We start from the raw sequence: 56,612 nt of genomic DNA on the forward strand, positions 1-56,612 counted from the left end.
GCGGAGGCTTCCGGGTCATCGAACCGGAATTTGTCGGCAACCAGGCCATTCGGACGATAGATTACCAGATAGCCTGAGCGGTCCTCAATCGCCTTGCCCGTGTGGTCACGCAGCAGGCCTGTCAGTTGAACCGTCTCACCCGGGCGGTAGATGCCTCGCTCGGTGTAGAGATAGGCGTCAATCAGACCCGGTGCCCGGCGCCCGCCAACGGCATATTCCGAAAGATCCACAGGCGCGCGGGTAAGATCCAGCACAGCCAGTTCACCCTTGGCGCTATAGGCCATGACGAGTTTGGGGGCCATATTGCCCTGCCCGTTCGTGATCGGAGCATCAAAGGTGACGTGGCCCATCTCATCACTGCGAGCCTCTGCCAGAACATCATTGTTCATGGCGACCAGTTGCACCGTCGTGTCTGGCACAGGGCGGCCATCCTTCAAGGAGCGCAGCGTCAGGTCCAGGCCATTGCTACCCTGATAGGCCGTTATGGCCAGGTCAGTCATCATGATCCAGCGGCTGGAAGAGGCTGGCGGCCCTTCCGCGCTACTCAGGTCGGCGGCATCCTCGACATGTACATAATAGACGCCGGGCTCGAGCGTGCCGATCACATCCTGCAGAGGAAAGACTGTTACAACCGGGGCATTCTGCTCATTCGCGATCTGCATAGTGCCATTGAACAATTCTTCTGCGACATCACTGGGATCGTCTTCGCCCCAATTATAAGCATAACGGCCTTGCGCCGTTGTCTGCCCTTCAGAGATATTCTTGAAGGCCAGTGCGCGGTCATTGATGCGGGATACGGTGACCTTCACCTCATCCACATTCACCGTTTCAATAGGCAGGCCATCCGCGTCTTCGCGCGGCAGGATGATCCCTGCGCCCTTGAAGCCGACATAAGGCGGACGATCCGCAAAATCGATTGGAACGGTTTCGTCCCGCTTCAGCGTCCGTCCGTCTGCTGCCGGCAGGCCGGAGAGCAGCTTGGCCGTACGCTCGCTGCCAAAGGTCAGGCCACCCACGCAAAGCTCACGTCCTTCGACGCTGAGCGCCGGGCGAAATGCCGGACGGAACTCGACATAAGGAGAATAGTCCGCCTCCGGATCAAGCGGCGCAGAGAAGACAAAGCAAGCCAGCGGCTGCTCTGTCGAAGTATCGATCCGGTACCTGAAATAGGTGAAGTCCTGCTCTGTGGCTTCCCGGGCTTTCTGACGCCGCGCCTCACGCTGGCGCGCGGCGACATTGTCTGCCGAAGAGCGCGTTACGATGCTGCCTTGATCAGATTGTGCAGGATCAGGAGCCGATTTGTCCTTGCCGCCTCCACACGCAGCAAGAATGGCGATCATGAAAGCGGCTAACACCGCCCGGCCCGAACCCCACTTGCCCGATTGTTTATGCGACATGAAACCCTCTCCTTTGAGCTTTCTTACCGTTCTTACACATCTTCCGGGCGGCGCGAACAGGGCGCGATTGAGACAAATCAAAGAAAAACGCCTAAATTCCAGCCTCAATTGCCTTACAGGCCTATTCCGGTACTTGCCAGCGATTGCGGGACAGGGAATGGATCATCCATGTGGCTTTGGCGAATAGTCGGGATAATTGCTTTCGCACTGGGGGCGATTGGGCTGGTTTTGCCAGTCTGGCCAACCACAGTCTTCTGGATCGTTGCCGCGCTGGCCTTCGCGAAATCAAACCCGAGCTGGGCTGAATGGATCTATACCCGCCCCGGTATCGGCCCGCCCATAAAGACATTTCTGGAAACAGGCGCCTTGGCCCGTGAGGCCAAGATTGCGGCGCTGATCGGCATGGCATTTGCGGCGGCGCTTATCCTCGTGCTGGGGCATCACCACGCATGGCTTATGGCAGGCGGGCTCAGCCTGATCGGCATTGGCGCACTTTACGTCATCACGCGCAAACCGGTCCGCCCGGAATAACCCCTCCCCTCTTTCAGGTATGGACAGGCTTACTTTCAGCGAACTCATGCCTGGGGAAAGTCCTTTAACGGGCAGCAAACAAAAAATTAGTGACTGAACATTCACTTGCCAAATTGTCGCCTTATTCAGTGAGCAAGCATTCGCTCAATAAAAAGGCGAAAAGCCAATCAAGACGACATGCAAGAAGGAGACGGCTCATGCCGGTCACGATTATACTCACTACCGCCAAATCCATGGCGTCCATCTTGGGCGGTCTGTTTTTCGCAGATCTGGTCTCAGGCCTTATCCACTGGTTTGAGGATCGTTATGGCAACCCGAAATGGCCCATTCTGGGCCACACGATCCGGGCCAATCAGGAGCATCACTTCAAGCCACGCGACTTTCTCAGAGGCACCTTCTTCACGCGCAATCGAGAAGTGGTTCTCCTTGGCATCATCTTCCTGGCCCTGTTCTGGGGGACCGGCACATTGAACTTGTTCACGGGCTCGGCTGTCTTTTTCGGTGTATTCGCCAACGAATTTCACCGCGCCGCGCATCGCAGCCCGAAAGAGAATGGCCGTCTCATCACGCTGGTGCAGAAGACAGGCCTCGCACAGTCCTTCAAACATCACGCGGCGCACCACCGCCAAGGCAAGGATACGCATTATTGCGTCATCACGAATTACGTGAACCCTGTGCTGGAACGTATCGGCCTGTTCCCGGCGCTTGAACGCGCAATCAAGGCGATCACAGGAAAAGTGCCCCGCCTCGATGAAAGCGTGAACCCGCGCTATCGCAAAGCTACTTGACCTCCCGCCCCGTCCTTCCCTGAGGGCGGGGATGTTCTTCGCGCGCAAAGGCCTTAGGGTCAGCGCGACATAAGAAAGAGGAAACGCACAAATGGATCTGGGACTGACCGGAAAAGTTATCTTCGTCGCTGGCGCCAGCCGAGGCATCGGACTGGGGATTGTTGAGGCATGCCTGGCTGAAGGCGCGCGCGTCGCCATGGCGGCCCGTGGCCAGGAGAAGCTGGAACAGGAAGCTGCCCGTCTGGCGGAAACCTATGGCAAGGATGCGGTCTGGACCCGCGCTGGCGATCTAAGGGATCCTGATGTCGTTGAGAGCATGATTGCCGCCATTGAAGAAGACATGGGCCCTCTGTGGGGCGCGGTCGCCAATGTCGGCTTGCACCCCTGCCCGCCCGGTTTTGAAGTAGATGACAAAACCTGGGACGCGGGCCTGTCGCAAAACCTCAATTCCGCCTTCTATCTGGCCCGCTCTGCGCTGCGCCGGATGGACCCGCGCGGCGAAGGCTCTGTGCTCATGATTTCATCCATTGCCGGCCTAACCGGCCTCGGCACACCCCTCACCTATGGCACCTCGAAGGCCGCCATGAACCATTTGACCAAGGAACTCGCCCGCATCTCCGGGCCGAAAGGCGTACGCATCAATGCCATCGCACCAGGCAATATCATCTTCCCGGACGGCGAGTGGGAAGAACGCGTCAATGGCGAGCGCGGCGATGCGTGGAAACGCTGGATCAAGCGTGAAGTGCCGCTGCGACGGTTCGGCAAGCCTGAAGAGATCGGCAGCGCTGCCGCCTTCCTCCTCAGCCCTGCCGCAAGCTTCATCACTGGCACCATTATGCCGGTCGATGGCGGTCAGACCCGCTGATCAGGACTCGAGCAGCGTAACGCGCCGGGCCGGGGCTTCCATTTCGCTCCGGCCAGCCGCTTCCATGCCCATCTGCCCCATCAGGGCGTCATCCTCGTCAAGCTCCGGATTGTCCGTCGTCAGCAGGCGGTCTCCAACGAAGATGGAGTTTGCCCCGGCGAGCAAGCACAGCGCTTGGCCCTCTTCGGTCATGCCTTCGCGGCCGGCCGACAGGCGCACCCAGCTTTTCGGGAACACGATGCGACAGACCGCAATCGCCCGTGCCATTTCAATAACAGAGATCGCCGGACTCTGGCCGAGAGGCGTGCCTTCAATCGGCACCAGCATGTTAACCGGAACACTCTCCGGATGCGGCGTCAGTTTGGACAGTTCATGGATCAGGCCGATGCGGTCTTCCCGGCTTTCGCCCATCCCCAGAATACCGCCGCAACAAAGTTTCAAGCCAGCTGTTCGCGCCTTTCCCAATGTCTCAAGGCGGTCATCATAGGTCCGCGTCGTGACGACTGAGCCATAATATTCCGGAGACGTGTCGAGGTTGTGATTGTAGTAATCGAGCCCGGCTGATTTCAGGGCCTCTGCCTGCCCCTCCTCCAGCATGCCCAGCGTCACGCAGGTTTCGAGACCTTCGGCTTTGACTGCCTCGATCATCGCAGCCACTTTCGGAACGTCCCGCTGTTTCAGACTGCGCCAGGCTGCCCCCATGCAGAAACGGTCCGCGCCGTTTTCCTTTGCGCGGCGGGCTGCACTTACCACGTCCTCCAACGGCGTCAGCTTTGAGGCCTCCAGGCCCGTGTCGAAATGTGCTGACTGGCTGCAATAGCCGCAATTTTCTGCACACCCACCTGTCTTGATCGACAGCAATTGCGATTTCTGAACTTTCCCATCCGGCCAGTTCGCCTGCTTAACACCCAGCGCCTTGGCCATCAGGCTATCCAGCGGCAGAGTGTAGAGATCGGCGATCTCTTCACGAGTCCAATTGTAGCGGGGCGATAGCTCAGTCATCAGGTCGTCCTCATTCAGATACGATACAGCTCCGGCTTGGTATCGACGCCCGACTGCGCGATCAACTACTGTAGAAATTAACTTTGCGGCATATGCCCGGATGACGTAAATCAGCCGCAGATCCCCAGAGCATGCCGATGGACACACAACCAGCCCCCCGCAAAGTCATTGATGCGAACGCGAAGCGTGGCGCAATCATCGGCCTGATCGCCCTTCTGGTGATCGTAGGGCTGTTTGCGGTCGGCAAGATGGCAAATATTGTCGACGCGACCGCTTTGCAGACTTTCATGGACAATGTGGCCAGCAGCCCATGGGCCCTTCCTGCCATAGTCCTACTTTTTGTCGTCGGGGCTTTTCTTGGCGTGCCGCAATTTGCGCTCGTTGCCATTGCGGTGGCGGCGTTCGGACCATGGCTGGGCGCGTTCATGGCATGGATTGCCAACATGGTCTCTGGGGCGGTGACCTTCTATGCAGGCCGACTGGCAGGCGAGAAAGCCTTTCGGCGCTATGCAGGCGAGACAGCGAACCGGCTGTCCGGATTCGTGGGCCGCAATGCGATGATGACCAGCGCCATTGTCCGGAACGTACCGGCGGGCCCTGCCCTCATCGTGAACATGGCGTTCGGCGTCAGCCATGCGAAATTCCTGCATTACTGGGCCGGTCTGGCTGTGGGCATCATCCCGAAGATCGCCCTCATCGCCTTTGCCGGGCAAAGCCTTTTTGCGGCCTTCAAGGGCAACCCGCTTACCGCAATTGCAGCGGCCGTCGCAGCTATCGGCGTTTATATCGCCATTGCCACATATGCCCGCGCCCGTATGCGTAAAAGCAGGCAATCTGTTGCATTGATAGGGCAGAACGAGGTTGACACCAGCGCTCAGGCAGACGATGTAACGCCTTATGTGGAATAATTTGCCCCTTCAACTACTGCTTACCGGCCCCTGGCCGGAGACGACTGCCTAAGGTCAGCCGGGGCAGTCGCGCGGTCAGGGGTTCAAATTAGCCTGATTTTTCACTCCCAGACCGGTCCCACAGAAAATGTCCACGACTTCAAACCCTCATATTCGTATTTTTGACACCACTTTGCGCGACGGCGAACAATCGCCCGGCGCGTCCATGACCCACAATGAAAAGCTCGAACTGGCTGAGTTGATGGAAACCATGGGGGTGGATGTTATCGAAGCTGGTTTCCCAGCTGCATCGGAAGGTGATTTCGCCGCCGTCAGCGCGATTGCCGAGCAATCAAAATCCGCCATTATCTGCGGCCTCGCCCGCTCAACGCCGAACGATATCGAGCGCTGCGCCGAAGCCGTCCGCAAGGCCGCGCGCCCGCGTATCCACACCTTCATCTCCACCAGCCCCGTGCATATGAAGCACAAGCTGAAAATGGGCCCCAACGCGGTTCTGGAGGCTGTCGGACGCTCCGTGGCACAGGCACGCAATCACACCGATGATGTGGAATGGAGCGCGGAAGACGCAACTCGCACCGAATTCGACTTTCTGTGCAAATGTATCGATGTGGCCATCGCCAGCGGCGCGACCACGATTAACATTCCCGATACTGTCGGCTACTCCCACCCGGATGAATATGGCGAGCTGTTCCGCCGCCTGATCGAGAATGTCCCGAACTCCGACAAGGTGATCTGGTCGGCGCACTGCCACAATGACCTTGGCCTGGCTGTGGCAAACTCCATCAATGCCGTCGCCAACGGCGCACGCCAGGTGGAATGTGCCATCAATGGCCTGGGCGAACGTGCTGGCAATGCCGCGCTGGAGGAAGTTGTCATGGCCATGAAGGTGCGCGCTGACACCCTGCCATTCGATACCAATATCGAGCCCGCCTACCTCTCCAAGGCCTCCGCCATGGTCAGCCGCATCACCGGGTTTCCTGTGCAGTACAACAAGGCCATTGTCGGCAAGAACGCCTTCGCGCATGAAAGCGGCATCCACCAGGATGGCATGCTGAAGAATGCCGAAACCTATGAGATCATGCGCCCGGAAGATGTCGGCGTTGCCAAGACATCTCTGGTCATGGGCAAACACTCTGGCCGCCATGCCTTCCGCGACAAGTTGGAAGCGCTCGGCTATGTGCTGGAAGGCGAAGCCCTGAATGATGCGTTCAAGCGCTTCAAGGCGCTGGCCGACCGTAAGAAGCACGTCTTCGATGATGACATCATCGCCTTGGTCGATGACCAACTGGCCGCAGAGGGCGAGCGTATTGTCTTCAAGCGTCTGCGTGTCGTCGCAGGCACGGATGGCCCCCAAACGGCAGAGATAGATCTGGTGGTCGATGGCGATGAGAAATTCGCGATCGCTCGCGGCAATGGCCCTGTCGATGCCGTGTTCAATGCTATCCGCGAGATCGTGCCGCATGAGGGCAAGCTGGAGCTTTATCAGGTGCATGCCGTCACCGGCGGCACAGATGCGCAGGCGACTGTGTCTGTACGCCTGAACTGTGAGGGCATCATGTCGACGGGGCGCTCATCTGACCCAGACACACTGGTGGCCAGTGCAAAAGCCTATCTCCATGCCGTGAACAAGCTGGAAGCGCGCAAGGCAAAGCGTACCCACGCCGCCTGATCACGGCCTCAGCCCTCAGGGCCTGAAACATGGATTTGTGGATCCCCATCACGCTGGCAGCCGCGTTCTGCCAGAACCTTCGCTCTGCGCTGCAAAAACAGTTGAAGGGGCAGCTGAGCACGTGGGGCGCGACGGCCTCGCGCTTCGTGTTTGCTGCCCCGCTGGCTGTCCTGTTCACGTTTGGTCTGATGCAAGCGCGGGGCGATGCCCTGCCCGGCATTCCGGGGCTGTTCTATCTCTATGGCGCTCTGGGCGGCCTCTGCCAGATCGTGGCGACAGGCCTGCTGATCCACTTGTTCAGTCGGGCAAACTTCTCTGCGGCAACCGCTTTCACAAAAACAGAACCCGTACAGACGGCGCTATTTGGTATCATCCTCTTGGGCGACCATCTCTCTCCGCTGATGGCCCTAGCCATCATGATCAGCCTGTCAGGCGTCATGATGATCTCCATTCCCAAAACGGCAACCTCGAAATGGAAGCCGGATAGTGCCCTGTGGATCGGCATTCTGTCCGGCGGGCTGTTTGGCCTCTCCGCGGTAGCGTTTAGGGGCGCCTCTCTCTCCCTCTCTGACGGAGACGCTCTGCTACGCGCGTCAATCACGGTCAGCTATGTCACTATCTTTCAGGCGGGGGCCATTGTGTTCTGGATGTGGCTGCGCGAGCCGGGCCAGATCACGAAACTGTTCAAGGCCTGGCGCATGACAGGCCTTGTCGGGCTGGTGGGTCTGATGGGGTCTTTGGCGTGGGTGACCGCTTTCACGCTCCAGAATGCCGCCTATGTGCGGGCGCTTGGCCAGATCGACATTGTCTTCACACTTGCTGCCTCACTTCTGGTCTTCAAGGAGACACTGACCGCGCGCGAAATCACCGGCGTGCTGCTGGTGACGCTGGGGGTTGTGGTTCTGGTACTGGCAGCAGGCTAGAGGGCGGCATCAATCAGGAGGTAAGCCGCAAGACGTGGACTGGCATTGCGGCCTGTCTTCTGTGTTTGCTCCAGAGCAGCCAGAGCATCCTCTTCCTCAAGAGAAATAAACTCGCGGGCCAGCTGCAACAATTCACGATCATTACGCAGGCGCTGTGTGACACGGTCCACCTGGCGGCCAGCCTGCGCAATGATGGCTGTCTTGCGTTCACGGTCCCCACGGCGTGCCGCTTCGGCAATCTTGCGTTTGGCCTTGGGACGGAATGTTTCCGGCAGCATGATGCCCGTACTTTGCAGGCGATCGAGCAGCTCTTCTGCCACTTCCTCACGATCACGATGCGGAGAATCTTCCCGGCTCATGTCAGAGATGATGTCGCGCCAGCCCATTTCCGGTCCGTGCGAAGGCGCAGATGGCCGTGCAGGCACAAGTGCCCCGCCCGCATGGGAGGCCTCTTGAGCAGGCGGCGGCGAAGGCCGCTCCGGCTGCGGCACGTAGGGCGGAGGGGAAATCTGCGGTGCAGCTGGTGGCTGCTGCCTTGAAACCGGTGGAGTTTGTGTCGGCTGACTCTGCGGGAAATCCGTTGCCCGGCGCCTCGGAGTTTCAGCCGGCATTTCCTCGGAAGGCTGCGGGTCGTCAAACCGGCGGCGCAGCAGCATCGGATCGCGGGCCACCGGGCGTTCCGGTTCCCATTCTCCACCATCATCCTCATTCGCGTCATGCTGCGGAGCGGACGCAGGTTTTTCTGGCGCACCCTCCGTCAAGGCGGCATTGGCGAGCGCATCCGCGGCCGCATCGAACAATTCGTCTTCCATGCTGGGCCGACGAACGGAGGGAGCCGGCGCAGGATCGCGAGGCGCCTCCGGCATGTGGCCGTTTCGCTCTTCAGGATGAAAGCCGTTTCGCGGGCTGCTGTTATGCGAGAGAGGCTTTGGGTCTCGGGTGGACGTATTGTCAGGCTGGGGCACATGCGCTGGCCGACTGGCAGGCGGTTCGGCAGGCCGCTCTGCTGGCTTAGCCACATGATCCTGCTGCGAAGGAGCAGATTGAGACAATGCAGGGGCCTGAGGCTGTTTGGCCTTTTGTTCGAGACGCACCGTGTCGGCGCGTGCAGCATATTCTGCCGAGCGGATCGCGGACGCGGCTTGCTCGCCCGCCTCTTTCAGTTGCGCCAGAGCCTGGGCGGCGTGTTCAGCCGCTTCGCGTGTGGACTGGTTGATCTCCCGATTGGCAAGACGTGCCGCTTCAAGAGCTGACGACACAGCATCGTTCAGTGTATCGCCCGTCGTCATGGCCGCTGCCGCGGCAATCTCCCCTGCCCTGACGGCGGCATCAACCGTGCGGCGAGACTGATCCAGCTTCTCTTCGATACGGCTGACCGCAAAGGTCAGCGTTTCGGTTCGGGTGGCCGCATCGCTGGCCAGGCCATCAAGCTCGACCAGCTTCTCAGACAGAGAACGACCGGCCATCTGCATATCCTGCAGACGGGTCTCCAGCGCGTGATCAGCCCTGGAGACTTCCTCACTGGCCTCGCGCGCGGCCTGCACCATCATCTGGGCCTGACGCGGGATCGCCTCATTAAGGGACTGCATTTGCGCGCGCAGATCGCGTGCCAGTCCTTCAAGGGCCTGGCGTTCAGCCCCAAGCCGCTCGGTCAATTCGCGGGCATTATCAGCGCTGGCATAAGCAACAGATTCAAGGCGCAGCCGCTCATCGCCAATCTCCCCGGCCATGGCCTTCATCGCGGTAAGCGCATGCGCCATCGCACGGTCCACCTCAGCGGCAGCCTGCTTCATCTGTTCGGCAAAGGTGATGCCTTCTGTGCCCGCTTCACGCGCTGGCGCCATCAGACGGACGGCAGCCTCCATCACCAAGGCATTCGACGCAGCGGCCCGGCGATTTGTTCGACCCATATAGCCCGCCATGATCATCAGTAGGGCCGGAACAAGCCCCGCAAGACCGCCGCCAACCAAGGCAAGGGTTGGTAATTCCTTGAGACCATCAACGCCCCACAGACCAAGTGCGATGCCCGCAGCACCGAATATCCAGCAAAATGCTACAATAAATCCGGTCACAACCATCCAGCTGCCGCCGTTGCGGGCGAGCTCGAAGTTGTGCGACGCCTCTTGCCTGACGAGCAGATCGCGGCCAGACGGGCGAGCGGCAGGCGTTTCTGTCATGAAGGGAGTATACCGTGACAATTCGCCCGGCGCGAGACCAGAATAAGGCTAATCTGGGCTTTTATAGCAGTCGGCTCAGCGCCCGACGGCCAGGATGGAAACCGTTCCGGTATCGGCCTGTTCGGATGCATCCTGTTGATCCGGCGCAAACTCCAAGCCAAGCCATGCAAGAATGGCAGCAATGGCAAGATTGCGAACGAGCGAAATAAGGCTCATCATCGGAGTTCCCCAGTAATACGTTGGCGCATTTCCTTAGCACTGCGCCAAACTATATTACTCGATATCCACATTTTCGACAATTGATAAAAACATCCATATTTTCCGGGCTGTCGGCTTTACGATTAACGAATGCACAGGGCCATGCATGCCATCATACCCAAACGTTCAGGAGCCTGCGCCCATGACTGATCCTCTCGCCTTGCTGGACCGCGACCATCTGAAATCGATGACGGGCAATGACCCGGAACTCGCGATAGAGATCCTTGAGATTTTCCAGCATCAGGCTGAAATCTGGTCTCGCATGCTGGACCCGAGAACAGACCCTACACAATGGGCAGACGCCGCGCACACACTCAAGGGCTCAGCCCTGGGCATTGGTGCCATTCGTCTGGCTGCCAAATGCGAAAAAGCCGAAAAAGCGGGCCGCGCGGAAACCCCGCCCAGCCTCACGGTCGCGGCAGTTCTACTGGGAGACGTAAAGGATGCACTTGGCGACACTCTAGAAGAGGCCGCAAAAGTGCTTCACGAACTGGCGTCTTCCGGAGCCTTCAAGGCGTCATAGCTCGAAAATTCGTAGGCAATACAGCGATCTATCAGGGTCCGCCAAACAGGCTCGGCGATGGCCGGTGACAGGCCAGCATCGGCGCATGCCGCTTTGACCTTGTCGACAACATCTTCGATCCGCGGCCGATCATGCACGATGTTCCGGTCCCCCTTGATGCGGGCGGCAGCATCCATGAAGGACTGGCGCTCAGCCAGAACTTCCACAAGCAGACGGTCGATGCGGTCAATCTCGTAGCGAACCTGCTCCATGCTCTCACATGTGTCCGCCGTGTGGTGGCGCTGGTCTGAAGTATAGGTCGTCATGCTCGGTATGCCCTGTTGCCAGTCGTTCGCGAATATATGAGCGCGGCGGTCTCGGCAATAAAGGAGCTGCGACGAACAGACCGCAACACTTTGGCGAAATGTCTTGTCATTGCCCAGACAGATAGCTAAGTGCACTTATCGTTATAATATAACAATGTGGTGCGCACATGTCCCCTGTTCCTCCGAACAATATTCCAACCTCCTTCGGCCCAGAAGAAGCTGCGACCTATGATGAGCGCTTCAGCAAGCTCTCTGCCGTCAACAGTCTGCTGCATCTGGTAGTACAATCGCAATTCGCCAGCCTGCCGGACACTGCGCATATCCTGATCGCCGGGGCCGGCACCGGAGCGGAAGTCCGCTATCTCGCCCCCCTCTTCCCGTCCTGGCGCTTCACTCTGGCAGACCCGTCAGACGCGATGCTTGAAATTGCCCGGCGGCACGCAGTCGAAGAAGGCTTTGCCGACAGGTGCACATTCCATGCGGGCTATGTCTCAAGCCTGCCGGAGGCAGAGTTTGATGCCGCGACCAGCCTGCTCGTCTCACATTTCCTAAATGAGGAGGAAGACCGAACAGCTTATTATAGCTCAATTGCCGAGCGCCTAAGGCCTGGCGCACCACTATTTGAAGCCGCCCTCTGCGGAAACCGCTCCGACCCGATTTTCGAAATGGAAATGGATGTCTGGCTGGGCCTGCTGACATTGGCTGGCATGGCGGCCGAAGGCCGGGAAAACTACAGAAAATCGTTCGGCACGCTTTTCGCGGCTCACGATCCTTCAGAGGTCGAAAAAATGATCGGGGCGGCCAAATTTGACCGCCCCGTACAATGTTTTCAGGCTGGATTGATCCGTGGTTGGATCACTCAAAGGCTTTAGACTTCGAGCAGCATCCGCTCTGGATCTTCGAGAGCTTCCTTGACGCGCACCAGGAACGTCACGGCTTCCTTGCCGTCAACGATCCGGTGATCATAGGAGAGCGCCAGATACATCATCGGGCGGATTTTCACTTCGCCATTCACAGCGACAGGGCGCTGCTCAATGCGGTGCATACCCAGAACGCCGGATTGCGGGGGGTTTAGGATCGGCGTGGACATCAGGGAGCCATAGATGCCGCCATTGGAGATGGTGAACGTACCGCCCTGCATGTCTCCGATGGTGAGTTCGCCATCACGTGCCTTCTTGCCGAGATTGGCAATTGCCTTCTCGATGCCTGCCAGCGACAGATCATCAGAGTCCCGCACAACCGGCACAACAAGGCCTTTCTCGGTGCCCACGGCTACGCCGACATCGTAGAAGTTCTTGTAGATGATGTCTTGGCCATCGATCTCGGCATTCACGGCTGGCACTTCTTTCAGCGCATTCACACACGCTTTCACGAAGAAACTCATGAAGCCCAGCTTGATGCCGTGCTTGGCCACGAAAGCGTCCTGATGCTTTTTACGCAAATCCATGATGGCACCCATGTCGACATCGTTGAACGTCGTCAGCATGGCTGCTGTATCCTGCGCCTCTTTCAGACGGCGCGCGATGGTCTGGCGCAGACGCGTCATGCGCACGCGCTCTTCGCGTGGACCAATGTCACGCGGTTCTTTCGCCTGAGTTGGCGCAGAAGACGCCGCAGACTTGGCAGCAGAGTTCACGTACTCCATGGCATCAGCCTTGGTGGCACGGCCATCCTTGCCAGTGCCTGGAATGTCTGACGGGTTCACGCCAGCTTCCGAAGAAATACGACGTACAGACGGCGCAACCGGGCGATCACCCGTAGCCGCAGGCGTAGACGTACTCGCGGCCGGTGCGGAGGCGGCTGGTGCTGCAGATTTCGCCGGGGCAGACGCGCCAGCATTGATGCGTGCAATCACGGAACCCGGCGTCACGGAGTCGCCTTCAGCGACCAGAAGTTCCGCCAGCACACCATCTGCCGGGGATGGCACTTCCAGTGCCACCTTGTCGGTTTCGATCTCAGCGATCGTTTCGTCTTTCTTCACGGCATCGCCTGGAGCCTTGAGGAAAGTGGAGAGCGTGCCCTCTGCAACGCTCTCTCCCATTGTTGGAACTTCAACGTCCATCAGTTCGCCCTTGTCTTCCTTACCGGGTACGCCGCCCTTTTCTTTTGGGCCGCCATGTTCTGGCAGCGCATCGGCCGCCGTGTCAGATTTACCGTTTGCCGCGCCTGCGCCAGAGCCTTCGCCAAGCTTGCCGAGGATGGCGCCGATCTCAACCGTGTCGCCTTCGTTCGCAATGATCTCGGAAAGAACACCGTCTTCGGTTGCAGAAACTTCCACAGACACTTTGTCCGTTTCCAGCTCTACAAGTACGTCATCCTTCTTCACCTGATCGCCCTTGGCTTTCAGCCATTGGCCAACAGTGGCTTCGGTGATGCTCTCGCCAAGCGTGGGCACTGTGATGTCGGTCATGAAATCAGTCCGTTCATTAAAATCAGTAATCAGGTCGCGACGATCTTATCGTCGACCGGGTCTGCGCCAAGGGCTGTGGAAACGAGAGCATCCTGCTCCGCCTTGTGCTTCGAAAGAAGGCCTGTAGCTGTTGCTGCAGACGGCGGGCGGCCCGCATAGTGCGGCCGCGGAGACTTGGTGCCTGCCTGGTTGGCACACCATTCGATCTCATCACGGATGAAGGTCCAGCCGCCCATATTGCGCGGCTCTTCCTGACACCAGACCAGTTCGGCCTGCGGGAAGCGCTTCAACTCAGCGATCAGAGACTTGCGCGGCACCGGATAGAATTGCTCCATACGCAGCAGGTAGACATCATCCTGGCCACCTTCCTCGCGTGCTTCGAAGAGGTCGTAATAAACCTTGCCCGAACACATAACGACGCGGCGAACCTTGTTGTCCTTGGCCAGCTTAACTTTGCCTTCGCGACCTGGGGTCTCGGCATCATCCCAGAGAATCCGGTGGAAGGAAGACTTCGTGCCCAGATCATCCAGCGCAGATGTCGCCAGCTTGTGACGCAACAGAGATTTCGGCGTCATGATAATTAGCGGCTTGCGGAAGTCGCGATGGATCTGGCGGCGCAGGGCGTGGAAATAGTTTGCCGGCGTCGTCAGATTGCAGACTTGCCAATTGTCTTCGGCGCACATTTGCAGGAAGCGCTCGAGGCGCGCGGAGGAGTGTTCCGGCCCCTGCCCCTCATAGCCGTGCGGAAGCAGCATAGTCAGGCCGCTCATCCGCAGCCATTTGCGCTCTGCCGAGGAGATGAACTGGTCGAAAAAGACCTGTGCACCGTTCGAAAAGTCACCGAACTGGGCTTCCCACATGGTCAGCGTGTTCGGGTCGGCCAGAGAATAACCGTATTCATACCCAAGCACGGCTTCTTCGGAGAGCAGCGAGTCGATCACTTCATAATGCGCCTGATCATCACTCAGATGGTTCAGTGGCGTGTAGCGATCTCCATTTGTCTGGTCGACGATGTGGCTGTGGCGCTGCGAGAACGTACCTCGGCCACAATCCTGACCGGAGAGACGCACAGGGAAGCCTTCATCGAGCAGCGTAGCGAAGGCCAGATGCTCCGCAGTCGCCCAATCCAGTCCCTGACCTTTTGAAATGGCCGTCGCCCGCGCATCAATGACGCGTGCCAGGGTCTTGTGAATATCGATACCTTCCGGAACCGTGGTGATCTTCTCACCCAGTGCCTGGAGGCGTTTCTTGGAAACGCCGGTCTTGCCGCGACGCTCATCATCATCCGGCAGGCCGAGGCCCTTCCACTCACCATCCAGCCAATCGGCTTTCTTGGCCTTGAAGGTTTTGCCGGCCTCGAACTCGCGATCGAGATAGGCTTCGAAGTCAGAAACCTGCTGCTCCACCTGCTCCGAGGTCAGAATGCCTTCCTTGACCAGGCGCTCCGCATAGATTTCGCGCGTGGACGGATGGCCCTTGATTTCCTTATACATCACCGGCTGGGTAAACATCGGCTCGTCGCCTTCGTTGTGCCCGAAGCGACGATAACAGAACATGTCGATAACGACGTCCTTGTGGAACTTCTGGCGATATTCCGTTGCGACTTTGGCTGCATACGTCACCGCTTCCGGATCATCCCCATTGACGTGGAAGATCGGCGCCTGAACCATCAGCGCCACATCGGACGGGTACGGAGAAGATCGCGAATAGATCGGGCTGGTCGTAAAGCCGATCTGGTTATTCACGATGAAGTGGATTGTGCCACCTGTGCGATAGCCTGTCAGGCCTGACAGGGCGAAACACTCGGACACAACCCCCTGCCCTGCAAAGGCAGCGTCGCCATGCAGCAGCAATGGCAGTACGATCGAACGGTCCAGCGTGCCGGTTTCTCGGTGGCTCATTTCCTGCTTGGAACGGGACTTGCCCAGCACAACCGGATCGACCGCCTCAAGGTGAGACGGGTTGGCGTTCATGGACAGGTGCACCTTGTTGCCGTCAAACTCGCGATCGGAAGATGCGCCGAGGTGGTATTTCACATCGCCCGAGCCGAACTCGCCAGCGCCTTGCGTGTTACCGCCCTGAAATTCGTGGAAGATCTGCTCATAAGGCTTGCCCATCACGGCAGCCAGCATGTTCAGGCGACCGCGGTGCGGCATGCCGACCACGATTTCCTTCACGCCGAGCGCGCCGCCACGTTTGATGATCTGCTCCAGCGCCGGAACAGCCGCCTCACCGCCATCCAGGCCGAAACGCTTCGTGCCCGGATACCGCTTGTGCAGGAAGCGCTCAAAGGTTTCCGCTTCAATCAGCTTGGCCAGGATCGCTTTTTTGCCCTGCTGGGTGAAGGCAACGCCCTTGTCCGGACCTTCGATGCGTTCCTGCAGCCAGGCTTTCTCTTCCGGATCGGAAATATGCATGAACTCGATGCCGAGCGTGGAGCAATATGTCCGTTTGAGGATGTCCAGCATCTCGTTTGCGGAGGCATAATCGAGGCCGAGATAGCCATCGATGAAGATCTTGCGATCCATGTCTTCCTTGGAGAAGCCATAGGTTGCCGGATCCAACTCAGGTTGTTTCTCCGGAGCATCAAGAGAGAGCGGGTCCAGCTGTGCTGCTAGGTGACCACGCATGCGATAGGCGCGGATCATCATGATCGCGCGAATCGAATCCTTCACGTTCTGGGCAATTTCTGCCTCAGACGCGCCAGGCTTCGCCTGCTTCAGTTTTTTCTCGATTTTCGGCTCAACCAGAGCCCAGTTGCCATCAAAAGCGGCAACCTGCTCGTCGCTCAGCGGGCGTGGCCAGTCACCACGTTTCCAGCTTGCGCCGTCAGCATTGCGCTCTGCATCGCTTGAATCATCGCCAAGTTCGGCAAAGAATTCGCGCCAGCTCTCGGGAACTGACGCGGGATCCTTTGCATAGGCCGCCTGCATCTGCTCCAGCCACATGGCTGAGCCACCATACAGGAAGGCTGTTTCCAGCATCGCGCTGTTGCCTGAACTGCGCGAACCTTTTACCGGGCTGCCGTCGTCTGCCATCTCAAATTCCGTCCTCTAGGACCCAAACCCCACATAATAGGGATAAAATACTTGCCCGGTTCCTACCGGGGCTGAAGATCTATAGGACGGCCTGAACGGGGACAGATGCTGGCCTCGCCAGACTGGCCCGCCAAGGCCGCCCTGGCTTATATGTTGTGCGGACTGCTAGCCCTTCAATACCTCGACCATGGTCGTGCCCAGACGCGCAGGTGACGGAGACACGCGGATACCCGCTTCTTCCATCGCTGCGATCTTGCTCTCGGCATCGCCCTGACCGCCGGAAACGATAGCACCGGCATGGCCCATCGTACGCCCTTTTGGTGCAGTCCGGCCTGCAATAAAGCCAACCATCGGCTTCTTGCGGCCTTTCTTGGCCTCGTCGATCAGGAATTGAGCAGCTTCCTCTTCGGCAGAGCCGCCAATTTCGCCAATCATGATGATCGATTTGGTTTCTTCGTCTGCCAGGTACATTTCCAGCACGTCGATGAACTCGGTGCCTTTGACCGGGTCGCCGCCGATGCCGACAGCTGAGGTCTGGCCGAGGCCTGCCTGAGAGGTCTGGTACACAGCTTCATAAGTCAGCGTACCGGAGCGGGATACAACGCCCACAGAGCCCTTCTGGAAGATCTTGCCTGGCATGATGCCGATCTTGCACTCTTCCGGGGTCAGAAGACCCGGGCAGTTCGGGCCGATCAGGCGGGATTTGGATTTCTCCAGTTTCGCCTTCACGCGCACCATATCGAGCACAGGAACGCCCTCGGTGATGCAGACGATCAGCGGGATCTCTGCGTCGATGGCTTCCTCGATGGCAGCCGCAGCGCCAGCTGGCGGCACATAGATCACAGAGGCGTTTGCACCCGTGGCTTCTGCGGCTTCACCGGCCGTCGCAAAGATCGGCAGTTCGGCGCCATTGTCAGCCGTCCATTTCTGGCCAGCCTTTTTCGGGTGCGTACCGGCAACCATCTGGGTGCCGTAATATTCCAGCGCCTGGTTTGTGTGGAACGAGCCCGTATTACCGGTCAGGCCCTGAACGATGACTTTGGTATTCTTGTCGATGAGAATGGACATGATTTCAGCTTTATTCCTCAGGCGCCCTTAACGGCGTTCACAATTTTCTGGGCGGCGTCGTCGAGATCGTCGGCCGGGATGACGTTCAGGCCGGATTCGGCAATGATCTTCTTGCCCATCTCGACATTCGTGCCTTCAAGGCGAACAACCAGCGGCACAGCCAGATTGGTTTCCTTCACAGCGGCAATCACGCCTTCCGCGATGACGTCACATTTCATGATGCCGCCGAAGATGTTCACGAGGATACCCTTCACGTTCGGGTCCTTCATGATGATCTTGAACGCAGCAGCCACTTTCTCCTCATTGGCACCGCCGCCAACATCACAGAAATTGGCCGGCTCTTCGCCGTACAGCTTGATGATGTCCATCGTCGCCATGGCGAGGCCTGCGCCGTTGACCATGCAGCCGATGGTGCCATCGAGAGCGATGTAGGCGAGATCCCATTCAGAGGCCTCGATTTCCTTTTCGTCTTCTTCGGTCGTGTCGCGCAGTTCCACGATGTCCGGGTGACGGAACAGGGCGTTGCCGTCAAAGCTGACTTTCGCGTCGAGCACGCGCAGATGGCCGTTTTCCATGACGATCAGCGGGTTGATCTCCAGCATCGACATGTCCTTCTCGGTGAAGGCCTTGTAGAGGATGGGGAAGAGCTTCATGCCGTCCGCGCGGGCATCGCCTTCCAGCTTCAGCGCGTCGCACAGCTTCGCAGCATCATCTTCTGTCACGCCCGCCATCGGATCGATCGGAAGGGTCAGGATTTTTTCCGGCGTCTCGTGAGCGACGTCCTCAATGTCCATGCCGCCTTCGGTGGATGCGACAAAAGCCGGGCGACCCGTTGCACGGTCCACCAGCAGGGAGAGGTAAAGCTCGCGGTCGATGTCTGCGCCGTCTTCAATGTAGAGGCGATTGACCTGCTTGCCTTCAGCGCTGGTTTGCGCCGTTACCAGGTGGTGGCCCAACATGGCCTTGGCATTTTCCAGAACTTCCTCTTTGGAGAAAGCTAGGCGGACACCGCCCTTTTCACCGGCTTCAGGCTCCACGAACTTGCCTTTACCGCGACCACCCGCATGGATCTGGGATTTCACGACCCAAAGCGGGCCCGGCAGGGTATCAACTGCCTTTTGCACATCATCGAGCGAAAGAACGGGTACGCCTTCTGCCACAGGTGCGCCGAAGGATTTCAGCACGGCCTTGGCCTGGTATTCGTGAATGTTCATGTAAACTGCCTTGTTTGCCCTGGCTTGGTGGAGGGGTCAGCATGCCAGCCACCCCGGTTTGGTTGTGGTGGCTGTATATCAGTCTCAGCAGCAGTCGCAACCGGCTGAGTATCGAATTGAAGACTCAGGCTTCGACGTCCCGTTCAGGATTGCGAGGGTCAAGCTCCACACTGGCGAGCGGTGTTGGCAGGATCGGGCTCCAGTCTTCCTGCTGCCCCTCCTCCGGTGCGGCCCGTTTGCTGACCCGCCAAACCATGATCATGGCCAGAATCACGAGCAGGATTCCTGCCAGTCCGAACAGCCCCATCCGCCCTGCACCGCGCATTGCAAAACCTGACAGAAGCGGACCCACAATCGAGCCCCCTGCCCATACAAACAGAAGCCCGGACATGACCTGCGGAATGGCGCCCTTGGGCGTGCGGTCAATCGCGTGGGCAACACACAGGCCATAGAAAGACAGCGACCCTGCTCCCCACACACCGAGAACAATGACCACACCTGTCTCGCCCAGACTGCGGCCGAACACCGCAATGCCGAGCGCAGCCAGGCCGGAGATCGCGCACATGACCGCGATGACCAATCGGCGCTCCAACCGGTCTGACAGCCGCCCGGCAGGCCACTGCACGAGCAGGCCGCCCATCCAGGCCGCCGCCCCGGCGATGGCCGCTGCGGTTGTGCCCCCGCCGCCCATCGAGAAGCCTTCGAAGTAAATCGGAATAAGCGCCGTCATGCCGGTGTTGATGACCCCTGACAGGGCCACACCAATGACGGCGGCAGGCGCAAGCCTATAGAGCCGACCGAGCGGCATGGCAGAGCGTCCCGGCGGCGCAGGCTGCTCCTGCCGGGTCAGGCAGACAGGCACCAATGCCAGGGTCAGGAACAGTGCGGCCCAGCTATAGGCGCGGCTATCCAGCGGAGACAGACCAGCCACGAAGAATGGGCCGATCATCAGAGAAAGCTTCGCGCCCGTATGATAAATGCCCATGACGTTACCGCGCGCCTTGTCAGGCACGGCCATCCCCAGCCAGCTTTCAACACTGGTGAACATGTAGGCAAAGCTGAGGCCCTGTACGACACGTACGACAGCCCAGAAGCCCTCATTATACCAGAGCGACAGCGACAGCGCCCCGGCGGAGGTAACGGCCGCAGCGGCAGCAAAAAGGCGAATATTTCCAAAGGTTGCCAGGGCGCGCGGTGCAGTCCACGCCCCCAACATGAAGCCAGCCGCGTATAGCGCTGCAATCATACCGATGGTCTGAGGCTGCGTGCCGAGGGCCTCAAGGCCGAGAGGTGTCAGCACGCTCATCAGCCCGCCTGCGATCTGCAGGATCATCACAGCGATAATGAGGGCAAGTACGTTACGCGTTTCAGTCATTTTTACCGGCAGCCTTTTCAGTGCCGTCGCCTTAGCTACCTGAATTTGGCGGTTGTATGACGAACCGTCTCTCCTGCATCATCCTTAACTTCAAGGTCTAAAGAGCCGGTTTCCCAATCGATGTTGATTACACCGAAATTCTCGGGCGGATATCCTGCGCCCATCTGCGCGCTGTCTGCCTCCGGCGTCTCCTTCGCCCATGCCTTGTTGAGCGAGGAGGCCGTCAGCTCATAAACCGGATAAGGCAGGACCCCATCCTTGCGATAGAGGAATGCGGTATGGCGGTCTCCCGAGACAAAGACGACGCCATTGGCATCGGTATCGGTAATGAGATCATAGAGCCGCTGCTGCTCCGCCGGCAGACGAGACCATGCCTCCCAGCCATGCCCATCCGTTGGCAGTACCTGAATGGAAGACACGATCAGGCGCAGATCCGCAGGCTTTTGCAACTGGTTCTCCAGCCAGGTCCACTGGTCATTGCCCAGCATATCTTGATTAGGATCCGTTGATGGAACGTAGCGCTCCTTGCCCACCGCGCCAGGCTCATCTGTCGGCGTCAGCGGAGAGCGAAAATAACGTGTGTCCAGCATGATGATCTGCGTGCGCTCGCCTTCCGGTCCGAATGTGCGGGCATAATATGTGCCGGGCCATGCACCGACATCCTTGTTCTCCAGCCCCCAGAAGCGTTCATGAATGCGCTCGGACAAACGGCGGAAAGGGAACTCCCGCCCGGCGTCATTGGCGCCATAATCATGGTCGTCCCACGCCACCATCATCGGCAGATGGGCGCGCACGGCGCGGAAATCATCGCGGGCACCCAAGTCGGCAAAGCTCTCACGCAGCTCATCCAGCGTCGCCTCGTTCACAGCATAGGCCGGGCCGTCCCTGTCGCCATACACATTGTCGCCAATCATCAGGAACAGGTCTGCATCTTCCTTCGCAATGCTTCGCAGCGCCTCAGTGTCACCAAGTTCCTCATCATGACAGGACGCGACCACCACGCGGGACAGGACCGTATCCTCTGCTGGCAGAGGCAGCCCCGCTGGCGCGACAGGGTAGAACTCATCCGGCAAGGTTCTGTAATAGGCTTCCAGCGCTTCTTCCGGGCTTTGCGGCGCCCGCGTAATGCCTGGAATGGAAATTGGCCCCGGCGCCTGACACGCTGCGAGCCCCGCAACAATTCCCAAAGCTATGATCCGTTTCATGACTGCCCTCCTCCGAAGCTCACCACCTGTGTAATCTGTAGCGGGCTTTGGGGAAGGCAGTAAGGGCAATACGCGTCAGGCCGTAAAGAAAATCGACCACATCATTCTTCCGGGCAGGAAAGTGAACAATCCAGCCACCAGCATCGCCCCGACAAACATGCCAGTCATGTGCTTGCGATGTTTGGCAATGTCCTTCCTGCGCGCTGCAGCCACCCCCATAGGAAGGCCGATGACCGTCCAGGCGGAAATGCCATGGATCCAGCTGAAATGATTCCCGTTCAGGCCAACGACGAAGAAAGAGCTGACCGCCGTCACCATCATGGCCACAACCCAACCATAGCCGAGGGTCTTGTGCAGCCCCCTGCCCTTAACGCCAAGCATCAGCACAGTGCCGATGACAAAGGCGCTGAGGGCCCCGGCGACATGTATCTTGATGGCTATGGAGGCATCAATCAGACGGCTTGCATCCAGATGGAATCGGACAGGCGGGTTGCCATTCGCTTTCAGGATCATCCAGCTGATGATCAGATAGGCTGAGACCGCAATACCAATAACAAGGCGATTGGAGGGGCGGCCAAGCCGGATACGCGGAAGGCGGGCTCTCAAGCTTAGCTCAGGGCTATGCATATCGTGTCTCCTCTATCCGGGCCTAGCGTAGCGTGATGGTCTGGACAGTGCCGTCTTCGGTCACTTCGAAAGCAGCACTGTCAAAGCTCGGCGGGCCGAACTTCACCGGGGCGTCATTCGAGAAGCCATAGGGCTCAGCCGGAATGCCGATCATGCTGCGTTTCAGCTCGCCATCCCCATCAACATCGTGAAACATCTTGATGCCATAGCGGCCCGGCTGCAGGTCTTCGAAGACGAGGGTCACGTCTTCTCCCGTTGAAGGCATTATCTTTGTCTGGGCGGCCTGATTGTCTCCCCATCCGGCTTCTTCAAAGAGCGCGACATGCAGCTCACCCTCAGCTTTGCGAACGCCTTTTACATCGACCGACAGGTCAGCAGCCGCAGCCGCGGCTGGCAGAAAGCAGGTAGCGAACAGGGCGGAAATCAGTGTGTTGCGGATCATGATAGGTCTCCATAAGTTTGGGAGCGGGTGCCCCTTGTGGGTTGATGGAGATGAGCTTCGCAGGCTGGTTGAGGGCCGCCACATGGATTACGCGGAGAGGGTGGAAACCTTCGCCAAATGCAGCCAGTGTCATTCGCGAAGCGTGAAATAAATAGAGATTTCGTATGCCAGCAGCCCTCAGGGAGACATTGAAGACACTCACCATTGTAACGCTGCTCGCAGCCGGCTTTACCTGGTTCGGCGTTTACGGCAGCGGAGGCAGCATCTGGCTACGATTCCTGATGTGGTTCATCACAATGCTGGTCGGCGGAGTATCTTCGCTCTTTGTCGTGCCGTTCGTCTTTCACACGCACCTGAAGACCGCCCACCCTGCGCTAAAGATCATTGTGGCAGGGGCGTTGTTGTCTGTGCCGGTGACGATCACCCTGATGCTTTTCATGCTGGCGCTGGGCAACCCGATTCCTCTTGCCTTGATCCCGATACAGTTCGGCTATGTCTTTGCAGTCAGCGTGGTCATCACCCTCGGTGGTTTCCTGCTGGACCGCGCGCGCCGCCTGGCGGAACTCGAAGACGCCCAACCGGAAGACCGGATCGCAGGCTTTCTGCAACGCCTGCCTGTGCGGTTCCGCGGGGCTGACCTTTGGGCCATTTCTTCAGAAGACCATTATCTGCGTGTGCACACAGACCGCGGCGAGGAACTTATCCTGATGCGTTTGGCTGATGCGATCCGCGAACTGGGAGAAGACAATGGGCTGCAGACCCATCGTTCATGGTGGGTGGCAAAACAGGGTGTGGCAGATTCCCGCCGGGAGAATGGCAAACTGTATCTGGTGCTCAAATCCGGCAAGGAAGTGCCGGTCTCGCGCACCTATCAGCCGAATGTCCGCGCCGCCGGGCTGACTTAGCCCATACCCTTGCGCTTGTTGCAGAGGGCATGCGCCAGCTGAAGATTGCTTTCATGATCCGGCCCGCCCCGCGCCAGGGCAATGATGTGATCATAGGTCGGGCGCCACTTCTTCCACAGCGTGGCATGGTCCATCTCGGCACGGCTTGCGGGCATCGGTTTTCCGCACAGGGCACACAAGCCTTCCTGCGCCTCCCACAACCGCCGGAATTGCGGCGTATCAGGCGGCAGGAAAGACTGGCTCACAGCCCCTCCGGAACTTTCCAGCCGCGCCGGGCGCAGGCCGCCAACACCGTGTTGCGCAACAGGCAGGCAATGGTCATCGGACCGACGCCGCCTGGCACAGGCGTAATGTGGCCAGCAACCTCTGAGCATTCGGCATAGTCAGCATCGCCCACCAGCCTTGTCTTGCCCTCACCCTTTTCAGGCGCATCCACGCGATTGATGCCAACATCAATGATCGCCGCGCCGGGCTTTACCCAGTCGGCCTTGACCATCTGCGGCCGCCCCACAGCTGGCACCAGAATGTCAGCATCACGGCACACCGCCGGCAGGTCCTTTGTGCGGCTATGCGCGATTGTCACCGTGCAGTTCTCGGCCAGGAACAATAGCGCCGCCGGCTTTCCGACCAGAATGGAGCGTCCGATCACGACAACATGCTTGCCTGACAGATCCTCTCCCAATGCCCGTTTTGCAAGGATGACGCATCCCGTCGGCGTGCAGGCCACCAGGCCCGGCTTGCCAAGGGTCAAACGCCCGGCGGAGACTTCCGTAAGGCCGTCGACATCCTTGTCCGGGTGGATCTTTTCAATCGCCGCATCAGCGTCCAGCCCCTTTGGCAGCGGCAATTGCAGCAGAATACCGTCTACATTCTCGTCCGCATTCAATTGCGTGATCAGGCTCTCAACATCTTGCTGGCTGGCCGTTTCAGGCAGGCGATGATGCACAGACACCATGCCCGCCTCTTCCGTTTGACGTACCTTGTTGCGGACATAGACCTGGCTGGCCGGGTCTTCGCCGACCAGTACCACGGCCAGGGAAGGCTGGCCCGGCAACTGGCTAACGGCCTTTGCCACATCGGCGCGGACATCTGCCGCAATCGCTTTTCCATCAATCATGCTGGCGCTCATGGCTCTGCATCCCCGGCAAGTTTCGCCGCCAGATCGGGCGACCCGTCTATATCGAGGCCTTTTAACCGGTTCTTCGCGCCCGTCACCACCTTGACCGCAGACTTTGGGACACCCAGCCATTTGGCGACCACTTTTTCCACGGCTGCATTGGCCTTTCCCCCTTCGGGCACGGCGCGCACGCGGACTTTCAGATAGGTTCGTCCGGCCGCATCGGTCTCCCAGGCCTCCACCCGGTCAGCCGACGCATTTGGCTGCACGCGAACGGTCAGCCGGTGCATGATCTACAGCGGAACGACAGAATAGCCGTAACGGATGATCAGGCGTTCCAGGAAGAAAATGATGAGCAGCACAACCATCGGCGTCAGATCCAGCCCGCCCATCGGCGGCAATATGTTGCGGATGGGCCTGTAAACCGGCTCCGTGATTCGCTCCAGACCGCTCCAGATATTGCGAATGGTCGGATTCTGGATGCTCAACACATTGAATGCGACCAGCCAGGACAGCACGGCCTGAACGATGATGATAAAGGTAACAATCCGAAGGATCAGCAAAATCAGATCAAGAATGGCGGCCATAGGGCGACGCTCCAATAATTTCTTTCATTGCCTTCACTTAGGGTGATGCCCCTACCCTGCGCAAGAGATTGGCCTGTCCTTTCCCTGGAACAGGGCTAAGGTTTGACATTCAGCTCAACGCCAAACACACAGGCGATCTGCAGCAAGGGGCATTCAAGGCATGACAGACACCGACAAGCCTCTGCTGCCGCTCAGCGTTTTCCAACAGGCAATTATTGGCATCGCCATGGTCGCCATGGGCGCAGGCATGACAATCAATTTCGTGGTTGTGGCGCCGCTCGCGCGCAAGGCAGGCCTGACTGAGATTGAAGTTGCCGGCATCCTTACCCTTTCGGCCGCGCTTTATGCCCTGCTTATCCCGACCTGGGGCCGTCTCGCAGACAGGTTTGGCCGCAAGCGGGTAATGGTCTTTTCCATGTTCGCGATGGGCCTGACGAACATGGTATTCGTGCTGGCCTTGCAGGCGGCGCTGGCCGGGATCGTCACCGGGCTCTCTACCTTCTTCCTGCTTGCCTTTGTGCGGCTATGGTTCGGCCTGCTTGCGCCGGGCCTACAGCCTGCTGCCATGGCCGCGATGACAGATGCCACGACGCCTCTTACCCGCGCCGGCGGCCTTGGCATGCTGGGCGCCTGCATGAGCGTCGGATCCATCATCGGGCCAGCCGGAGCAACTGTGCTCGCACCGTTTGGGGCCCTGATGCCGATCTGGGGCTCGATCATCTTCAATATGTCGGCTGGTCTATTGCTGGCCTTCACCCTGCCGCCAACGCGCAAGCGACCGAAATCCAACTCCCGCCCGAAGCCACTGGCCGTGCGGGACCCGCGCGTCTTCCCGCACCTGGCCTTCCTGTTCTGCTATTTCTTCGCCATCGGCATGGTGCAGCAAACGATGAGCTGGTTCATCGAAGACCGCTATGAATTTGCGGATACAGCCATCCGGAGCGCCGAGGAGGCCGTGGTGCTGCACACAGGCATTGCCTTTGCCTGTCTCGCCGCAGGCATGATCATTATGCAGTTTGGCTATGTGCAGCCGCGCCGACCCGACCCACGAAAGATCCTGCCGGTGGGCCTGACCTTTGTCGCTATCGGCTATGTCTGCGCGGATTCCTTTTTCCCCTTCTGGAGCCTGGCGCTCAGCTTCTTCACAATTGGCTGCGGCGCCGCGCTCGCCGTGCCGGCTGCCAATGCGCTCGGCAGCCTCTCTGTGAAACGCCATGAACAGGCATCTGCCGCAGCCCTTCTGGCTGCTGCACCACCTTCCGGCTTTATTTTCGGCCCGCTGGTGGGCGCGACACTTTACTCCTTCATGCCATCGCTGCCGCTATATAGCGCGGCAGGCGTGCTGAGCGTTCTGGCTGTATATGCCCTTCTGGTAACCTCTCGCCGCCCCTTGACCCCCGTCTGACAAGCAAGATGAGACAAGCAGTCGACACCGGCACCTTTGCGCGGCTGAGGCGTTGGCTGCGCACAATACATATTCTGGAGAATTCCCATGTCTGCATCCCGCCTTGCCACCGCCAGCCTAATGGCCCTCTCCTTGCTCGCCGCCTGTGGCCAGCAAGCTCCATCAGCCCCCGCCGCTGAAACAGCCCCTTCGCAATCAGAGGCATCCCAGAAAGAGGCCTCCATACCGTCAGAAGAGAGCGATCAGGCAACAGAACGGCCAGAGCTGGAAGCTCTTTCAGGCCACTGGGTTTCCGATGATGACTCACAAGCAGGCATGATCATCACCGGAGACCAGGTCGAGATGACCTATGGCGGAGACACTCTGAGCACAGACCGCCTGGACTTTGTCTACACATGCGATGGCGCCACCGCGACGACAGACAAAATGCTCCTTCAGCTCACACCAGACGATGGCGAGCCGATGTGTTACAGCGTGCTTGATATCAGCGACACCAAACTCGTGCTCAGCTACCTCGGTCGCGGAAACACGCTGAGCTATTCACGTGCAGAGCCAAGCAAATAAGCCAAGCCAGCCTTATGCGGCCTATGCCATTGTGAAGGCATTGAGCTTATTGCCATCCGGATCCCGGAAATAGGCCGCATAGAAACCTTCATCTCCGCGTGGGCCGGGCGCGCCCTCATCCGTTCCGCCATGGGCCAAAGCGATGTCATACAGGCGACTGACTTGTTCCTTATCCTTCGCCTGCAGCGCAACCATGGTGCCATTGCCGACACTGGCAGGCTTGCCATCATGGGGCAGGGTCGCGGCAACGCCGGCTTCACCGCCCGGCGTACCCCAGGCGATGTAGGTGTCCGTCTCCATCATGCGGCCCGTTCCCATTTCCTTTGCCAGGGCGTCATAGAATTTGGCCGCGCGGGCCAAATCTGCCGTACCAAGCGTTACATATCCAATCATGCAGTGTCCCTCCGTGCTGTAGACAGCAAGGAACATATCATGAACAAAAGCTGTCGCAAGATAGCAGGTCAAATTACCTGTTGAATTTCACCCGCGCGTTTTTGCCATGTACACGGTGATCAGAAATATGTCGTCCAGCGACAGTCGGCCGCTCCAAACGTGGCTGCAGCGGCCAGAACAAATCATTCGGCAGCTGATTACTGTTCTCTATGCGAGGATCGTCCCGCGCCAACTACAACCGGAACCGGTGACCACTTCACGGATTGATTGGACATAGTCATATCGAGGAAGGAACCATGACCAACCGTTCGGCAATATCCATACTTATCTACGGGATGGTGCAGGGTGTACTGTTCGGCGCAATCCTGCTGGCTGTTCTTTATGTTCCAGTTCTGAAAGCAAACGCAGCCATCTTTATTCCGCTAGCAGTCCTGATTAGCGTCATCGTGGCGATCCCCCTTTCGTGGAAGATCGCCCCGAAACTGAGAGCGCGTCATCAACGCCGCATGGCCCGTAAGCACAATCTGGCCTAGGGCCTGAAATCACATGGCGCTGATGCCGCCATCCACTTTCAGTTCTATGCCTGTCACTAGCTTGCTTTCGTCCGAAGCCAGATAAAGCACCGCATAGGCAATATCGTCCGGCTCACCAACCTTGCCGAGCGGGATCTGGCGCCCAAGCTTGGCAAGCGCCTCTTCCTCGCCGAACATTTCTTTCGTCCGGTCAAGGATCGGCGTATTGATGAATACGGGGTGGACGGAGTTACAGCGGATCTGACCGCCGGTCGACTTTGCACAATGCAGGGCGATGGACTTCGAAATGTGCCGTACCGCTGCCTTGGCCGTGTTGTAGGACACATAGTTCGCGCTGGCGATAATGCCCGCGATGGAGGAAATGTTGATGATCGAGCCGAGCCCATGTTCGCGCATCAGCGGGATGGCGTATTTGCAGCCGAGGAAGATCGAGTCGACGTCGACAGCCTGCACGTGTTTGAAAGTCTCGTAATTCTCATCTTCGACCGAGCCGAGCGACCCGATGCCGGCATTGTTGACCAGCACGTTGAGACCGCCCATCGCGTCATGGGCCTCTTTCAGCACCTCCTGCCAGCGGTCGGCATCGGTCACATCATGCTGCCAGGCGAAGGCCGTTCCCGCGCCATGGGCTTCATTGATGGAGGCAGCGACGGCTTCGGCCCCTGCCCCGTTCACATCGGTCACGGTAACCTTGGCGCCTTCGCGCGCAAACATGCGCGCAGTCGCTTCGCCCAAGCCTTGGGCTCCGCCCGTAATGAACGCCATTTTTCCTGATACACGGCCCATATGCGGCTCCTCCACTGATATCTGATAGTTTTGTCTACCCGTATCAGCGCGTTAGCAAGCCGCCTAGACTGCCCCTAGGGGAAGTTTGCCGCAGGCCCTGCGGTCAGGACAGTTTGCCCGCCACGTCATTCATGAACTGGCCGAGTTCTACATCCTTGGGCGACACACCATCCACATCATGCGTGGTCAGTGTGACCTCCACCTTGTTGTACACATTGAACCATTCCGGATGGTGGTCCATCTGCTCGGCCTTCAGCGCGACAGAGGACATGAATCCCCATGCCGTCTTGAAGTCATCGAACTTGAACGTCTTGGTGATCTCGTCGCGATCGCCCTCCCCTTTGGCCCAGCCTGTCAGCTTTGCGAGGGCGGCATCTGCGCCAATCTTGTCTGTCATGGTCTAATCCTCTCCATCCTGTCCCAGGACGTAATATACCCAGCGCCCATTACCAGCGATGGCTGTGCGCATACCGGGATATCCTTCGCCCTTGCGTATCTTCTCAATCCCGTCATCTCCGATCAGTTCCCTCAAGCGCCGCCTTTCCTGGAAGGTCAGCTTCTCCGGAATCAGATCATGCGCATCACGCGCCGCCAGGTCAGGCCAGACATACCATATCTCGCCATCGATCTGCCGCATGCCAACCGGCATATCGAACAGCGTCCGCAATCTCAAATTCGGGTCTACCCCCGTCCGGCGCATCAGGTCCCAGAATTCGCGGTGTGGAGTGCCCCCGAAATTCGAGATAAAATCCTCATACTCGCTCGCCTTGCGAGACAGACGCGTCAGAGAGCCCGCCTGCGCATAGGACAACAACTCATCGCGCGTCTGTAAGGCTGCCTCGGTCAGCACAACCGGCTGCCGCTCATGAGGGGGCTGTGTCAGGCTGTCTTGCGGCAGGACAGGCTGCTGCCCGCCCTCCGCCGGAGAACACGCCCCCAGAAGCGCCAGCCCCGCCCCGGCCAGCGCCAGAAAGAAGCCCCTAAACCACGTCATAACCCGTGGCGGCCTGCAGGTCTGCCAGCAACTGGTCTTCGCTGAGCACCTTGATGGTCGTCATGCCCATATCCCTGGCGGGCTTCAGATTATGCCCGATATCATCCAAGTAGACGCACTCTGCCGGATCGACATCCAGCGCCTCACACATAAGAGCATAAATCCGCGGGTCCGGTTTGCGGATACCCAGCTTCGAACTCTCGATCACATGATCGAACATGGTGAAGACTTTCGCCACCTGCTCGGCCTTTGCCTCATCATTGGTCATGGAGACACCCTTCCCGACCGGGGCATTATTGGTGATGCAGCCAACCTTGCCATGCTGTTTGCAGACCTCAAGCGCCTTGACGACGCGCGGACGCAGACCGCCTGACAGCAATTTCAGCACCTCGCCGCCCGGGATCTCATGCCCCATTGCTTTCGACTCCGCGCGGAACATGCCGTCGAATTCGGCCGCTGTGACAAGGCTCTGCTCCAGCTTGGCCCAGGCATTGTCCAGCGGGTTGGTGGCGTTGACCGTACGGATGAAATCCTTCGGCAGGCCGCGTTCAGCCTCATAAACATTGAAGGCGTCGAAGGGCGAGGAGGTGAAAACGCCCCCGAAATCCCAGATAATGGCTTTATATGTCTTGGTCATGCATGTCCTGTAACCGGCTCAGCAGCGTTTTCAAACCTTGAACATTGCGAGCCCGCATCTAGGGTGGCGGCGATTGCAACAAAATACAGGGAGTTTCGTCCATGGGCGTATTGGAAGGTAAAGTGGTCCTGGTAACCGGCGGCGGGAATGGTATCGGCAAGGAGACAGCCCTGCTGGCCGCCCGCGAAGGTGCCAAAGTCGTCGTCAATGATCTGGGCGGCAGCCTGACCGGCGCCGATGAAGGCAGCGCAGGCCCGGCAGAAACCGTGGCACAGGAAATCCGCGCCGCTGGCGGCGAAGCGGTCTCCAACTCTGACAGCGTGACTGACATGAAAGCCGTCGAAGGCATGATCGAGCAGGCCAAGGATACATTCGGAGACCTGCACTCCATCATCAACCCGGCCGGCATCCTGCGCGACGGCATGTTCCACAAAATGAGCGAAGACGACTGGGACAGCGTGATCGACGTGCATTTGCGCGGCACGTTCAACGTCACCAGAGCCGCCATCGAAATGTTCCGCGAGAAGGAAGACGGCAATTTCGTGCTGTTCACCTCCACCTCCGGCCTGATCGGCAATATTGGCCAGGCAAACTATGCCGCCGCCAAGATGGGTATTGTTGGCCTGTCCCGCATCGTCGCCATGGAAGGCGCACGCAAGAATGTCCGCTCCAATGTCATCGCGCCCTTTGCCTGGACCCGCATGATCGCCTCCATCCCTGTGAAAGATGAGGCTGGCGCCGAGCGCGTCGAACGGATGAAGAATGGCATGCGCGCAGACCAGGTCGCCCAATTGGCCGTTGCCCTTTGCGCGGACAAGGCGAAAGAGACCTCTGGTCAGATCTTTGCCGTGCGCGGCAATGAAGTCGTCCTGTTCGACCAGCCCCGCCCAGTGAAATCCCTGGCGCGCCTGGAAGGCTGGACACCGGAAAGCCTGCTTGATCAGGCGCTGCCGGCCATGAAGGCGAGTTTCTTCGACATGGGCGCCTCGGCCAGCGTCTTCCCTTACGACCCAGTCTGATAGGCGGAGACCTGCTTGGAAGAAGATGGCGTCATCTATCAGAAGTGCATCACCGGCGGCGATGGAGACCTCTATTGCCGTCCGATCGAGGCAACGGAAGCAACGGACGTAGCCCCGGCGACGACCGAAGACATCCTTCCGCCGGTAGAGGACATCGTCAATCCAATCCTCAAATGGCTTGAGCCAGTCCGCCCGTTTCTGGATGATCCGGTGGGCTGGCTCCAGACCAAGGCCCAGCAGCCTGAAATTCTTTACCCCATAGCCATTCAGATCGCCTGCATCATTGCAGCGCTGTCGCTGGGCGCGCTGCTGACGCCTTTGGTCAAGCGCGCGGTGACCGTCACCCTGCGCCGCTTTGTGGAACCACCGCGCCGGGAAGGTCTGGACGTTCTGCAAAAGGCTGTACGTCCGGCCATGTGGTCCATCATGCTGGCGCTGTCGGTATCCTTGCTGGGAATGATCGACCATCCGGTCATCCTTGTCCGGACGGCTCTGTCGCTTTCCATTGCCTGGCTTGTCATCCGCGTCTCCCTGACATTCCTTCCGGAAGAATTACGCGGCTTTGCGTCTGTACTGACCTGGACATTTGCGATCTTTTTCGCTCTGGGCGTGCTGCCGGATGTCGTCAGTTGGCTATCCGGCATCGGTCCGCCCTTTGGCGAGCGGCGGATCAGCCCCGTCTTCATTTTCCAGGCCATCATGACCGCAGCAGTCTTGCTGTTCGTGGCGAACCGCGCCGCCAAGTCGATGAAGAAACGGGTCAACCACCTGCCCAAGGTGGAACCCTCCATCCGCATCCTGATCGGCAATGCCATCCAGATCGTATTCCTTGTCGCAGCTGTCCTGCTGACGCTGGCGGGACTTGGCATTCCGCTCGGCGCGCTGACGGTCATCTCCGGTGCCATTGGTCTCGGCTTTGCCTTTGGCATGCAGAAAGTAGTGTCGAACTTCGTCTCCGGGATCGTCCTGCTCTCGGAACGCTCCATCAAGCCACAGGATGTGATCGAAGTGGGCGAGACATTCGGCGTCGTGGAGTCGCTCGGCCTGCGCTACACCTCCATCACGACGCAAGAAGGCAAGGAATTCCTCATCCCGAACGAAAAGCTGATGACCGATACGGTGATCAATTGGAGCTTTTCAAACAAGCGCGTGCGCATCCACAAGGAATTGCGCATCGACTATACCTCAGACCTTGAGGAAGCGATCCACATCGTCATCGAAGCGGCCAAATCGACAGACCGCGTCATCAGCTGGCCCAGCCCGAATTGTCTCGTGAAGGATTTCACCGATGAGTGCATCGTGCTGGAAATGCGCTTCTGGATCGTGGACCCGCAGAATGGCACGGCCAATGTCGCCTCGAACATTCTACGAGAGGTCTGGAAACGCTTCACCGAGAATGGCATGTCCGTGCCACTGCGCCGCAAAGAGCTGTATATCGAGCCGGACTCCTCTCTGAAGGTAGAGATCGCCCGGCAAAAACGTGCGGGTTCAGAGCCTCAACCCGCAGTCGCCGCAGAGCCTGTCGCGGAGAACACAGACACGCCACCGGAAGAAGACGACAAGGCGTAAGGCCCCTGCCCTTCAAGCGTCTCAGAGCTCTGGCGAGTCCTCATCCACTTCCGGCTCTGCCAGACCGTCCGCCTCAAGATCGCGCGGGCGCAGCTCAACCGGCCCGCCATCCATGGTTTCGGATTGCGCCGCTTCTGCTTCCGGGGACAGGGGCTCTGGCGCTTCATCCGTCACAACTTGCTCGTCGGTCGCTTCACCAAACCGCTCCTGCGCACCTTCCAGGAAGGTGTTGAAGTCATCTTCATCAGCAGCATCAATTTCTGCAGCCTCATCCACCGGCTGGTCCGTGATCTCATCAGATTCCGGACCGGTTTCCGGCGCGGTTGGCAGGTCCGGCAAAGCCTCGGGCTGTGGCGCGGGCTGGTTCGGCTGAGGCCGCGAAAGCGAAGGCTGAGGCTCAGACGCCCCCAGCACACAGGCGGCGAGGCCCTGGCTGCGCACGACGCGCATGCGCGCCTGTAATGTCCCGGCCCGGCGGCTGACATAAGGCCCCGGCGGATCGACCCGCCATTTGTTCGGACTCGGCAGAACCGCCGCCAGCAAGGCCGCTTCACGCTCGGTCAGGTCTGCGGCGGATTTGCCAAAGCGTGCCTGCGCGGCCGCTTCCGCCCCAAACAGGCCGTCACCCCATTCGGCAACATTCAGATAGACTTCCATGACCCGGGCCTTGCCCCAGAACTGGTCAATGAAAACCCCCATCCACATGTCGCCCAGCTTGCGCGGCACGCCGCCACCATTCCACAGGAAGACGTTCTTCGCTGTCTGCTGCGTAATCGTTGAGGCTCCGCGCGTGCCCTTGCCTTCACGGCGCTCTTTCAGCGCTTTCTCGATGGCTTCCATGTCGATACCGTCATGCTGACAAAAGCGCGTATCCTCGGCAGCAATCACGGCACGGACGAGATGCGGAGATATCTTGCTGAGTGGCACAGGCTCCCGGCGTACAGTTTCCCCTCCCATGGCGCGCTGCATCATCAATATCGTGCCCGGCACCGGCATCCAGATCAGCGCGAGAGCATAGACGTGAATCGCCACGAAAATGCCCGCCAGAATACGCACGGCCCACTTCAGAAAGGTCAGAAACCCGCTCATCAATCCATCATCCATTCGGCCAGAACGTCTGGATCGGTTTCCCGATCCATCAGGGCCGCCTTTTGTTCAGCAAATCGGGCGGCATCAAGGCGGCCAAGCGCCCAGACCGCCGCGCCGCGCACCACAGGCACGTCATCCTGCAGTAGCGGCAACAGGCTGGAAATCAGCTGCGCCTCCCCCGAATTGCCGATGGCGATACAGACATTGCGAACAAATCTGTCGCGCCCGATCCGCTTGATCGGGCTGCCGGAAAACACGTCGCGAAAGCCCTGATCATCCAGCGCCGCCAACTCATCGAGGCCCGGCACTTTCAGTTCGGCGCGCGCATGAAACGCCGCTTCATTGGCCGCCCCGGCAAACTTGTTCCACGGACAGATAGCCAGGCAGTCATCACACCCATAGATTCGGTTGCCCATGGCCGCGCGAAATTCCTGCGGAATGGGCCCGGCATGCTCGATCGTAAGGTACGAAATGCACCGCCGCGCATCCAGCGTGTAAGGCGCGGGGAATGCATTCGTCGGGCAAATATCCTGACAGGCCCGGCAGCTGCCGCAATGATCCGTCTCCGGCGTATCTGGCTCCAGCTCTGCCGCCGTCAGCATCACGCCCAGGAAGAACCACGAGCCGAGCTCGCGGCTGACAAGATTGGTATGCTTGCCCTGCCAGCCGAGTCCAGCCTTGTGCGCCAACGGCTTTTCCATCAGCGGCGCGGTATCGACAAAAACTTTCACCTCCGCGCCGCTCTCGTCCACGAACTCGCGCGCGAGTTGCTTCAGGCGCTTCTTCAACGTGTCGTGATAGTCCTTCCCCCGTGCGTAGACGGATATGTTGCCCACCGTCTTGTGCTGCAGCGTCAGAAGCGGATCATGATCCGGCCCATAATTCAGCGCGACGACAACCGCTGACTTGGCATCCGCCCACATTGCCGTTGGGGCCTTGCGCCGCTCCAGCGTGGTTTCCATCCATTCCATGGAACCATGATGCCCCGCATCGACGAAAGCTTCCAGCCGCTCGCCGGCCTGCCAGGGCTCATCCGCGCGGGTGATCGCCACCGCATCGAAGCCAAGGGACCGGGCCAGGTCCTTGACGAGTATGTGCAGGGGATCGGGCAAAACTCAAAAATCCAAATCTGCGTAATGGGCAACCGGGCGCACCGCTTTCAGACGGTCTGCCAGAAGAGGTCGGAAACTGGGCCGCGATTTCAGGCGCGCATACCATTCCTTCAGGTCAGGCACAGCGTCCCATTCCACATCGCCGAAATAGTCATAGGCCGACAAGTGCGCCGCCGCAGCCAGATCTGCCAGAGAGACCTGTCGTCCGGCCAGATAGCCATTGATCTCCACCATCCCGTTCATGAAGGTCAGCCGCCCCCGCAGGGCATGCGCGCCCCGCCGCAAACGGGCCGAATCCGGCTGGCGATCCCGCCGCACCCATTGCATGACACGCTCCGTCAGCAGCGTATCGGTGACTTCCTCGCACGCTGCTTCGACCCAGGCCCACAGGCGCCTGGCTTCGGCGCGATCTGCTGCACTTTCCGGCAACAGCGCCGTTCCGTCGCCTGTCTCTGCCAGATGCTCACAGATGGCCCGTGTGCCGCAGGCGAACATGCGCGGCTCTGTTTTCAGGTCCACAATTGCGGGTGCCACTGCGCCATGCGCCAGCCTGGAAATATCCGGATGCGGCGACCAGGGCGGGGATTCCAATGTCTCGAAAGCCTCCCCCCTTTCGCCAAGGGCGAGGCGGACCAGCCGGCCGGCCGGATCAAGAGGCCAATGGTAAAGCCGTTTCATATTCGGATCATCTCATAACAGGCCTGAAGACGCTGTTAAATTGATATGTGAGGCACTTTTGCTTTTTTACGTCTTATGTTTGAAACGAAACCATCTTTAAGTGACGACAGGATTCCTGACATGAAACTTTCGCGATTCGGCACCGTTCTGCTCGGTGCGGCCTCGGTTTTGGCCCTTGCAGCCTGTGGGAACGACACCAGCCCAGACAAAGCCAGCCTCACCCCCACGCCGATCGTACAGCCTGTCAGTCAGGAAACACCGCCCGCCGGTCAGCTTCCTGAGGGTGTCACACCGACAGCTTACCGACTCGACCTGAAAACAGATCCCCGCGAAATGGGCTTCTCCGGCACAGTCGAGATTGATGTTGATCTGAATGCCCCACACAGCCGCATCTGGCTCCATTCTGTCGATCAGGACATTCTGCTCGCGCAGGCCGTTCTGGCAGACGGCACAATCATTCCGGCCACTTTCACCGGAGACCAGGCCCCCGGCGGCGTCTCTCGCCTGGACTTTGAAAGCCCCCTGCCCGCTGGCAAGGTGACGCTGGAGCTGGATTATACCGCGCCCTACAATATGGGCCTCGCAGGTCTCTACAAAGCGGTTCAGTCCAATACCGATTATCTGGCGACGCAGATGGAACCCATCGATGCACGCCGTATGCTGCCCTCCTTTGATGAGCCGCGCTTCAAGACGCCCTGGACCGTGACGGTCACCGCACCTACCGGCATGGCTGTCGTTGCCAACGGGGCCGAGACGGAAACCGAAGAGCTGGGCGATGGCTGGACCCGTCACGCCTTTGCCACCACCCGTCCGATCCAGAGCTATCTGCTCGCGCTGGCCGTTGGGCCCTACGAAATGGTCACTGGTAATCCCATTCCGGCGACAGAGCTGCGCAGCGATCCTGTCCCGCTTCGCGCCTTCGCGGCCATCGGCAAGAGCGGCAAGCTTTCAGACGCCGTCGACATCACGGATGAGATGGTCCTGTGGCAGGAATCCTATTTCGACTATCCCTACCCTTATGGGAAGCTGGACCTGATCGCCGTTCCCGAATTCGCGTATGGCGCCATGGAAAATGCCGGGGCGATCATCTATCGCGAAGGTGCCCTGCTGATTGATGACCAGACCAGCCTCAGCCATCGCCGTGGCATCTTCACCACCCACGCACACGAGTTGGGCCACCAATGGTTCGGCAACCTCGTCACGCCGAAATGGTGGAATGACATCTGGCTGAATGAGGCCTTCGCCACCTGGATCAGCCTGAAAACCATGAACGCCATTGATCCTGAAGGCGGCTGGGAACTTGCCCCGATCATGACCGGCCTGACGGCCATGGGCACAGACAGCCTTGTCACAGCCCGCCAGATCCGGAACCCGATCAACGCCAATGGCGATATTCTGGATGCGTTCGACGCTATTACCTACCGCAAGGGCGGCAGTGTACTGAACATGTTCGAGACCTATCTCGGCCAAGATGCCTTCCGGGAAGGTATCCGCCTGCACATGCGCCGGTTCGCAGATGGCGTGGCCGATGCGGATGATTTCATGCAAAGCTTGGCAGAGGGCTCCGGCCAGCCCGGCGTGGTCGATGCGTTCACCAGCTATATCAATCAGCCAGGAATTCCTGCACTGGACGTCCAGGTGACCTGTGAAGCCCCGGATGCTGGCCTCATTACGGTCACGCAGAAACGCTACGCGCCGCTCGGCTCCCAGATCGATACGGGCGCCCAGACCTGGAATATCCCGTTTGCCGCCCGGGTCAGCAGCCCGTCAGGCGATGGTATTGTGCGGCAGATGCTGGTCGGTCAGACCACGGAAATCCCGCTCGATGGCGCATGCGCCGACTGGGTCATGCCGAATGCCGGTGGCACCGGCTATTGGCGGTTCGACACCAATCCTGAAAACCTTGCCGCCTTGACGGAAAACCTGACCACGCTGTCTGGTGGTGAGCAGATCATGTTCGCAGACGCCCTCGGCTCCGGCTTCAAGGCAGGCAGGATCAGTACTGAGGACCTGCTGGACGGGATCGAAGCCACCGTCGACGGACACCCCTTTGCCGTTGCCACGGCAGCTGACATCATTCCCACGCTGGACAGTCTGCTGGCGTCAGACGACAAGGCGGGCTTGCATGCCTGGGTACAGAGCGTGTTCGGTCCTCTGGCAGACCGGCTGGACTCCCAGCCCGCAACGGCGCTCGATCCGAAGGACATCCTGCTGCGGGATGAACTCTACAGCCTGCTTCTCACCTATGGCGATCTTCCGGAGGAACGCGCGGTCCTCTTCGAACGGGCCAAGGCCTATGTCGGCGTGGATGGAGAGCCAGACCCGAAAGCTATTGCGCCGGAAGACCTCTCTGCCGCGATGACGGTCGGCGTGCAGGAAGGCGGCCAGGACTTCTATGACGCGGCTATCGCCTATGTGCAGAGCTCCACGAACCAAACCGAGCGCGCGACCATTCTGCGCACCATCGCCAGCGAGAGCGATGAGCGCGGCCTGGCAGACATCATGAAAGCCGTTCAGGGCAATGGCTTCTCAGGGAATGAGGTTTACACTGTCATGACCAGTGCGATGTATAATGGAGAGAACCAGGTCACGGCCTGGAACATCTTCAAGGCGAGCTTTGATAATATCCTGCCGCTGATCCCGGAAATCCGGAAGCCACAGATTGCGGGCATCACAGGCAGCTTCTGCACTGCGGCAGAGACCGAAGAGGCCAGCACCTTCTTCGAATCCCATGCCGACCAGATCCCCGGCTATGAGCGATCCCTGGCCCAGGGCGTTGAGCGTAGCCAGCTGTGCAGCGCGCTGAAGGCAGCGAAAGCCGAAGAAGTAAAAGCGGCCTTCGAAGACAACTAATCTCAAGCTATCCGCCCTTCACGGGGCGGGTGGCATGCCAAAAGAAAACGGCGCCCGTCATGAGAAACGGCGCCCGTCATGAGACAGGCGCCGTTTTTGTTTATGAACTGAAAACGCCGGATTAGCCGCGCATGAACTGGCGTACTGCATCTGCAGCCAGCGCAAAGCGGGCGAACGTCCACGTCCGGTCCTTCCCGAGCGCAGCCAGTTCCTGCAGCAGCACCTTGCGGGCCTCACTGCGTTCATCCAGCCATTGATGGGCGCCGCCCATGTCCAGTGCTTTCTGGGCCGCTTCTGCCTGCATACGGACGAGTTCAGAAATCTGCCGGCGTCCAGCCACCCGGTCCCAGTATCCGCCTTTCTTCAAACCCTCACGGGCAGAGGCCCGCAGGCGGTCAATGCGCAGCTGGTCGCCAATGATGTAGAAGGCCTCTCCCGCTTCTTTTACGTCATAGGGTTTGTCTTCGGCCATATCGACCACCAGCAAGCCTTGCGCGAAATGGCCAATGGCTGCGGCCCAGCGTGCCAGATCCTCCGGCGCACCGCGCTTCATCAGCGCCCGGGCCGTGCGTTCGATACGCGCTGCGGGGAATGGCGAATGGATGGAGGCGAGCGCTGCCTTGAACTCGTTCAGAGGGGCTTCGGTCTTGGCGACCATCTCGCCGACATGCAGCGTCGGATATGTACGCGCAAACCAGACAGCAGCTTCCATCATGGCGCTGGAGGCCAGCAAGCGAAGGTCCGTCTGCACCTCAGCCGGGACAGCATTGTCCAAGGCGTCCACTTCTTTCTGGAAGCTTTCGAAATGCAAAACGGCATGCGCTGCCGCAAGGCCGCGCGTCACCGCGACATTGTCTGCATTCGACACTTCCCTCAGGCGCAGCAATGCGACCGGGCCCGCCATATCGATCACGCGGTTGGCAATGATCGTCGCGATGATTTCCCGCTTCAGGCGGTGGTTCTGCATCGCCTCGTCATAACCATCGATTGGGCTCGGGAAGTATCCCTTGAGCACCTGCTCGAAATACGGATCATCCGGGATATCGGAGGCGACAATGTCGTCAAACAGGGTGATCTTGGACCAGGCGAGCAGCACGGCCAGCTCCGGCCGCGTCAGGGCCTGGCCATTCTCGGCACGGACTTTCATCTCTCCCGTATCCGGCAGAACTTCCAGCTCACGGTTCAGAACGCCGCGCCCTTCCAGATAGACCATCAGGCGCTCCAGCGCATCATGATCGTACGTGGCCGTCGCCTCAGCCAGTGTCAGCGCAAAGGTCTGGTTGTAATTATGGCGCAACACCAGCGCAGCCACATCATCCGTCATCTCGGCCAGCAATGCGTTGCGGTCCTGTGACTTCAATTGACCCAGACGGATCGCCTCAGCAGCCAGGATCTTGATATTCACTTCGTGGTCAGAGGAATCGACCCCGGCAGAGTTGTCGATCGCATCCGTGTTCACACGACCACCAGCCAACGCGAACTCAATCCGGGCGGCCTGGGTCATACCCAGATTGGCCCCTTCCCCGATGACCTTCACTTTCAAATCATTGGCATCGACGCGGATCGCATCATTAGACCGGTCGCCAGCATGGGCGTGGCTCTCATGCGCCGCCTTCACATAGGTGCCGATCCCGCCGAACCAGAGCAGGTCCGCCTGAGACTTCAGCAATGCGTGGATCAATTCATCCGGCGTCACGGCATCCTTGGCGAGGCCGGTCAGCGCCTTGATCTGGTCAGTCAGGTGGATCGACTTCGCACTCCGTTCAAACACACCGCCACCTTCAGAGATCAGCGATACGTCATAATCGGCCCAACTGGAGCCCGGTGCATTGAACAGCCGCTCACGCTCAGACAGGTTGCGCGCAGCATCATCCGGCTCCGGATCAATGAAGACGTGCATGTGATTGAAGGCTGCGACCAGGCGAATCTCCGGCGACAGCAGCATGCCATTGCCGAATACGTCTCCGCTCATGTCGCCCACACCGATTACCGTGAACGGCTCGGTCTGGATGTCACGGCCCATCTCGCGGAAATGCCGCTTGACCGCCTCCCAGCCACCACGCGCCGTGATGCCCATCTTCTTGTGGTCATAGCCAGCAGAGCCGCCAGAGGCGAAGGCATCGCCCAGCCAATGGCCCATTTCTTCGCTGATGGCATTGGCGGTGTCAGAGAAGGTCGCCGTGCCCTTATCCGCCGCGACGACCAGGTATGGGTCTTCCCCATCCCAGATCACCGTATCAGCCGGGTGAACGATATCGCCGTGCACCAGATTATCCGTCAGCCCCAGCAGGGAGCGGATGAATTCCTTGTACGCATCTCGCCCGCTTTCAAACCAGGCATTGCGATCCGACCGGTCGGCCAGCTGTTTGGGATAGAATCCGCCCTTCGAGCCGACCGGCACGATCACGGCATTCTTCACCTGCTGCGCCTTCACAAGACCCAGAACTTCGGTGCGATAGTCAGACGCCCGGTCAGACCAGCGAAGGCCACCACGAGCAACCGGACCGAAACGCAGGTGCACCCCCTCAACCCGTGGGCTGGACATGAAGATCTCGCGATACGGCTTCGGCTCCGGAAGGTCTTCCAGCTCCCGGCTGGCAATCTTCAGGCTGATGAAGTCATGTGCCGCACCATCTTCGCGCGTCTGATAGTAATTCGTCCGCTGGACGGCCGGGATCAGGTCGGCCAGACGGCGCAGCACCTGATCATCCGCCAGGGCAGAAACGCTGCGCAGGGCATCTTCAATATCCCCCCTCAGGGCTTTTGCCTTTTCAGCGCGCGCTTCAAGCGTCATGTCCAGAGACGGATCAAAGCGGACATCGAACATGTCCAGCAACAGGCGAGCAATCTGTGGATGGCTGGCAAGCGCCGTCTCCTGAACATCCTGCGGCTGCTCCATGCCGCTCTGGCGGCGATAGCCTGCCAGCGTGCGGATCAACGCCGCTTCGCGCCAATTCATTCCGGCTGACAGGACAAGACGGTTGAACCCATCATTCTCCGCACGGCCGCCCCAGACCGCCACAAAAGCGTCCTCTAGCGCGGTACGAATGTCATCGATCAGAAGCGGCGCACCAGAGGCCGTACGCATGGAAAGATCATGGATCCAATAGGTTTCGGGTGCATCCTTAACCGGTTTCTCCGCCGGCCGCACCGGATACCCGGTCTCGAAATCAACATACAGCCCCATCTTCTCAAAGATCGGGACACAGGCCGACAATGGGATCGAGCCATTGCGAGCATAAATCTTGATACGGACCGTATCCGCCTCGGCATCTTCCCCCCGGAAAGCACGTGCCAGAATAGGCTGATCAGCTGTCAGGTCTGCCATAGCGGCAATGTCCAGCACCGCCTCTTCCGGGCTGAAGGCCTCTCGATAGGCCGCATTGAAGGCCCCGATGAATGCGCGCGCGCCTTTGTGCACATCGCTTGGCAGGGACGCGCCCATCAGCGCGGTGCGGAAGCCTTGATCCCAGGTACGCGCCAGATTGGCGATGCGCTGCTCAAGGGCTTCAGCATCCGGCTCCGGATGGCCCTGATTCAGCCAGATCTCGAAATGCACCCGCACCAGCGTCTCGGAATCGAAATACGGACGAAAACGTGTGATGCGACCTTTGTAAGACGTTACCAACTCGTCCGTGATGCGCTGGCGCAGAGCCGTGTCATAGGCTTCCCGCGCAACATAGACGATGGCCGTGACATAGCGGTCGAACTGGTCGCGCCGGATGAATACGCGTGTCCGCGGGCGGCCAATCAGGTGCAGCGCACCCATGATGATCGGCCCCAGAATACGCGATTGCGTCTGGAACAATTCATCGCGCGGCCAGGTCTCCAACAGATTGGCCAGCGCCTTCTCGGTATGGCCACCCGGCGTGGCGCCAGAGGCCTGGATGATCTTGGCGACGCGGCGCCGGATGAAGGGGATCTCGCGGGCCGGCTCATCATAGGCTTCCGCCGTGAACAGGCCCAGGAAGCGCACTTCGCCGTTCACTCGTCCCTGTGCGTCATATTTCTTGACGCCCACATAGTCGCACGCCACGCGGCGGTGCACGCGACTCATCAGCGTCGACTTCGCAACGATCAGCGGGAACGGCTCGGCCAGCAAGGCGCCGATCTCCGGCGTCAGTACCAGAGGCTCGGCCTCGCGCGACAGAACGTTCAGGTCCTCATCGCGCAGCAGGCCCAGATTGGAGCCCTCAACCATGATCGGCTCTTCAGGCAGAACATGTCCGTCCTGATCGGTCTCGAATTCATATTCACGGCAGCCCAGGAAGACGAAATGTTCCTTGGACAGCCATTGCAGGAAGGCAACAGCCTCTTCGCGTTCTGCCGGCTTGAGATGTTCAAGCTCTGCCACGCGCTCCACTTCAGATTTCATGCGCTGGCGCATCGCTTCGAAATCAGCCACCACGAGCGCATTGTCAGACAGCGCCCGGCGTGCACCGGCCTCAAGGCGCTTGGCCTCATCCGCAGTCAGCATCGGCAAATGCACCTGGATGACAGAGATCATCTGTCCCTGCCCTGTCCGCACAATCGGGTGGAACAGGGTGCGCACTTCAAAGCCCTGCGCCGCGCACTCGCCGAGCAGTGAGTCCACGAGGAACGGCATGTCCGGCCCGACCGCTTCCAGGATAGAGCGCGACAGGCTGCCCTCTGCGCCCTGCGCATCCAGAAGCATGCGGACATCCTGTTTGCCCGGCTCAGACTGCTCTGCCCACTCCCACAGTTCGCGGGCAAGGACATCCAGATCCTGGCCGGTCAGGCCGCTCAGGTCTTCATGACCCGACTCCCTGTGAATCTGCTCTGATACCTGCTCGACAGGAGCGGCTGGGGCGGTTGTGACTGTCATGGAAAAATGTGCTCGCAAGAGATCTAAACGATGCCCCCTCCCTTACCCCGCTAAACCCGCAAGGACAACCGAGAGGTTACAAATGAAACCGGTTTAGACCCAAGGAAAGGCGCTTGACTGATAGTTCTATCAGATTAGTAAGGATCGTCAGACCTTACCCCCGAAATAAGCGGACCCGCCGAACGGGGACGTGTCCGGCGGGCCCTACAGGCCGATTCCGCAGGCTGGGTGGGGGGACGCACGCGGAGGGCCTGATTGCATAATGTGGTGTCGCGGCAAGGAAGAGCAAGCCCTTGGCCCGGCCGCAAGGATTACATTTCAGTGATGTCTGAGTCTCAATCCGAAACTCTTGATCATGAATCGAGTTTCAATTGCCACGAAACAGCAAAATCCTCCACTCTATAACGCAGCTTCACTGCTATCTTCGACGTCTGGCTTAACGCCTTTTCCCTGTGGGTTGCCGTCCGCTGACAGCAGGATCGCGATCCAGCGCGTACTCGGTGATTGCGCAAACAGTATCATCATCAACACAGTCAGCGGTGCCGAAAGGAACATTCCGGGTATACCCCAAAGCGCCCCCCATATGGCCAGCGAGAGCAGTACAACGAGTGCAGAAAGATTGAGGGATTCGCCCATCATCCGCGGCTGGAGGAAGTTTCCGATCGAGAATTGCCAGAAACTCACCATCGCAAAAACAATCGCGGCGTAGATATAGCTGTCCTGAGGTGGCGCGCCCGGCACCCAAGCCGGAAGGTCTGGCTGCACCAGAGCGAACAGAGGCGGCACCAGAGCGGCAATGATGGAGCCCACAGTCGGAATGTAATTCAGCACGAAGATCAGAGCCGACAGGAACAGCGCATTCTTCACGCCCAGCGCCAAAAGAGAGACATAGGTCAGCACGGTAATCAGGGCAGAGATCACGGTCTGGGTCCACAAATAGACCTCAATGCTCTGGCGCGCCTCATCGCCGATCTTGCGCACCTGATGACGGGTCTCAAACCCCGGGAAGATATTGTCCAGTTTCCGCGTCCAGGACGACTGGGCGAAAAACAGGAAGGCAACATAGATCAGGATCAGCACCAGATCGCCGGAGAGGTCTCCTGTCGCATTGGCAATCGTCGCAAAGAAACGCTGGCCGGTCTCATTGAACAACAGCTCCTGCAGGGTCGGGGCGTTCGACATGTGCAGCGCGCCATACGCATCCCCGATCATGTCATTGATCCGGGTTTCATATTCGCCCCCGTCCCGTCCGAACTCGGCAATACCATTGGCCATCAGGGCCAGGAATCCAAAGAAGCCGCCCAGCACGCTGAGAATGGCGATGGCCCGGGCCAGCCCGATCTTGATGCTGCGTGACCAATTGTCGATGACAGAGGCAAAGCCCTCGATCACCAGAAACAGGAAAACCGCCAGAGCGAACGGTGCGAGGATGCCGCGCCCATAATACAGGAAAGTGATGATCACGCCGGTGGCGATAATCCAGATTCCCACTTTGGATGCCCTGTCCATACCCACTCCCATATCTTAAGGCGCACGGTGATCGCAGCCTTATCTTCCGTCAAGGTCAGGCTGCGCAATGCACAGCCGGACTCTTGCCGAATCCGGTGAATTCTCTAGCGTCGAAGCGGAATGAACTGAAGGGGCAAGCATGACGGACTCCATCTTTATCGGCGGGGCAGATACAGACGGCACAGGCACGCCGAATGTGGCGCAGGAATTATTGCTGAAGATCGCCAACCGGCACGGCATCGTTGCCGGCGCAACCGGCACCGGCAAGACCGTTACGCTACAGATTTTGGCCCAGGGCTTTTCTGACGCCGGCGTTCCGGTCTTCTGCGCCGATGTGAAGGGAGACCTTTCCGGTATCTGCGTCCCCGGCAGCAAGGATCACAAGCTGCACGACAAGCTCGTCTCCCGCGCCGAAAAGATCGGCCTTGAGAATTATGAATACAAAAGCTCGCCCACTGTGTTCTGGGATCTGTTCGGAGAGAATGGTCACCCGGTCCGCACGACCATCTCTGAAATGGGGCCCCTGCTCCTCTCGCGCCTGATGGGTCTGACCGAAGCCCAGGAAGGCGTGCTGACCATCGCGTTTGAATATGCTGACGACAACAATCTGTTGCTGCTGGACCTGAAGGATCTCCGCAAGCTGCTCGTCCATATGAGCGACAAGGAAATCCGCGCGGAGCTGAGCCAAGAATATGGCAATATCGCCTCGTCCTCTCTGGGCGCGGTGCAGCGCAATCTGCTGGTTCTGGAGCGCGAGGGCGCGGACTTCTTCTTCGGCGAACCGGCCCTCGAACTGTCGGACATGATGCGCACCACCACAGACGGGCTCGGCATCGTCAACGTGCTGGACGCAACCCGCCTCATCAACAGCCCGAAACTCTACTCCACCTTCCTGCTCTGGCTGCTGTCGGAACTGTTCGAACAGCTGCCCGAAGTGGGCGACCCGGACAAGCCGAAGCTCGTTTTCTTCTTTGACGAGGCCCACCTCCTGTTCAACGACGCGCCAGACGCCCTGTTGCAGAAGATCGAGCAGGTTGTCCGCCTGATCCGCTCCAAGGGGGTCGGCGTCTTCTTCGTCACACAGAACCCCCGTGATCTGCCGGAAAGCGTGCTGGCCCAGCTCGGCAACCGCATCCAGCATGCCCTGCGCGCCTATACGCCGTCGGAACGCAAAGGCGTGCGCGCGGCGGCCGATTCTTTCCGCACGAATGAGTCCTTCGACACAGAGGAAGTCATCACCCAGCTGGGCGTTGGCGAAGCTCTGGTTTCGACACTGGACGCCAAGGGCGCGCCGAGTGTCGTTCAGTGGACGGTCGTTCGCCCGCCGGCCTCCCGCCTCGGCCCGGCCACAGAGACTGAGCGCCGCCAGGTTCAGGCCGCCAGCCCCGTCGCCGGCAAGTATGACACGAGCATCGACCGCGAGTCCGCCTATGAAGTGCTGGAAGCCAAGGAGGCCAAAGCCGCCAAACAGGCAGAGGAACTCGCCAAGAAGGAAGCCAAGGCCAAGGCTGAGCTGGAGAAGAAGAAAAAACGCTCAACCCGCACCCGCAGAAGCTCGCGCCGGATGAGTTCCCTGGAAAAGGCCGGCAACCAAGCCGCCCGCACAGCCAGCCGGGAAATCGTCCGCTACATTCTGCGTGGCATCTTCGGCAATCTGAAACGTTGAGCTGCAGAATGCGGAGGGCTACGGCCTAATTCGGCAGGCGGCCATTCCCGTTGGGGCTGTCCTCGTCCTCATCGTCCGCATAGGCGAGGTCGTCTTCCAGATCCTCGTCTTCCTGGACATCCGCTTCGTCGTCCATTTCGCGTTCGAGGGCCCGTTCCTCATCGGCAAACGTTTCGGCCTCCTCGGCGATGTCCTCATCATCGAGATCTTCGACCTCATCTTCGGCGTCCAGCTCCATAACCTCCGGCTTCGGCTTGCGCCGTTTCCAGAAGGGCGCGTGTGGATCGGCCTTCCGATCATACTGCATGCTGTAATATTCGTGGGCGGTATGGGTCAGCGGCCGCGGCGTCAGGTGCAGGCCGTATTGGCGCAGGCGTTCCACCACCTCGTCACGTAGATGCAGACCGGGCAGCAGATGCGCCGCAAAGCCATGCCCCTTCATCCAGTCACGCACATGCCAGCTGCGGACAATGCCCGCCTCTGATGGGCGCACGCCGCCATGCTCTTCCCACATGTATAGCGTCGCGATGCCATTGATGGTCGCGTCCATGGCATCGTCCAGCGCATAGGTCAGGTCCCGCTTCTGGGCGAGCACGGCGCGCAATGCCATCTTGCGCGCTTCCAGCTCCTGATAGGTCGCGCCGATCACAGCAATCGCATTGCGGTTCGTACGGATCAGGGAGGCGTTCACCCCGTCCAGCTGTGGGTGGCGCACTGGCAACAGAACGTCCGGGCCAGCCTCTTGCGTTTCGGAAATCTGGGCGATTTCATTGACCATGCGCTGCAGATTGATGCGCATCTCATGGCTCACCCCATCCAGCGCTGAAATCGCGCCATCACGCTCTTCCTCGCGCAGGCGCCACAGCTGCCAGGCGATCAATAGCGCCGCCGCAATCAGCAGCATCAGACCGCCGGTGAAAAACCCGTAGAATTGCGTCTCACTCATTCTGAGATCCCCTGAACGCATTTCCGGCGCCGCGCCACCCCCGCGCGACAACCGGTTAACTGAAGATAAACCTTAGCCTCAGAGCGCCCGGCCTGCAATCACCCGCAATTTCTCTACCAATTTCGGGTCACGTGCATCCGGGGCGGTGATCAGGGCGTAGTCCAGGCAGGTATCCGTCCCGCTCGGATCAGGTGTACGCTCCGTTCCGGATAGTCTTTCTGCAAGTTTCACAACAGATTTGCGCGCAATTGCGCTGTTGTGGCCCATGATTTCCAGCACATTGGTGACAGAGACGGCTTCGGTCTCTTCGCGCCAGCAATCATAATCCGTCACCATGCACAAAATGGCGTAAGGCAGCTCGGCTTCGCGCGCCAGCTTCGCTTCGGGCATGGCCGTCATGCCGATCACGTCACAGCCCCATTGCCGATACAGTTTGGACTCGGCGAGTGATGAGAATTGCGGGCCTTCCATGGCGATATAGGTACCGCCCCGGTGCAGCATCGCGCCAGAGGCCTCAACGGCCTGTGCGGCCAGTTCAGACAGGCGCGGGCATATCGGATGCGCCATGGACACATGGGCCACCATGCCGGCGCCAAAGAAGGTCTTGTCGCGCGCAAAGGTGCGGTCAATGAACTGGTCGGCCGCCACGAAATGGCCAGGCACATATTCCTCCTTCAGGCTGCCACAGGCAGAGATGGAGAGAATATCTGTCACGCCAGCAGCTTTTAGCGCGGCGATGTTCGCCCGGTATGGCACTTCGGTTGGCGTCAGGCGGTGGCCCTTGCCATGACGCGGCAGGAAGACCAGTTCCACCTCCCCTATCCGGCCCCGCACCAGCGTGTCGGATGGCGCGCCCCAGGGTGTCTCCACCTGCTCTTCCCGGCGGTCTTCCAGGCCATCAATTTCGTACAGGCCGGATCCGCCAATAATGCCGAGGGTCCATTTGCTCATATGTCAGTCCTGAAGAATTTGCGCATCCCGATGGGAGGCGGAGATTTCGGGTTGGGCGTGGTCAGCACCACATCATCCGCCAAGGCGTAGCCAAGCCCGGCATAGAAGTCGACCAGTCTCACCTGATCGTGACGTACCGCCAGATGCGTGCCTTCGGCCATCTGCTCGCGCCCCATCGCTTCCAGCTCGCCCAGGATCACCGCCCCCAGCCCGCGCTTCTGCCAGTCTGGCAACACACCGATGCGCTTGACCTCGATCCAGCGGCCCTGCCCGCCTGGGCCCGGCACCGGAACCCAGCGGCCGGAGCCGATTGGCGTCTCCCCCGCCAGCAGGATGGCGCCGCCGCCGACGTCCAATTGCGCTGCGACACTGGCTGGCGTTTCGGAAAAGACCGTGGATTCCGCAGAAACCCGCCCCGTCCAGATGCGGCGCGTCAGCCCCTCAATGAGAAAGCCATCCGCCGGGCTTGCCCTGCGGATGGCTATCAATTCAGTCATACTGGTTCTGGCCTAGTGCTCTACGTTCCGCCAGATGCGCTTGTAAGAGAACCAGAGCAGGATCGTCAGAAGGCCCAGATAGACCATGACGGCCAGACCCAGGGATTTGCGCTTGGTCTGTTTCGGTTCACCGGCCCAGGCCAGGAACTGCGCCACATCATGCGCCATCTGTTCAACCGTTGCCGGTGTGCCGTCAGTATATTCGACGCGACCTTCGATGAGCTGCGGCGGCATGGCCAAGAAGCCACCCGGAGGGTTGTGACGCGGATCGCCCAGATAGTTCGGCGTCGTGTCACCAGCCATATACGGGTTGTAGTACTGGCCCGGATTGAGCCTCAGCAGGCCCTCGGCATGCTCTTCGCCATGGCCACCATGACCGCCCAGTTTGGACATATCGACATAGGTGACCGTTTCGCCGTCGACTTCGCGCTCAACGAATGCATCCGGGGCCGGATAGCCTGACAACAGGCTATACACATAGGATGCACCGCCATGGCGGGCCTTGGTGATGACGGACAGGTCCGGCGGGGCCGCACCATTGTTCGCCGCGCGCGCTGCGTTGACGTTCGGATACGGGCTGCGGAACCGGTCCGCAGGCGTTGCCGGACGATAGTCAAACTCGCCAATATCGTTTGGCGTCGGGCTCAGAATCTCGTTCTGGGCAGCCAGCGCTTTCACATATGGGTTGTCGTTCGGGTTCGGATACTCCGGATCGTAGAACGGACCACCCGGCTCACCCAGATTGCGGTAGCTCATCAGCTTCATGGAGTGACAGGAAGAACAGACTTCCTTGTACACCTGATAGCCACGTTGCAGCGATGCCTGGTCAAACTGGCCCGTGACGCCTTCGAACGGCCAGCCGCCCTCCGGTGCATGCGGGTGCTTGGCGTCGCCAGCAGCATGCGCCGATGCGGCAAGCACGAGACCGGCAAGACCGGCAGTGAAGATACGGAACGCTTTCATGATTTCCCCAAAGCTCCCTATTCAGCCGGTGTGGCAACGGCATCAGCATCTTTATGACGCTTCAGCACGGATTTATGGATCGATTCCGGCAGTTCCTTCGGCTTCTCGGTCAGGCCGAGGAAGAACAGAAGAATAAAGAAGCCGAAATAGCAGAATGTCAGGATCAGCGAGAGATGCTTGAACTGGAAAGTCGGCGCCGGCACGGCTGACAGCGACGGGCTGGCATCCGCTGGCAGCGAGTCCATGAAGCTCTTCGCGTCCTCATAGGCTTCAGCGCCACCTTTGTACTCGCTCGTCACTTCATCGCCATTGTCGGTGTAGCTGACAACCAGTGTCGGCTTTCCCTGAAGCGCCTTGATCACAGGATCTGTCGGCACGGAGGCACCGCACCAGCCGAGCATCAGGCAGACTGCGACAAAGCCAAAGAAGAACTGCTTGGCCACCGGACGGTAGCGCATGGACTTCACTTTCGACGTATCGAGCCATGGCAGCACGAACAGCACGGCGATCGCTGCGAACATGAAGATCACGCCGAGCAGCTTGGCCGGGATCGGGCCGAGGTCGAAGGTGATGGCACGCAGGATGGCGTAGAATGGCAGCAGATACCATTCCGGCACGATGTGCGCAGGCGTCACCAGCGGGTTGGCTTCGACATAGTTGTCAGCATGGCCCAGCACGTTCGGGGCGTAGAAGACGAAGACCGCAAACATGATCAGGAAGATCACGATCGCGAAGGCGTCCTTCACCGTATAGTACGGGTGGAATGGCACCGTGTCTTTCTTCACGTCCTGGACTTCAACACCGGTCGGGTTGTTGTTGCCTGGCACGTGAAGTGCCCAGACGTGCAGCACAACAGCGCCGGCAATCATGAAGGGTAGCAGATAGTGCAGCGCGAAGAAGCGTTGCAGCGTCTGGTTCCCGATGGACGGTCCGCCCATCAGCCAGGTCTGGATGCTTTCACCGATCAGCGGGATCGCACCGAACAGGCCGGTGATCACGTTGGAGCCGTGATAGGACATCTGGCCCCAGGGCAGCATGTAGCCAAGGAACGCGGTGCCCATCATCAGAAGGTAGATGACACAACCGAGGATCCAGAGGATCTCGCGTGGCGCCTTGTATGAGCCGTAATACAGGCCGCGGAACATGTGGATGTAGACCGCCAGGAAGAACATCGACGCGCCATTGGCGTGGATGTAGCGCAGCAGCCAGCCAAACGGCACGTCGCGCATGATGCGCTCGACCGAGGCAAAGGCGCCATCGACGCTGGCTTCATAGTGCATCGCGAGGATCACACCGGTCACAATCTGGATAACAAGACAGACCGCCAGGATGCCGCCGAACGTGTACCAGTAGTTCAAATTCTTCGGCGTCGGAAAATTGATTGCGGTGTCTTGAGCGAAACGCACCAGCGGCAGACGTGTGTCCAGCCACTTCGTGAACGCGTTTGTCGGAGTGTAGGAGGATTCGTGGCCACTCATCTACGGTATCCTTCCCTTAAAGCGAAATGTTGACCACGGTGTCAGACACATATTTGTAGTCCGGAACCGGGAGGTTGGTGGGAGCCGGGCCTTTACGGATGCGGCCGGACGTATCGTACTCAGAACCGTGGCAAGGGCAGTACCAGCCGCCGAATTCGCCTGTATTGCCCTGAGCCGGCCCGACGGGCACGCAGCCAAGGTGCGTACAGGCACCTGATGTAATCAGGATGGCGCGGTTAAGCTCGCCGTTCTGCATCGGGCGCAGGCGCTCGTCATCCGTCTGCGGGTCACGCAGGGTTGAGACGTCCACCGATTCAGCCGCAGCAATCTCTGCCGGCGTACGGTGACGAATGAAGAATGGCTTGCCGCCGATGAGCACGCGAATCTCGCTGCCCAGCGGAACTTTGGAGATATCGACATCAAGTGCCGAAGCCGCCTTGGTGTCTGCAGCCGGGTTCCACTGGTCTACAGCAACCCAGGCAAACATGGCCGCCCCGCCGAAGGCAGCCGCGCCGGTGGCGATATGAATGAAATTGCGGCGATCTTCGTCGATAAGCTCGCCATGCTCGTGTGCAGGTATATCAGTCACGCTTTTCCCGTCCCTTGAAGGCAGAAATCTGGGCCCGTCATACAGGAGGCCGCCCGCTTGCACATTGCGGCAAGTGGGCGCGGGTGTCCCCCCGTAAAACACTTTGTGCAGGCCGTTATCCTGACTTGGCGCCTGTGACAACAGGGGGCTTGCAAGTGTCGCACTCCTGGCGGCATGTGTCGCGCCATGACAGATACTGATCTTACCCCCCGAAAAAACCGCGCCAGAGACTGGTTCCGCAGCCTTCAGGAAGACATCTGCGCGCGCTTTGAAGCCCTTGAACTGGCCGCCGAGCGCCCGCTCTACAGCGGAGATGCCGGCAAATTCGAGCTGACTGAGTGGAAACGCGGCGATGGCAGCGAAGACCTGGGGGGCGGCCGCATGGGCCTGATGCGCGGCAAGGTCTTCGAAAAGGTCGGCGTGCATTTCTCTGAAGTTCACGGCACCTTTTCAGAAGCGTTCGCTGCCCAGATTCCAGGCGCAGATGCTTCAGACGGGCGCTTCTGGGCCTCCGGCCTCTCCCTGATCGCCCATCCGCGCAACCCGCACGTCCCGGCGGCGCACATGAATACCCGCATGCTGGTCACCAGCCAGAGCTGGTTCGGCGGCGGCGGAGACCTCAATCCCCTGCTATCCTATCAGCGCGATCAGGAATTTGAGGATTCGGTTGATTTCCATGCCGCCATGAAAGCGGCCTGCGACACGCATCCCGGCGCCGACCATCCGCATATGAAAGAATATTGCGATACCTATTTCCACCTCACCCACCGTGACGAACCGCGCGGCACCGGCGGCATCTTCTATGACCGGTTCAACACAGGTGACTGGGACCAGGACTTTGCCTTCACCCAGGAAGTCGGCCGGCAATTCGCCGATATCTATCCGAAGATCGTCGCCCGGCGCATGAATGAGGCCTGGAGCGAGGCCGAGCGCGAGGAACAGCTGATCCAGCGCGGGCGCTATGTGGAGTTCAATTTGCTCTATGATCGCGGCACAACATTCGGCCTGAAGACCGGCGGCAATGTGACGAGCATCCTCTCCTCCATGCCGCCCGTGGTGAAGTGGCCATAACACCTTTTTAGTCTGCGTCAGGCTCCGAACTGGCCTGACGCCCCCTGCCCCGGCGAGCCATTCTGAGACGAATGTCGCATCCGCTGTCCTGTTTTTGGGCAGCCCTCCGAAAAATCGCCGCGCAACAGGGCATTGCCGGATTTTGATTCGCTTGCTGAATGACGGTCTCTCCATCTCCGGGTATAAGCTGGATAGATGATCGCGGCTGAAAGAAAACGATTTCCCTGGGGGGCAGGGATACTGCTCCTGCTGGCGACGGTGGCCGCTGTCGCTGCAGGAGCAGTAATATCCTTCAGCCGGAATGACGCTTGGTACGCTACGCTGGACAAGCCGGCCCTCACCCCTCCAGATTTCGTCTTCTCTCTTGTATGGCCCGTCCTGTTTGTTCTGATGGCCGCTGGCGCGCTGATGGTGCTGGAACGCGCAGGCAATTTCGAACGCGCCCTCAGCCCGCTTGGCATCTATTACACCATGCTTGCCGCGAATGCGTTCTGGAGCCTTGCCTTCTTAGGAATGCAGGATGTCGCCCTGGCGCTCGGCGCGATTGCCGCTCTGCTGCTGCTGATCATCGCGATGATGCAGGATTTTGCGCGCTATTCGCGTACCGCCGCGCTGATCCAGATTCCCTATCTCATCTGGGTCAGCTTCGCGACCTATCTGAACCTGTCTATTCTGGCATTGAATTCAGATGGCTGAGCAGGTCATCCCGGCCCAGCTGAAAGCCTGAGGCGATCCACGCTTCCTCTGCTGCACGCAGGGCCGTGCCAATCTCCGGCCCTTTCAGGCCCGCTGACAGCGCATCCGCTCCGCCCAGCGGAAAGTCCGGACGCGACCAGCCTGACGCCATGCTCAACAAGTCCAACAGCCGCTCGGGTGTCGCATGTTGCGCCGCCTCAATCACCGCGCGGTCAATAATCGTTTCCAGGCCATAGCGATAGAAAGCCTCCGGCCAGCTCCCCTGCCCCTCTTCCAGAACATGGCCGAGCGCGGGCGCCGCCCAATCTGTCAGGCGGCCTGCTTCGGCATTGGACAGGCGCAAATGGCGGGCAAGCTCAGACACATCCCGGACGCGGCGGGGCACGAGAGCCATCAGGCGCTGCATCGGGTCCGGTAACAGTCCGGTCTTTGCCTCCACGCCAACAAGGGACGGAATCTCCGCCGCCGTCGCGCCGGGCAAAATGGCCTGCAGCACGCCGCTCTCTTCCATCGCCAGCAAGGCATCCGACGGGTCCGGTGCCTCAAGCAGGCGTTTCAGTTCCTTCCAGATGCGCTCGGCGGCAATCTGCGAGAGGCCGTCCTTCTGGCGCGCGCAAGCGGCCAGACCGGCCTCATCAATCCCCGCGCCATACCAGGCATTGAACCGGAAGAAGCGCAGGATACGCAGATAGTCTTCCCGCAGGCGCTGATCCGCCTCGCCAATGAAAATGACCTGCCCCTCCACCGCATCGCGGACAGATGACGGCACGATTTCATGCAGCGTGCCATCCGCGCTGGCATAGATGGCATTCAGCCGGAAATCCCGCCGCTCGGCATCCTCGGACCAGTCCTTTGTGAAGGCGACCACAGCGCGGCGGCCATCGGTTTCGACATCCCGGCGCAAACTGGTGATCTCGAAAGGCCGGGAATTCACGATCGCGGTGATCGTACCATGCTCAAGACCGGTCGGGATGGCGCGAATGCCTGCCGCCTTCAGCGCGGCCAGCGTTTCCTCGGGCGCCAATTGCGTGGCGATATCAATGTCATCAACCGGCGCGCCGCGCAGCGTGTTGCGCACGCATCCACCAACAAACCGCGCGCCATCTGGCCGGGCAGCATTCAGCGCCGTCATCACCGCCACCGTCTCCGGCAGGCTCAGCCAGTCGGCATCAAGGCGCTTAGTTTCCGTCATCATCCGGCTGCATCGGTTCCGGCAGCTCCGCTTCCGCGCCGGGATCATCTCCGGGCGCGCGGGCGCCAATTTCGCTGGCATCATGCACGCCTGTGGTCTCTCCGGTCGCACCGGTTGCGGGCCGAACGCCAGAGCGCTCTCCCGGCATGCCGACATTTTCGACATGCGGATCACACGGATAGTCGCGCGCCGGGATGATCTTGCCATTCTCGAACCGGGCCGGCTCGTGACAGACATCACGTTCCTTGGGCTCCATCAGGATCAGCACGAACCAGGTGATTGTCGCCAGGCCAATACCGATCAGGAACAGAGTGTTGACCGGCCATTTGCGCCGGCCTTCCTGTTCTGCGCTGGAGGTCGCCAGCAGATACAGTCCGAACACGATGAACGGGATCGAGAAGATGAAAATTTCAAAGATTATCCGTCCGGCCAAGACTGTATGTCCTCCACTGCCCAATCTCTTAGATAAGGCGTTGGGCCCGTGTGCAAAACCCTAAAAGACCTGCACGCGGCCTCCGCCTCAGTCATCATAGAGTGTTTGGTAGAGCTGGCGGATGATCCCCGCCGTCACGCCCCAGATGCGAAATCCGCCATGCGGCATCTCGTAATAGCGCCGCGTCTTGCCCTTATAGATAGCCTCGCCGACCTGGTGATTGGCAATATTCATCAGAAAATCGAGCGGTGTCTCGAACACATCCGCCACTTCGGTCGGGTCCGGGATCGGCTTGAAGTCCGCTGGCAGCAGGCCGACAACCGGCGTGATGCGAAAGCGCGTGCCGGTCACATAGGGCGCGCTGCGGGCCAGCACCTCCACCTGTTCCGGCCGCACGCCTACTTCCTCTTCCGCTTCGCGCAGCGCCGCGGCCACATCATCCACATCACCGGGGTCCACCTTGCCGCCCGGAAAGGCGACCTGACCGGCATGGGTCTTCATCGTGTCCGGCCTCAGCGTCAGCAGCGCGGTCGGCCCGGCCTTGCGCGGGATGATTCCGATCAGCACCGCCGCCGGGCGGATCATCTTCATCTCTTCCGGTGTCAGGAAATCCAGGTCGCCATATTCCTTCAGCCGCCCCGGCCCATGTGGCGGGTCGAGGCGAGAGGCCACACGCAACAGGAAGTCATCCAGCCCTGCCCAGCCCAGCACACTCATGAATCCTGCATCAGGGGAAAGAACACGCCCTGGCTCCACACGCCCAGCGTGTCATCGCCGTCCGGGCCCGGCTCTGCCATATTGGCCAGTTC

55 protein-coding genes (2 of these 55 cut by a window edge) are annotated in these 56,612 nt (G+C 59.6%); 18 read left to right on the forward strand and 37 right to left on the reverse strand.

The window, feature by feature from the left end; genetic code table 11:
* Positions 1 to 1,397, reverse strand: partial view of an alpha-2-macroglobulin family protein gene (locus tag HY29_RS02830; RefSeq protein WP_034791835.1) — the 5' portion only. It extends 3,580 nt beyond the left edge of the window; the window shows 1,397 of its 4,977 coding nt (coding positions 1-1,397); its start codon is at positions 1,395 to 1,397; its stop codon lies beyond the left edge, outside the window.
* Between the two features lie 168 nt (positions 1,398 to 1,565).
* On the opposite strand from HY29_RS02830, the gene HY29_RS02835 reads away from it, so the two are divergent.
* The 3 genes from HY29_RS02835 to HY29_RS02845 all read left to right on the forward strand — a co-directional run bounded on the left by HY29_RS02835 (position 1,566) and on the right by HY29_RS02845 (position 3,581).
* Positions 1,566 to 1,928, forward strand: coding sequence for a YbaN family protein (locus tag HY29_RS02835; protein WP_034791837.1), 363 nt, complete (start codon positions 1,566 to 1,568; stop codon positions 1,926 to 1,928).
* A 197-nt stretch (positions 1,929 to 2,125) separates the two neighbouring features.
* Positions 2,126 to 2,716, forward strand: a complete 591-nt coding sequence (locus HY29_RS02840; RefSeq protein WP_034791840.1) for a fatty acid desaturase CarF family protein — start codon at positions 2,126 to 2,128, stop codon at positions 2,714 to 2,716.
* 91 nt (positions 2,717 to 2,807) lie between these two features.
* The gene (locus HY29_RS02845) at positions 2,808 to 3,581 is read left to right on the forward strand and encodes an SDR family NAD(P)-dependent oxidoreductase (RefSeq protein WP_034791844.1); all 774 of its coding nucleotides are present in this window, start codon (positions 2,808 to 2,810) and stop codon (positions 3,579 to 3,581) included.
* Here the strand turns inward: HY29_RS02845 and bioB are convergent, their stop codons facing one another.
* Entirely contained in the window at positions 3,582 to 4,583 is a 1,002-nt protein-coding gene (bioB, locus tag HY29_RS02850) for a biotin synthase BioB (RefSeq protein WP_034791846.1), read from the reverse strand.
* 137 nt (positions 4,584 to 4,720) lie between these two features.
* Between bioB and HY29_RS02855 the strand changes: the two genes are divergently transcribed.
* The 3 genes from HY29_RS02855 to HY29_RS02865 all read left to right on the forward strand — a co-directional run bounded on the left by HY29_RS02855 (position 4,721) and on the right by HY29_RS02865 (position 8,083).
* Positions 4,721 to 5,491: a TVP38/TMEM64 family protein gene (locus tag HY29_RS02855; protein WP_051601071.1), complete on the forward strand. Its 771-nt coding sequence runs from the start codon at positions 4,721 to 4,723 to the stop codon at positions 5,489 to 5,491.
* A gap of 127 nt (positions 5,492 to 5,618) precedes the next feature.
* Complete coding sequence (locus HY29_RS02860) at positions 5,619 to 7,160, forward strand: 2-isopropylmalate synthase (RefSeq protein WP_034791849.1); 1,542 nt, start codon at positions 5,619 to 5,621, stop codon at positions 7,158 to 7,160.
* 29 nt (positions 7,161 to 7,189) lie between these two features.
* Positions 7,190 to 8,083 (forward strand): DMT family transporter, encoded by an 894-nt coding sequence (locus HY29_RS02865; RefSeq protein ID WP_034791855.1) that lies wholly within the window; start codon positions 7,190 to 7,192, stop codon positions 8,081 to 8,083.
* Here the strand turns inward: HY29_RS02865 and HY29_RS02870 are convergent.
* A complete protein-coding gene (locus HY29_RS02870) occupies positions 8,080 to 10,260 on the reverse strand; it encodes a coiled-coil domain-containing protein (RefSeq protein ID WP_034791866.1) in 2,181 nt (726 codons plus the stop codon). The genes HY29_RS02865 and HY29_RS02870 overlap by 4 nt on opposite strands.
* Before the next feature lie 75 nt (positions 10,261 to 10,335).
* Complete coding sequence (locus tag HY29_RS19125; protein WP_155838187.1) at positions 10,336 to 10,479, reverse strand: hypothetical protein; 144 nt, start codon at positions 10,477 to 10,479, stop codon at positions 10,336 to 10,338.
* Positions 10,480 to 10,660: 181 nt separating this feature from the next.
* On the opposite strand from HY29_RS19125, the gene HY29_RS02875 reads away from it, so the two are divergent.
* Complete coding sequence (locus tag HY29_RS02875; RefSeq protein WP_034791873.1) at positions 10,661 to 11,041, forward strand: Hpt domain-containing protein; 381 nt, start codon at positions 10,661 to 10,663, stop codon at positions 11,039 to 11,041.
* Here the strand turns inward: HY29_RS02875 and HY29_RS02880 are convergent.
* Positions 11,002 to 11,346, reverse strand: a complete 345-nt coding sequence (locus HY29_RS02880; protein ID WP_034791874.1) for a chorismate mutase — start codon at positions 11,344 to 11,346, stop codon at positions 11,002 to 11,004. The genes HY29_RS02875 and HY29_RS02880 overlap by 40 nt on opposite strands.
* A gap of 167 nt (positions 11,347 to 11,513) precedes the next feature.
* On the opposite strand from HY29_RS02880, the gene HY29_RS02885 reads away from it, so the two are divergent.
* Positions 11,514 to 12,218, forward strand: a complete 705-nt coding sequence (locus HY29_RS02885) for a class I SAM-dependent methyltransferase (protein WP_034791876.1) — start codon at positions 11,514 to 11,516, stop codon at positions 12,216 to 12,218.
* On the opposite strand, the gene odhB is transcribed toward HY29_RS02885, so the two are convergent.
* From odhB to HY29_RS02925, 8 genes are all read right to left on the reverse strand, one after another.
* Positions 12,215 to 13,756, reverse strand: coding sequence for a 2-oxoglutarate dehydrogenase complex dihydrolipoyllysine-residue succinyltransferase (gene odhB, locus HY29_RS02890; RefSeq protein WP_034791878.1), 1,542 nt, complete (start codon positions 13,754 to 13,756; stop codon positions 12,215 to 12,217). The two genes, HY29_RS02885 and odhB, sit on opposite strands and share 4 nt — an antisense overlap.
* 29 nt (positions 13,757 to 13,785) lie before the next feature.
* Positions 13,786 to 16,794 carry a 2-oxoglutarate dehydrogenase E1 component gene (locus HY29_RS02895; protein ID WP_034791881.1) on the reverse strand — a complete coding sequence of 1,003 codons (3,009 nt, stop codon included), beginning with the start codon at positions 16,792 to 16,794 and terminating at the stop codon, positions 13,786 to 13,788.
* 165 nt (positions 16,795 to 16,959) lie between these two features.
* Complete coding sequence (gene sucD, locus HY29_RS02900; protein ID WP_034791882.1) at positions 16,960 to 17,862, reverse strand: succinate--CoA ligase subunit alpha; 903 nt, start codon at positions 17,860 to 17,862, stop codon at positions 16,960 to 16,962.
* Between the two features lie 17 nt (positions 17,863 to 17,879).
* A complete protein-coding gene (sucC, locus tag HY29_RS02905; RefSeq protein ID WP_034791883.1) occupies positions 17,880 to 19,076 on the reverse strand; it encodes an ADP-forming succinate--CoA ligase subunit beta in 1,197 nt (398 codons plus the stop codon).
* Between the two features lie 124 nt (positions 19,077 to 19,200).
* A complete protein-coding gene (locus HY29_RS02910) occupies positions 19,201 to 20,451 on the reverse strand; it encodes an MFS transporter (protein WP_034791884.1) in 1,251 nt (416 codons plus the stop codon).
* Between the two features lie 35 nt (positions 20,452 to 20,486).
* Positions 20,487 to 21,656 (reverse strand): alkaline phosphatase D family protein, encoded by a 1,170-nt coding sequence (locus HY29_RS02915; protein WP_034791894.1) that lies wholly within the window; start codon positions 21,654 to 21,656, stop codon positions 20,487 to 20,489.
* A gap of 75 nt (positions 21,657 to 21,731) precedes the next feature.
* Positions 21,732 to 22,283: a DUF2306 domain-containing protein gene (locus HY29_RS02920; RefSeq protein ID WP_034791896.1), complete on the reverse strand. Its 552-nt coding sequence runs from the start codon at positions 22,281 to 22,283 to the stop codon at positions 21,732 to 21,734.
* A gap of 22 nt (positions 22,284 to 22,305) precedes the next feature.
* Positions 22,306 to 22,725, reverse strand: a complete 420-nt coding sequence (locus HY29_RS02925; RefSeq protein ID WP_051601072.1) for a DUF2141 domain-containing protein — start codon at positions 22,723 to 22,725, stop codon at positions 22,306 to 22,308.
* A 164-nt stretch (positions 22,726 to 22,889) separates the two neighbouring features.
* Between HY29_RS02925 and HY29_RS02930 the strand changes: the two genes are divergently transcribed.
* Positions 22,890 to 23,630 (forward strand): LytTR family DNA-binding domain-containing protein, encoded by a 741-nt coding sequence (locus tag HY29_RS02930; protein WP_081811199.1) that lies wholly within the window; start codon positions 22,890 to 22,892, stop codon positions 23,628 to 23,630.
* On the opposite strand, the gene HY29_RS02935 is transcribed toward HY29_RS02930, so the two are convergent.
* Genes HY29_RS02935 through HY29_RS02950 form a run of 4 tightly spaced genes read right to left on the reverse strand, consistent with a single transcriptional unit; the run spans position 23,627 to position 25,334 of the window.
* Positions 23,627 to 23,875 (reverse strand): HNH endonuclease, encoded by a 249-nt coding sequence (locus HY29_RS02935; RefSeq protein ID WP_034791898.1) that lies wholly within the window; start codon positions 23,873 to 23,875, stop codon positions 23,627 to 23,629. The genes HY29_RS02930 and HY29_RS02935 overlap by 4 nt on opposite strands.
* Entirely contained in the window at positions 23,872 to 24,759 is an 888-nt protein-coding gene (folD, locus tag HY29_RS02940) for a bifunctional methylenetetrahydrofolate dehydrogenase/methenyltetrahydrofolate cyclohydrolase FolD (protein ID WP_034791899.1), read from the reverse strand. Before folD ends, HY29_RS02935 begins: the two co-directional genes overlap by 4 nt.
* A complete protein-coding gene (locus tag HY29_RS02945; RefSeq protein ID WP_034791900.1) occupies positions 24,756 to 25,037 on the reverse strand; it encodes a DUF167 family protein in 282 nt (93 codons plus the stop codon). Before HY29_RS02945 ends, folD begins: the two co-directional genes overlap by 4 nt.
* Before the next feature lie 3 nt (positions 25,038 to 25,040).
* The gene (locus HY29_RS02950; RefSeq protein WP_034791901.1) at positions 25,041 to 25,334 is read right to left on the reverse strand and encodes a YggT family protein; all 294 of its coding nucleotides are present in this window, start codon (positions 25,332 to 25,334) and stop codon (positions 25,041 to 25,043) included.
* 160 nt (positions 25,335 to 25,494) lie between these two features.
* On the opposite strand from HY29_RS02950, the gene HY29_RS02955 reads away from it, so the two are divergent.
* Together HY29_RS02955 and HY29_RS02960 are read left to right on the forward strand one after the other, a co-directional pair.
* Positions 25,495 to 26,739 carry an MFS transporter gene (locus HY29_RS02955; protein WP_081811201.1) on the forward strand — a complete coding sequence of 415 codons (1,245 nt, stop codon included), beginning with the start codon at positions 25,495 to 25,497 and terminating at the stop codon, positions 26,737 to 26,739.
* A gap of 87 nt (positions 26,740 to 26,826) precedes the next feature.
* Positions 26,827 to 27,303, forward strand: coding sequence for a hypothetical protein (locus HY29_RS02960; protein ID WP_034791902.1), 477 nt, complete (start codon positions 26,827 to 26,829; stop codon positions 27,301 to 27,303).
* A gap of 21 nt (positions 27,304 to 27,324) precedes the next feature.
* On the opposite strand, the gene HY29_RS02965 is transcribed toward HY29_RS02960, so the two are convergent.
* Positions 27,325 to 27,696 (reverse strand): VOC family protein, encoded by a 372-nt coding sequence (locus HY29_RS02965; protein ID WP_034792009.1) that lies wholly within the window; start codon positions 27,694 to 27,696, stop codon positions 27,325 to 27,327.
* Between the two features lie 296 nt (positions 27,697 to 27,992).
* On the opposite strand from HY29_RS02965, the gene HY29_RS02970 reads away from it, so the two are divergent.
* The gene (locus HY29_RS02970) at positions 27,993 to 28,229 is read left to right on the forward strand and encodes a hypothetical protein (protein WP_034791910.1); all 237 of its coding nucleotides are present in this window, start codon (positions 27,993 to 27,995) and stop codon (positions 28,227 to 28,229) included.
* 9 nt (positions 28,230 to 28,238) lie between these two features.
* Here HY29_RS02970 and HY29_RS02975 read toward each other — a convergent pair whose 3' ends face one another.
* The 4 genes from HY29_RS02975 to HY29_RS02990 form a co-directional block, all read right to left on the reverse strand.
* Complete coding sequence (locus tag HY29_RS02975; RefSeq protein WP_034791912.1) at positions 28,239 to 29,015, reverse strand: SDR family oxidoreductase; 777 nt, start codon at positions 29,013 to 29,015, stop codon at positions 28,239 to 28,241.
* Between the two features lie 103 nt (positions 29,016 to 29,118).
* Complete coding sequence (locus HY29_RS02980; protein WP_034791914.1) at positions 29,119 to 29,412, reverse strand: 4a-hydroxytetrahydrobiopterin dehydratase; 294 nt, start codon at positions 29,410 to 29,412, stop codon at positions 29,119 to 29,121.
* Positions 29,413 to 29,415: 3 nt separating this feature from the next.
* The gene (locus tag HY29_RS02985) at positions 29,416 to 30,009 is read right to left on the reverse strand and encodes a hypothetical protein (protein WP_034791916.1); all 594 of its coding nucleotides are present in this window, start codon (positions 30,007 to 30,009) and stop codon (positions 29,416 to 29,418) included.
* Positions 29,996 to 30,646 carry an HAD-IA family hydrolase gene (locus HY29_RS02990; RefSeq protein WP_034791917.1) on the reverse strand — a complete coding sequence of 217 codons (651 nt, stop codon included), beginning with the start codon at positions 30,644 to 30,646 and terminating at the stop codon, positions 29,996 to 29,998. The genes HY29_RS02985 and HY29_RS02990 overlap by 14 nt, the downstream gene beginning before the upstream one ends.
* A gap of 101 nt (positions 30,647 to 30,747) precedes the next feature.
* Between HY29_RS02990 and HY29_RS02995 the strand changes: the two genes are divergently transcribed.
* The gene (locus HY29_RS02995) at positions 30,748 to 31,665 is read left to right on the forward strand and encodes an SDR family NAD(P)-dependent oxidoreductase (RefSeq protein ID WP_034791919.1); all 918 of its coding nucleotides are present in this window, start codon (positions 30,748 to 30,750) and stop codon (positions 31,663 to 31,665) included.
* 15 nt (positions 31,666 to 31,680) lie between these two features.
* On the forward strand, positions 31,681 to 33,234 hold the full coding sequence (locus HY29_RS03000) for a mechanosensitive ion channel family protein (RefSeq protein WP_051601074.1): 1,554 nt from the start codon (positions 31,681 to 31,683) through the stop codon (positions 33,232 to 33,234).
* Between the two features lie 21 nt (positions 33,235 to 33,255).
* On the opposite strand, the gene mtgA is transcribed toward HY29_RS03000, so the two are convergent.
* Genes mtgA through HY29_RS03015 form a run of 3 tightly spaced genes read right to left on the reverse strand, consistent with a single transcriptional unit; the run spans position 33,256 to position 36,113 of the window.
* Positions 33,256 to 34,323, reverse strand: coding sequence for a monofunctional biosynthetic peptidoglycan transglycosylase (mtgA, locus tag HY29_RS18790; protein WP_155838188.1), 1,068 nt, complete (start codon positions 34,321 to 34,323; stop codon positions 33,256 to 33,258).
* The gene (gene queG, locus HY29_RS03010) at positions 34,323 to 35,435 is read right to left on the reverse strand and encodes a tRNA epoxyqueuosine(34) reductase QueG (RefSeq protein ID WP_034791921.1); all 1,113 of its coding nucleotides are present in this window, start codon (positions 35,433 to 35,435) and stop codon (positions 34,323 to 34,325) included. The genes mtgA and queG overlap by 1 nt, the downstream gene beginning before the upstream one ends.
* Before the next feature lie 3 nt (positions 35,436 to 35,438).
* Positions 35,439 to 36,113, reverse strand: coding sequence for a glutathione S-transferase family protein (locus HY29_RS03015; protein WP_034791923.1), 675 nt, complete (start codon positions 36,111 to 36,113; stop codon positions 35,439 to 35,441).
* A 120-nt stretch (positions 36,114 to 36,233) separates the two neighbouring features.
* On the opposite strand from HY29_RS03015, the gene HY29_RS03020 reads away from it, so the two are divergent.
* Positions 36,234 to 38,966: a M1 family metallopeptidase gene (locus HY29_RS03020; protein WP_034791925.1), complete on the forward strand. Its 2,733-nt coding sequence runs from the start codon at positions 36,234 to 36,236 to the stop codon at positions 38,964 to 38,966.
* Positions 38,967 to 39,087: 121 nt separating this feature from the next.
* Here HY29_RS03020 and HY29_RS03025 read toward each other — a convergent pair whose 3' ends face one another.
* Positions 39,088 to 43,812: an NAD-glutamate dehydrogenase gene (locus tag HY29_RS03025; protein ID WP_034791927.1), complete on the reverse strand. Its 4,725-nt coding sequence runs from the start codon at positions 43,810 to 43,812 to the stop codon at positions 39,088 to 39,090.
* 399 nt (positions 43,813 to 44,211) lie between these two features.
* Complete coding sequence (locus HY29_RS03030; protein ID WP_034791929.1) at positions 44,212 to 45,321, reverse strand: AI-2E family transporter; 1,110 nt, start codon at positions 45,319 to 45,321, stop codon at positions 44,212 to 44,214.
* Positions 45,322 to 45,460: 139 nt separating this feature from the next.
* Here HY29_RS03030 and HY29_RS03035 point away from each other — a divergent pair, with 139 nt between their 5' ends.
* Positions 45,461 to 46,987: a helicase HerA-like domain-containing protein gene (locus HY29_RS03035; protein ID WP_034791931.1), complete on the forward strand. Its 1,527-nt coding sequence runs from the start codon at positions 45,461 to 45,463 to the stop codon at positions 46,985 to 46,987.
* A gap of 25 nt (positions 46,988 to 47,012) precedes the next feature.
* Here the strand turns inward: HY29_RS03035 and HY29_RS03040 are convergent, their stop codons facing one another.
* From HY29_RS03040 to petA, 6 genes are all read right to left on the reverse strand, one after another.
* Entirely contained in the window at positions 47,013 to 47,933 is a 921-nt protein-coding gene (locus tag HY29_RS03040) for a hypothetical protein (protein ID WP_034791932.1), read from the reverse strand.
* A gap of 78 nt (positions 47,934 to 48,011) precedes the next feature.
* Positions 48,012 to 48,884, reverse strand: coding sequence for an S-methyl-5'-thioadenosine phosphorylase (locus HY29_RS03045; RefSeq protein ID WP_034791933.1), 873 nt, complete (start codon positions 48,882 to 48,884; stop codon positions 48,012 to 48,014).
* Positions 48,881 to 49,381, reverse strand: a complete 501-nt coding sequence (locus tag HY29_RS03050) for a GNAT family N-acetyltransferase (RefSeq protein ID WP_034791934.1) — start codon at positions 49,379 to 49,381, stop codon at positions 48,881 to 48,883. Before HY29_RS03050 ends, HY29_RS03045 begins: the two co-directional genes overlap by 4 nt.
* Before the next feature lie 12 nt (positions 49,382 to 49,393).
* Entirely contained in the window at positions 49,394 to 50,344 is a 951-nt protein-coding gene (locus tag HY29_RS03055) for a cytochrome c1 (RefSeq protein WP_034791935.1), read from the reverse strand.
* Between the two features lie 17 nt (positions 50,345 to 50,361).
* Positions 50,362 to 51,822, reverse strand: a complete 1,461-nt coding sequence (locus HY29_RS03060; RefSeq protein ID WP_034791936.1) for a cytochrome b — start codon at positions 51,820 to 51,822, stop codon at positions 50,362 to 50,364.
* Between the two features lie 16 nt (positions 51,823 to 51,838).
* Positions 51,839 to 52,411 (reverse strand): ubiquinol-cytochrome c reductase iron-sulfur subunit, encoded by a 573-nt coding sequence (petA, locus tag HY29_RS03065; protein WP_241765119.1) that lies wholly within the window; start codon positions 52,409 to 52,411, stop codon positions 51,839 to 51,841.
* Positions 52,412 to 52,597: 186 nt separating this feature from the next.
* On the opposite strand from petA, the gene hemF reads away from it, so the two are divergent.
* Together hemF and HY29_RS03075 are read left to right on the forward strand one after the other, a co-directional pair.
* Positions 52,598 to 53,482, forward strand: a complete 885-nt coding sequence (hemF, locus tag HY29_RS03070) for an oxygen-dependent coproporphyrinogen oxidase (protein WP_034792016.1) — start codon at positions 52,598 to 52,600, stop codon at positions 53,480 to 53,482.
* 195 nt (positions 53,483 to 53,677) lie between these two features.
* On the forward strand, positions 53,678 to 54,178 hold the full coding sequence (locus HY29_RS03075) for a TspO/MBR family protein (RefSeq protein ID WP_034791939.1): 501 nt from the start codon (positions 53,678 to 53,680) through the stop codon (positions 54,176 to 54,178).
* Here HY29_RS03075 and HY29_RS03080 read toward each other — a convergent pair.
* The 4 genes from HY29_RS03080 to HY29_RS03095 all read right to left on the reverse strand — a co-directional run.
* Positions 54,150 to 55,373: a CCA tRNA nucleotidyltransferase gene (locus HY29_RS03080; RefSeq protein WP_241765120.1), complete on the reverse strand. Its 1,224-nt coding sequence runs from the start codon at positions 55,371 to 55,373 to the stop codon at positions 54,150 to 54,152. The two genes, HY29_RS03075 and HY29_RS03080, sit on opposite strands and share 29 nt — an antisense overlap.
* A complete protein-coding gene (locus HY29_RS03085; protein WP_034791941.1) occupies positions 55,357 to 55,803 on the reverse strand; it encodes a DUF6111 family protein in 447 nt (148 codons plus the stop codon). Before HY29_RS03085 ends, HY29_RS03080 begins: the two co-directional genes overlap by 17 nt.
* Before the next feature lie 87 nt (positions 55,804 to 55,890).
* A complete protein-coding gene (locus HY29_RS03090) occupies positions 55,891 to 56,520 on the reverse strand; it encodes a CoA pyrophosphatase (protein ID WP_034791977.1) in 630 nt (209 codons plus the stop codon).
* Positions 56,517 to 56,612: the 3' portion of a DUF1285 domain-containing protein gene (locus tag HY29_RS03095; RefSeq protein WP_051601075.1), read on the reverse strand. It continues 507 nt past the right edge of the window; only the last 96 of its 603 coding nucleotides appear in the window; its start codon lies beyond the right edge, outside the window — the gene reads right to left on this strand; the stop codon is at positions 56,517 to 56,519. Before HY29_RS03095 ends, HY29_RS03090 begins: the two co-directional genes overlap by 4 nt.

This window comes from Hyphomonas beringensis (assembly GCF_000682755.1).
In the GTDB taxonomy this organism is placed as follows: Bacteria; Pseudomonadota; Alphaproteobacteria; order Caulobacterales; family Hyphomonadaceae; genus Hyphomonas; species Hyphomonas beringensis.

Coding starts and splice junctions, on each gene's coding strand:
- mtgA (WP_155838188.1), bottom strand. CDS start 34,323: ATGAGCGGGTTTCTGACCTTTCTGAAGTGGGCCGTGCGTATTCTGGCG.
- HY29_RS03090 (WP_034791977.1), bottom strand. CDS start 56,520: ATGAGTGTGCTGGGCTGGGCAGGGCTGGATGACTTCCTGTTGCGTGTG.
- HY29_RS02840 (WP_034791840.1), top strand. CDS start 2,126: ATGCCGGTCACGATTATACTCACTACCGCCAAATCCATGGCGTCCATC.
- HY29_RS02990 (WP_034791917.1), bottom strand. CDS start 30,646: ATGACCAAGACATATAAAGCCATTATCTGGGATTTCGGGGGCGTTTTC.
- HY29_RS03055 (WP_034791935.1), bottom strand. CDS start 50,344: ATGAAAGCGTTCCGTATCTTCACTGCCGGTCTTGCCGGTCTCGTGCTT.
- HY29_RS02985 (WP_034791916.1), bottom strand. CDS start 30,009: ATGACGTGGTTTAGGGGCTTCTTTCTGGCGCTGGCCGGGGCGGGGCTG.
- HY29_RS03075 (WP_034791939.1), top strand. CDS start 53,678: ATGATCGCGGCTGAAAGAAAACGATTTCCCTGGGGGGCAGGGATACTG.
- HY29_RS03050 (WP_034791934.1), bottom strand. CDS start 49,381: ATGACTGAATTGATAGCCATCCGCAGGGCAAGCCCGGCGGATGGCTTT.
- HY29_RS02875 (WP_034791873.1), top strand. CDS start 10,661: ATGACTGATCCTCTCGCCTTGCTGGACCGCGACCATCTGAAATCGATG.
- HY29_RS02980 (WP_034791914.1), bottom strand. CDS start 29,412: ATGACAGACAAGATTGGCGCAGATGCCGCCCTCGCAAAGCTGACAGGC.
- HY29_RS02915 (WP_034791894.1), bottom strand. CDS start 21,656: ATGAAACGGATCATAGCTTTGGGAATTGTTGCGGGGCTCGCAGCGTGT.
- HY29_RS03015 (WP_034791923.1), bottom strand. CDS start 36,113: ATGAAACGGCTTTACCATTGGCCTCTTGATCCGGCCGGCCGGCTGGTC.
- HY29_RS02845 (WP_034791844.1), top strand. CDS start 2,808: ATGGATCTGGGACTGACCGGAAAAGTTATCTTCGTCGCTGGCGCCAGC.
- HY29_RS02865 (WP_034791855.1), top strand. CDS start 7,190: ATGGATTTGTGGATCCCCATCACGCTGGCAGCCGCGTTCTGCCAGAAC.
- HY29_RS19125 (WP_155838187.1), bottom strand. CDS start 10,479: ATGATGAGCCTTATTTCGCTCGTTCGCAATCTTGCCATTGCTGCCATT.
- HY29_RS02910 (WP_034791884.1), bottom strand. CDS start 20,451: ATGACTGAAACGCGTAACGTACTTGCCCTCATTATCGCTGTGATGATC.
- HY29_RS02855 (WP_051601071.1), top strand. CDS start 4,721: ATGGACACACAACCAGCCCCCCGCAAAGTCATTGATGCGAACGCGAAG.
- HY29_RS02995 (WP_034791919.1), top strand. CDS start 30,748: ATGGGCGTATTGGAAGGTAAAGTGGTCCTGGTAACCGGCGGCGGGAAT.
- odhB (WP_034791878.1), bottom strand. CDS start 13,756: ATGACCGACATCACAGTGCCCACGCTTGGCGAGAGCATCACCGAAGCC.
- HY29_RS02895 (WP_034791881.1), bottom strand. CDS start 16,794: ATGGCAGACGACGGCAGCCCGGTAAAAGGTTCGCGCAGTTCAGGCAAC.
- HY29_RS02860 (WP_034791849.1), top strand. CDS start 5,619: ATGTCCACGACTTCAAACCCTCATATTCGTATTTTTGACACCACTTTG.
- HY29_RS03030 (WP_034791929.1), bottom strand. CDS start 45,321: ATGGACAGGGCATCCAAAGTGGGAATCTGGATTATCGCCACCGGCGTG.
- HY29_RS02885 (WP_034791876.1), top strand. CDS start 11,514: ATGTCCCCTGTTCCTCCGAACAATATTCCAACCTCCTTCGGCCCAGAA.
- bioB (WP_034791846.1), bottom strand. CDS start 4,583: ATGACTGAGCTATCGCCCCGCTACAATTGGACTCGTGAAGAGATCGCC.
- HY29_RS03025 (WP_034791927.1), bottom strand. CDS start 43,812: ATGACAGTCACAACCGCCCCAGCCGCTCCTGTCGAGCAGGTATCAGAG.
- HY29_RS02970 (WP_034791910.1), top strand. CDS start 27,993: ATGACCAACCGTTCGGCAATATCCATACTTATCTACGGGATGGTGCAG.
- HY29_RS02880 (WP_034791874.1), bottom strand. CDS start 11,346: ATGACGACCTATACTTCAGACCAGCGCCACCACACGGCGGACACATGT.
- HY29_RS02965 (WP_034792009.1), bottom strand. CDS start 27,696: ATGATTGGATATGTAACGCTTGGTACGGCAGATTTGGCCCGCGCGGCC.
- sucD (WP_034791882.1), bottom strand. CDS start 17,862: ATGTCCATTCTCATCGACAAGAATACCAAAGTCATCGTTCAGGGCCTG.
- HY29_RS03045 (WP_034791933.1), bottom strand. CDS start 48,884: ATGAGCAAATGGACCCTCGGCATTATTGGCGGATCCGGCCTGTACGAA.
- sucC (WP_034791883.1), bottom strand. CDS start 19,076: ATGAACATTCACGAATACCAGGCCAAGGCCGTGCTGAAATCCTTCGGC.
- HY29_RS02925 (WP_051601072.1), bottom strand. CDS start 22,725: ATGATCCGCAACACACTGATTTCCGCCCTGTTCGCTACCTGCTTTCTG.
- folD (WP_034791899.1), bottom strand. CDS start 24,759: ATGAGCGCCAGCATGATTGATGGAAAAGCGATTGCGGCAGATGTCCGC.
- HY29_RS03035 (WP_034791931.1), top strand. CDS start 45,461: ATGACGGACTCCATCTTTATCGGCGGGGCAGATACAGACGGCACAGGC.
- HY29_RS03060 (WP_034791936.1), bottom strand. CDS start 51,822: ATGAGTGGCCACGAATCCTCCTACACTCCGACAAACGCGTTCACGAAG.
- HY29_RS02930 (WP_081811199.1), top strand. CDS start 22,890: ATGCCAGCAGCCCTCAGGGAGACATTGAAGACACTCACCATTGTAACG.
- HY29_RS02870 (WP_034791866.1), bottom strand. CDS start 10,260: ATGACAGAAACGCCTGCCGCTCGCCCGTCTGGCCGCGATCTGCTCGTC.
- hemF (WP_034792016.1), top strand. CDS start 52,598: ATGACAGATACTGATCTTACCCCCCGAAAAAACCGCGCCAGAGACTGG.
- HY29_RS02945 (WP_034791900.1), bottom strand. CDS start 25,037: ATGCACCGGCTGACCGTTCGCGTGCAGCCAAATGCGTCGGCTGACCGG.
- HY29_RS02950 (WP_034791901.1), bottom strand. CDS start 25,334: ATGGCCGCCATTCTTGATCTGATTTTGCTGATCCTTCGGATTGTTACC.
- HY29_RS03080 (WP_241765120.1), bottom strand. CDS start 55,373: ATGATGACGGAAACTAAGCGCCTTGATGCCGACTGGCTGAGCCTGCCG.
- HY29_RS02955 (WP_081811201.1), top strand. CDS start 25,495: ATGACAGACACCGACAAGCCTCTGCTGCCGCTCAGCGTTTTCCAACAG.
- HY29_RS02920 (WP_034791896.1), bottom strand. CDS start 22,283: ATGCATAGCCCTGAGCTAAGCTTGAGAGCCCGCCTTCCGCGTATCCGG.
- HY29_RS03040 (WP_034791932.1), bottom strand. CDS start 47,933: ATGAGTGAGACGCAATTCTACGGGTTTTTCACCGGCGGTCTGATGCTG.
- HY29_RS02975 (WP_034791912.1), bottom strand. CDS start 29,015: ATGGGCCGTGTATCAGGAAAAATGGCGTTCATTACGGGCGGAGCCCAA.
- HY29_RS02960 (WP_034791902.1), top strand. CDS start 26,827: ATGTCTGCATCCCGCCTTGCCACCGCCAGCCTAATGGCCCTCTCCTTG.
- HY29_RS02835 (WP_034791837.1), top strand. CDS start 1,566: ATGTGGCTTTGGCGAATAGTCGGGATAATTGCTTTCGCACTGGGGGCG.
- HY29_RS03020 (WP_034791925.1), top strand. CDS start 36,234: ATGAAACTTTCGCGATTCGGCACCGTTCTGCTCGGTGCGGCCTCGGTT.